The organism is Pseudomonas sp. CIP-10, from assembly GCF_020911845.1.
Classification (GTDB): Bacteria; Pseudomonadota; Gammaproteobacteria; order Pseudomonadales; family Pseudomonadaceae; genus Aquipseudomonas; species Aquipseudomonas alloputida.
In genome coordinates, this window is the sequence record NZ_CP087160.1 from 257,672 (window position 1) to 313,008 (window position 55,337).

A 55,337-nucleotide genomic window follows, 5' to 3' on the forward strand; every position below is an offset into this window, starting at 1 on the left:
CGTGCGCATCCATCGCAATGCGTTGGTCGCCCGCGAGCGCATCGAACGCTTGCAGCGCACCCCGCTGGGGCACTTTCAGCTGTATCTGAAAGGCCTGGACGGCGATGCCTTGACCGTCAGCCGTCGCCATGTGGCCGGTGTGCGCAAGATGATGCAGACCCTCTGAGGCCCTTGGACTCGGGCCGCTCCTGCACCTGACTGCGTGTGGCCTGTTGATCCGTATCTGCAAGCGATACCGGCGATGCTGTTATGATCGGCGGTATTTCTCTGGATCGGGGCGTTTCATGTCCACTCGCGAAATCCGCATTGCCACCCGTAAAAGTGCTTTGGCCCTGTGGCAGGCCGAATACGTCAAGGCCCGCCTCGAGCAGGCCCACACCGGTCTGCAGGTGACCTTGGTGCCCATGGTCAGCCGCGGTGACAAGTTGCTCGACGCGCCGCTGGCAAAAATCGGCGGCAAGGGGCTGTTCGTCAAGGAACTGGAAACCGCGCTGTTGGACAACGAAGCCGACATCGCCGTGCACTCGATGAAAGACGTGCCCATGGACTTCCCCGAGGGCCTGGGCCTGTACTGCATCTGCGAGCGTGAAGACCCGCGTGATGCCTTCGTTTCCAATACCTTTGACAGCCTCGAAGCACTGCCCGCCGGCAGTATCGTCGGTACCTCAAGCCTGCGCCGTCAGGCCCAGTTACTGGCGCGCCGCCCAGACCTGCAAATCCGCTTTCTGCGCGGCAACGTCAACACCCGCCTGGCGAAGCTGGATGCCGGCGAGTACGACGCCATCATCCTCGCCGCGGCGGGCCTGATCCGTCTGGGCTTCGAGGACCGCATCACCTCCACCATCAGCGTCGATGACAGCCTGCCGGCAGGTGGTCAGGGCGCGGTGGGCATCGAGTGCCGCAGTGCCGACGTTGAGATCCATGCACTGCTGGCGCCACTGCACCATGTCGACACCGCTGACCGGGTGATCGCCGAGCGCGCCCTGAACAAACGCCTGAATGGTGGCTGCCAAGTCCCGATCGCCTGCTACGCGGTCCTTGAAGGTGACCAGCTGTGGCTGCGTGGCCTGGTCGGCCAGCCTAGCGGCGGGACCTTGCTGGTGGCCGATGCCCGTGCACCCCGTGCCGCTGCCGAGGCCCTGGGCGTACAGGTGGCCGAAGACCTGCTGGGGCAGGGCGCCGAGGCCATTCTGAAGGAAGTCTACGGCGAGGCCGGTCACCCGTGAGCCAATGGCGCCTGTTGCTGACCCGGCCTGCCGAGGACTGCGCGGCTCTGGCGCAAAGCCTGGCGGCAGCGGGCGTGGGTAGCAGTTGCCTGCCACTGCTGGAAATTGAACCTATTACCGTGCAAGCCCCACAGCGACTGTCGCTGGAGGGCTTGCATGACTTCCAGGCGATCATTGTGGTCAGCAAGCCGGCCGCCCGGCTGTTGCTTGAGCATCTGGCCGAGACCAGCATCCAGCCTCCGCAGCGAGGCTGGTTCACCGTAGGTGAGGCAACCGCTGGGGTGCTGCAGGGTGCAGGGCTGGAGGTAAGCTTTCCGCCGCGTGGCGATGACAGCGAAGCCTTGCTGGCATTGCCGGCCCTGCGCCAGGCACTTACCGAGCCGGCACCGCGTGTCTTGATCGTTCGCGGCGTCGGAGGTCGCGAACTGCTGGCAGAGCGTCTTGCAGAGCAAGGTGCTAGTGTCGAATATCTGGAACTGTATCGTCGCTGCCTGCCGGCCTACCCGGCGGGTACGCTGATGCGCCGCATTGAAGCGGAACGCCTCAATGGCCTGGTGGTCAGCAGTGGGCAGGGTTTTGAACATTTGCAGCAGATGGCCGGTGCCGATTGGCTGCGGCTGGCCCAGTTGCCGCTGTTCGTGCCCAGCCCGCGGGTCGCCGAGCAGGCCAAGGCCGCCGGGGCCCAACAGGTTGTGGATTGCCGTGGCGCCAGTGCCACGGCCTTGCTGGCAGCCGTGCAGCGTAGCGCTGCACCTGCCTCTTAAGGCGCTAAGCTGAATGCGGTGCGCCCCCATGCAAAGGATGGATACGTGAGCGAGACTGTCTTGTCCAATAACGATCAACCGTCGGCACAGGCGCCTGCGGAACCCGTTACCACCCCACCTGCCAAGCGCTCCGGCAGTGGCCTGGCAGCGTTGGCCTTGCTGCTGGGTGCGGCCGGGGTGGCGGTAGGTGGCTGGGGTGTCTGGCAGGTGCGTCAACTGCAGGGCAGTGAGTTCAACCAGGGCCAGCACATCGAGGCGCTGACCCAGCGCGCCGAGGCGTTGCAGCAACGTGAACAGCAGATCAGTGCGCAACTGGCCAGTCTGCCAGCCGCCAGCGAGCTGGAAGACCGCCGGCGTTTGGTAGCCCAACTGCAGGGCGACCAGCAGCGGCTCAGTCAGCGCCTGGAAACCGTGCTGGGAGAAAGCCGCAAAGAGTGGCGCCTGGCCGAAGCCGAGCACCTCCTGCGCTTGGCTACCCTGCGCCTTTCCGCGTTGCAGGACATCACCAGTGCCAAAGCCCTGGTCGAAGGCGCCGACGAGATCCTGCGCGAGCAGAGCGACCCGGGTGCCTTCGCCGCCCGCGAGCAACTGGCACGCAGCCTGGCCACGCTCAACAGCACTCAGCAACCGGACCGCACAGGCCTGTTCTTGAAGCTGGCTGCGCAGCGTGAGCTGGTACAGCAGTTGAGCGCCCAGTCCCCCGAGTTTGACAGTAACGCCGATGCGCTTGGCGCCCTGACCGCCGACGGTGATGGTGCCAGCAGGCTGTCGCAGTGGTGGGCAGAAATATCCAAGTACTTCCAGATCGACTTCAACGCTGATGAAAACGTGCGTCCGTTGCTGGCCGGGCAGCAACTGAACCAGCTGCGCCTGGCCCTGAGCCTGACTATCGAGCAGGCCCAGTGGGCGGCGCTCAATGGTGAGGCCAAGGTTTACACGCAGGCGCTGGACGACGCCCGCAGCGTACTGCTGGCCAACTTCAATGCAGACAACCCGCAAAGCAAGGCCATGCTCGACAGCCTCAATGCGTTGGCCGATCAGCCGGTGTCGGTGGTTACCCCTGACCTTAGTGAAAGCCTGGCGGCAGTGCAGGCCTATATTCAGCGCCGTCACCTGCCGGCCGAGGCTGAAGGGGGCAAGCCATGAAGCGTGTCTACCTGTTGGCCGTGCTTGCGATCGTGGTTGCTGCGGCACTGGGCATCGCGGTCGCCAAGCACAGCGGCTATGTACTGATTTCCTATGGTGGCTTCCGTTATCAGTCGGGGCTGTGGGCTGCCTTGGCGGGTATTTTGGCGGTCGTCCTGCTGCTGTGGTTGCTGCGCTATCTGGTCGGCCTGGTGCTGACTTCCAGTGGTGTGGTCAACCCGTGGTCACGGCGTAACCGCAGCCGACGTATCCGCCTGGCGATCGAACAGGGCCAGCTCGATCTTGCCGAGGGCCGCTGGGCCAGTGCCCAACGGCACTTGCACCGTGCCGCCGAGGCTGAGCGCCAGCCGTTGCTGTACTACCTCGGTGCCGCGCGTGCCGCCAACGAGCAAGGCCGCACCGAAGACAGCGACAACCTGCTGGAGCGTGCCCTGGAGCGCCAGCCGCAAGCCGAGCTGGCCATTGCCCTGACCCATGCCCAGTTGCAAATGGACCGTGGCGAAAACGATGGAGCCCTGGAAACCCTGCTGGCCATGCAGGAACGCCACCCGCACAACGGCCAGGTGCTGCGCTTGCTGCAACGCCTTTACGTGGAGCGCGGCGACTGGTCTGCACTGATCCGCCTGATGCCCGACCTGCGCAAGGGCAAGGTGCTGCCGGCCGCAGAGCTGGCCGCTCTGGAACAACGCGCCTGGGGCCAGAACCTGAGCCTGGCGACCACCCGTGGCGAAGATGCGCACAGTGCACGCCAATCCTTGGAGCGTGCCTGGCAGCAGTTGACCGCAGCCCAGCGCCAGGAGCCGCAACTGGTGCTGGCGTACGCCGAGCAATTGCGCCAGGTAGGTGCTCAGAACGAGGCCGAACAGGTGCTGCGCACGGCCCTCAAGCGCGACTACGAAAGCCACCTGGCCCGTCTTTACGGCCTGGTGCGTGGTGATGACCCGGCGCGTCAGCTGCAAACCGCTGAAGGTTGGCTCAAGGCTCACCCGCAAGACGCCAGCCTGCTGCTGACCCTGGGCCGTCTTAGCCTGCAGAACCGCTTGTGGGGCAAGGCGCGTGACTACCTTGAAAGCAGCCTGCGCATGGAGCGCAACCCCGAGGCCTGTGCAGAGCTGGCTCGCCTGCTCGCGGGGCTGGGCGAGACGGAGCGCAGCAACCAGCTGTTCCAGGAGGGCCTTGGCCTGCTGGACGAGCGCCTGCTGGCGCTGCCTTTGCCAGAAGGCGTGCGCGCCTGACCTACCCCAAGGCCCGCGCAAAGGTGCGGGCTTTGGGGGCAGGTAATTTATCTTTCGCTGTCAGTTTGATCTGAAGTCTATTTCTTCAGTCGCCTCCTACGGCATATCTGGAAATTTCCTACGCGATTCAGTGACTTGTCGTTGCTGTCGTGCCTTGAAACAAAGCGTGTCTTTCCTCTACCGTTTCAAGCCACTACTTTTTCCCCGGGACCTTCACCGCCCATGCTGCCGGCCCGTTTGCGCACCTTTTTTCTTCCTGCCTGCCTGGTCGCACTGGCGGTACTGGTTGCGTCTTTCCGTCTGGAAAACACAGTGGGGCTGATGCCGTGCCCGTTGTGCCTCAGCCAACGGTTGCTGCTTGGCGTGTACGCGCTGCTGTGCTTCGCAGCCGTGCTGCAGGCGCCGGGCACGCGGGGCATCCTTCGTTATGCTCGCCTGGTGCTGGGCTGCTCGTTGGCCGGCGCATTGCTGGCAGCACGGCATGTCTGGTTGCAGGGGGCTGAGGGGGTCAATGAGGTATGCCCGGTGCCGATCGGGCGAGTGTTCGAGCAATCCTGGGGTGAGGCGGCACGGCAACTGTTGCTGGGTGGCCCGGATTGTCGTTCGCTTGCCTGGAGCTTTCTCGATCTGACACTGCCGGAATGGAGCCTGTTAGCCTTCCTGCTGCTGGCGGTGGTGCCCTTGAGTTGCCTGCTGGCGTATCGTTTCCGCACCCTGGCAAGAACATGACCTGGCGCAAGGTTGTGCCATTAGCGCGACCAATGGTGATGTAACAGGGTATTAAACACTTGTATGAACTTTGTGTGCTGCGTACCTTGAAGGGCAGCACGCGCGGGAATAATCTCCCAGCACGCATACCGGAAAAACAACTGCTCGATGCCGTCCTGCTGATGTCACCTTTGTGCTGCGCGGTCGTGGTGCGAGGTGCAGCGGCATCTACCCAGAAGGGAAGAGATCGCCATGCTCGATAGTTGTCAGAACGCCCAGGAACGCTGGGGTGGGGTTCACAAGCTGATCGACCGTTGGCTGGAGGAGCGCCAGGAACTGGTGCAGGCTTTTCGCGCCCTGCGCGATGTGAGGCCAGCCTTCGCCGACAAGGACACCAACGGGGACTTTTGCGCCCTTCTGGTCGACTACGTTTCGGCGTGGCACTTCGAAGTCTGCGAGCAACTGGTCAGCGAGGCCAAGGCGTTCGGAGACAAGAAGGCGCTGAAGCTGGCCGAAGAGATCAACCCACGGATCAACGACAGTACTCAGATCGCACTGGCCTTCAATGACCATTGCACCAAGGGGGAGTGCAAGGACACCGAACGCTTTGCCGAAAAGCTGGCCAAATTGGGCGGGTTGTTGCATGAGCGCTTCGAGCTTGAAGACTGCCTGATCGAAGTGCTGCACAACGCACACAAAGAAGAGGGTGCAGTGCAGGCCTGAGGTTGGCGTCAGTCGCCAACCGCCAGCAGTTCGATCTCGAATACCAAGGGGGTGTAGGGTGCAATCAGGTCTCCCGCCCCCTCGGCGCCATAGGCTTGCGCTGAAGGAATTACCAAGCGCCACTTGGCGCCAGTGTGCATGTTCGGCAAGGCGACCTGCCAGCCTTCGATAACCGAATCCAGGTTGAACCATTGGGGGGTCTGGTTCTGGTCGAAGACTGAGCCATCCGGCAATCTGCCCACATAGCGCACCTGCACTTTGCCGCCCGCTTTCGGCTGCACACCCGTGCCTGGTTGCAATTCGCTGTACAGCACACCTTCCGTTAGTTCGTGCACCCCATAACGCCCACGTTCATTAGCCATGAAACGCGTTTCGGCGGCCTGCAGCTTTTGCACAGCGGCGTCGCCTTCCTGGGCCTCATGCTGCTGCAGCACCGCCTGCATGCGTGCCTTGTCGAGTTTCAGGGGTTGCCCCTGATAGGACTGCTTCAGGCCTTCGACCAGTGCATCCAGCTGCAAGCCCGGCATCTCCTGGCGCAGGCGCTCACCCAGGCTGGCACCCAGGCTGTAGGCCAAATCGTGGTCGTCGTTGGCGGCCAAGGCGAGGGGTGCCATCAGGCATAAACCCAAAACAAGATATCGAGGCAACGCCTGACTCCCAAATACCAGCAATGATTAATTCAGCAACTACACTTTCACGCAGCTGCAAGATAACAACTTTGCCCAGGCATGCAACGCGGCGTAAACATTACGGTCAACATGCCCTAGCGGCGGTAGCAGCAGAAGCATAGTATGAGCCGCAATCTCGTCAGCCAGGAGGTAAACCATGTCGGCCAAAAAGAAGCCAGTAAGTACGCCGTTACACCTGCTCCAGCAACTTTCGGGCAGCTTGCTCGAACACTTGGAAGAGGCCTGCTCGCAAGCGCTGGCTGATGCGGAAAAACTGCTGGCGAAGTTGGAAAAGCAGCGTGGCAAGGCGCAGGAAAAACTGCACAACGGTCGCCTGAAACTGCAAGACGCGGCCAAGGCAGGTAAAGCCAAGGCGCAAAGCAAGGCGCAAAAAGCCATCGGTGAACTTGAAGAGCTGCTCGAGTCTCTCAAGGAGCGTCAAACCCAGACGCGCTCTTACATTCAGCAACTCAAACGCGATGCTCAGGACAGCCTCAAGCTGGCTCAGGGTGTAGGCAAGGTACGCGAAGCTGCAGCCAAGGCCCTTGATCTGCGTGCGGCTAAACCCACCAAGCCCGCTACTGCCAAGCCTGCGGCCAAACCAGCTGCCAAGGCGACCACTGCCGCCAAGCCTGCGGCCAAACCAGCCGCCAGGGCGACCGCTGCCGCCAAGCCTGCGGCCAAACCAGCTGCCAAGGCGACCGCTGCCGCCAAGCCTGCGGCCAAACCGGCTGCCAAGGCGACCGCTGCCGCCAAACCTGCGGCCAAACCGGCTGCCAAGGCCACCGCTGCTGCCAAACCGGCTGCCAAGGCGACCGCTGCCGCCAAGCCTGCGACCAAACCGGCGGCCAAGGCGACCGCTGCTGCCAAGCCTGCAGCCAAACCGGCTACCAAGGCGACCGCTGCTGCCAAGCCTGCAGCCAAACCGGCTACCAAGGCGACCGCTGCCGCCAAACCTGCGGCCAAGCCAGCTGCCAAAGCCCCTGCTGCCAAGCCGGCCGCAAAACCAGCTGCCGCCAAGGCACCTGCACGCACGGCCGCCAAACCCGCCGCCAAGCCTGCTGAAGCCAAGCCCGCTACACCACCGGCGGCCACAACCAACTCGGTGAGCCCGGCTGCTGCTGCACCGTCGGCACCTGTGAGTACTCCGGCTCAGGCACCTTCGGCGTCCTGAAGCGCAGCCGCTGCGACGCGCAACTGAACTAGCGCGTCATGATGCAGAGCCTGGTCCGGTGCCAGCCGGGCCAGCCAGTCGTCCGAGGGCTCATGGGAGCCCACGGGCCACTGTTGCGAGCGTTCCTGCAAGCGCTCCAGCAAGGCTTTTTCAGCCCGCAACTCCAACCCCTTCACCTGCTCACGTAATGCCGCCAGTTGTGTATCACCCGATGCTGTGGCTCGCCATTGCTGGCGCAGGCTGCGCAGCGGGGCGACCACGTCACGCTGCCAGGGCTCGGCAAGTTCCTGCAGTGCTTGCGCACGTTCGCTCAGTACGGCCACACCACGTGCTTGCAGCCAGGTCGCGCACAGCAGCAGGCAGACATCGCCACCCAGTGCCTGCAATTCAAGGCAGGCGGCTTCCACGCCGGGCCTGGCATACAGGGTCAGTGCGTAATTCCACAGGTCGGTGTGCATGGTTCCACTCGCGCTATGGGCCGAGGAAGCTGGTAGACTCCGCGACCATCATGATCAGACTATCCAACCTCACTTTACAGCGTGGTCCGCAGCGCTTGCTAGAAGGCGCCGAGATGACCCTGCACGCCGGTCACAAGGCCGGCCTGATCGGCGCCAACGGCGCCGGAAAATCCAGCCTGTTCGCCTTGCTGCGCGGTGAGCTGTCGCCCGATGCCGGTGACTGCCAACTGCCCGGCGACTGGCGCATCGCCCACATGCGCCAAGAGGTCGACACCCTCGACCGCCTGGCTGTGGACTATGTGCTTGACGGCGACGTGCGCCTGCGCAAGGTCCAGGCCGAACTGGCCGCGGCCGAGCACGCCCACGACGGCACCGCCCTGGCGCGCCTGCACAGTGAGCTGGAAAGCGCCGACGGCTATACGGCCGATGCCCGTGCGCGCAAGTTGCTGGCTGGGCTGGGCTTCACCAACGAACAGATGGACCGCCGTGTCGGCGATTTCTCTGGTGGCTGGCGGATGCGCCTGAACCTGGCCCAGGCACTGATGTGCCCGTCCGACCTGTTGCTGCTCGACGAGCCCACCAACCACCTCGACCTCGACGCGATCCTGTGGCTGGAAGACTGGCTCAAGGGCTACCCCGGCACGTTGTTGCTGATCTCCCACGACCGTGACTTCCTCGATGCCGTGGTCGACCATGTGCTGCACGTCGAGCAACGCAAGCTCAACTTGTACAAAGGCGGCTACACCGCCTTTGAGCGCACCCGTGCCGAGCGCCTGGCGCAGCAGCAGCAGGCCTACGAGAAGCAGCAGGCGCAGCGCGCGCACATGGAGAAGTACATTGCCCGCTTCAAGGCGCAAGCCACCAAGGCCCGCCAGGCGCAAAGCCGAATCAAGGCCCTGGAGCGCATGGAAGAGCTGTCGGCGGCGCATGTCGATTCACCGTTCGACTTTGTCTTCCGTGAATCGCAGAAAATTTCCAGCCCGTTGCTGAGCCTTTCCGAAGGTCGCCTGGGTTATGGCGACAAGGCCATCCTCGACAAGGTCAAACTGCAGCTCACCCCAGGCGCTCGTATTGGTCTGCTCGGGCCCAACGGCGCCGGCAAGTCGACCCTGATCAAGAACCTTGCAGGTGAACTGGAGCCGTTGTCGGGCCGTCTGGTTCGTGGCGAGAACCTGGCTGTAGGCTACTTTGCCCAGCACCAGTTGGACTCGCTGGACGACAAGGCCAGCCCGCTGCTGCACCTGCAGCGCATCGCCCCTGCCGAGCGTGAGCAGACGCTGCGCGACTTCCTCGGCGGCTTCGATTTCCATGGTGCCCGCTGCGACGAGCCGGTGGTTAACTTCTCCGGTGGCGAAAAGGCCCGCCTGGCACTCGCGCTGATTGCCTGGGAGCGGCCAAACCTGCTGCTGCTTGACGAACCGACCAACCACCTGGACCTGGAAATGCGTCTGGCACTGACCATGGCCTTGCAGGAGTTTGCCGGTGCAGTGGTGGTGGTGTCCCACGACCGTCATTTGCTCAAGAGCACCACGGACGACTTCCTGCTGGTGGCCGACGGCAAGGTCGACACCTTCGACGGTGACCTGGAGGACTACAGCCGCTGGCTGGTCGAGTACCGCCAGCGCAGTGCGCCGGCCAGTACTGCACCGGCCAACCCGGACAAGACCGACAAGAAAGCCCAGCGCCAGGCTGCCGCAGCCTTGCGTCAGCAGTTGGCACCGCACAAGAAGGCTGCCGACAAGCTGGAAACCGAGCTCAACCAGGTGCACACGCAATTGGCCGAGATCGAGACCGCGCTGGGTGATGGTGGCCTTTACGAGGCGGCGCGCAAGGACGAGTTGCGCGACCTGCTGGCGCGCCAGACCAAGCTCAAGCAACGCGAAGGCGAGCTGGAAGAGGCCTGGATGGAAGCGCTGGAAACCCTTGAAAGCATGCAGGCCGAACTCGAGGCGTTGTCCTGATGGAGGAACTGCGTTCGCTGCTGCCAGGGCAATGGATGGACACCTTCTGGCTGGGTTTGCAGATCCTCTTGATCCTGGCCGCGGCGTTCGTCCTGCAGCGCATCATTGCTCGCGGGCTGAGCCGCCTGGGCCAGCGTTACCCGTTGCCGCCGGAGCTGCTGGTGCCCGTGCGCGGTGGCCTGCGCTGGCTGATCATGGGCAGCGCGCTGCTGTTCGTGCTGGAGCGCATGGGCGTTTCGGCAACCGTGTTGTGGACAGCACTTTCCGGCTTCGTAGCGGTAGCGGCGGTGGCCTTCTTCGCCATGTGGAGCGTGCTGTCCAACCTGTTGTGCGCGGTGTTGATTTTCACGGTCGGGCCGTTTCGCATCGGCGATGTGGTCGAGCTGGTCGACACCCTCGACAAGCCAGGCGTGAAAGGCCGGGTGATTGCTATCAACCTGCTGTTTACCACCCTGCTGGAAGTGCCCGAAGCGGGCGGGGCGCTGGTGCAGGTGCCCAATAGTCAGTTCTTCCAGAAGTCGGTGCGGCGCTGGCGCGGTGCCGAGGTACAGGCCCTGCACAAAGAAACCGCTGCCGAAGCGGACTGAACCTGTACTGTCCCCTTCGCGGGACTGCCCGTTCTCACAGGTATTCCAAAGCGTCTGAAAATGCACTGTAGGTGTGGGGGCGGGCGTGCCCGCGAAGAGGCCAGGTCAGGCACCACAAATCCATCAGAAAGCACTGGTTATTTTTTCGCCAAAACCTTAGCTTAACGTTTTGCAACAAATGTTCGAGCGAGGTGTGTGATGTCGATGGAAGTTTGGTTAGGCTTCTTTGCCGCTTGCTGGGTGATCAGCCTTTCACCCGGTGCCGGGGCGATTGCCTCAATGTCCAGCGGCCTGCAATACGGCTTCTGGCGTGGTTACTGGAACGCCCTGGGCCTGCAGCTGGGCCTGATCATGCAGATCGCCATCATCGCCGCCGGCGTCGGTGCCGTCCTGGCCGCCTCGGCCACGGCGTTCCAGGTCATCAAGTGGTTTGGCGTCGCCTACCTTGTGTACCTGGCCTACAAGCAGTGGCGTGCCCTGCCGATGGACATGAGCGATGAATCAGGCGTGCGCCCGATCGGCAAGCCGTTGAGCCTGGTGTTCCGTGGTTTCCTGGTCAACATCAGCAACCCCAAGGCGCTGGTGTTCATGCTGGCGGTGCTGCCGCAGTTTCTCAATCCCCATGCGCCGCTGCTGCCGCAATATGTGGCGATCACCGTGACCATGGTCACGGTCGACCTGCTGGTGATGGCGGGGTACACCGGGTTGGCTTCGCATGTGTTGCGCATGTTGCGCACACCCAAACAGCAGAAGCGTTTGAACCGCACCTTTGCCGGGTTGTTCATTGGTGCAGCCACCTTCCTTGCGACCTTGCGCCGCGCGCCGTTCTGACAGGCCGCATACAGGCCATTCGCGGGCAAGCCCGCGATTGGCCCATCACTCTTTCTCCTTGCCCACCAAACCCTTCAGCAGATCTATCGGCAGCGGAAAGACGATGGTCGAGCTCTTGTCCCCGGCAATCGTCCCCAGCGTCTGCATATAGCGCAACTGCATCGCCCCCGGCTCCTTGCTCAGCATTTGTGCGGCTTGCATCAGTTTCTCCGACGCCTGCAGTTCACCCTCGGCATGAATCACCTTGGCCCGACGTTCGCGCTCGGCCTCGGCCTGGCGGGCGATGGCGCGTACCATCGACTCGTTCAGGTCAACGTGCTTGATCTCGACGTTGGCCACCTTGATGCCCCAGGCATCCGTCTGCGCATCCAGCACCTGGCGGATGTCCAGGTTCAGTTGCTCGCGTTCTGCCAGCAGCTCATCCAGCTCGTGTTTGCCCAGCACCGCACGCAGGGTCGTCTGGGCCAGCTGGCTGGTTGCCACCAGAAAATCCTCAACCTGAATGATCGCTTTCTGCGGGTCGAGCACGCGAAAGTACAACACTGCGTTGACCTTGACCGAAACGTTGTCGCGGGTGATCACATCCTGCGGCGGCACATCCAGTACCACTGTGCGCAGGTCGACCCGCACCATTTGCTGGATCACCGGGATCAACAGGATCAGCCCCGGCCCTTTGACCTGCCAGAAGCGCCCCAGCTGGAACACCACGCCGCGCTCGTATTCGCGCAGGATGCGAAATGCCGATAGCACCAGCATGGCCAGCACAATCAGAACGGCGCCGAAACCGACTTGCATGAACATGGTCATTCTCCTTGCGTCGCTGGGGCGGCGGCGCTCACTTCCAGCATCACGCCATGGCGCGCGGTCACCCGTACGTTCTGGCCAGTTTGCAGCGGCGTTGCGCACTGCACTTGCCATTGCTCGCCCTGAGCCAGCACAACACCACAGAAGGGGTCGCTTGCCATCACCTGGGTGACGGTGACCAGGCTGCCGACCAGGCCGGCGTCGCCGCTGACCAGTGCCCGTCGGCGGGCCTTGAGGGCCATGCCCAGCACGCCACCGATCAGGAGTGCCGAGAGCAGCGCCAAGGTGCCGATCAAGGCCAGCGGGATGCCGAAACCGGGGGCGTCGGTGTCGATCAGGATCAACGCGCCGACCACAAAGGCAACGATGCCGCCGAAGCCGACCACGCCGAAACTGGGCAAGAAGGCTTCGGCGATCATGAAGGTGATGCCAAGCAGGATCAGCGCCACCCCGGCAAAACTCACCGGCAATAGCTGCAGCGCATACAGCGCCAGCAGCAGGCAGATACCACCGACCACACCGCCCACCGCAGAGCCGGGGTTCATGAATTCGAACAACAGGCCGTAAACGCCGATCATGATCAGAATCAGCGCTACGCTGGGGTTGGTGATTACCGCCAGAACCCGTGTGCGCCAGTCCGGCAGGTGCTCGACCACGCTGGCGCCTGCGGTCTGCAACTGGCGTGGCTGGCCGGCCACCTGGAGCGTTTTGCCGTCGAGCTCGCGCAGCAGGTCAGGCAGGTCATCGGCCACCTGATCGATCACGTTCAGCCGCAAGGCCTCGTTGGCGGACAGGCTGACCGCCTCGCGCACGGCCTTCTCCGCCCAGTCGGCGTTGCGGCCGCGCATCTGCGCCAGGCCACGGATGTAGGCGGCGGCGTCGTTGACCTGTTTGCGTGCGAGGGTTTCATCGTCGCCGCCTTTGGCTTTGTCGTCACTGGGCGTGCCAGGCGCGCCGCCGATCCGCACCGGCGTGGCGGCGCCCAGGTTGGTCCCGGGCGCCATCGCTGCAATATGGCTGGCGTAGAGAATATAGGTGCCGGCGCTGGCGGCGCGGGCGCCGCTGGGGGCAACGTAGCTGGCGACGGGTACGGAGCTGGCGAGAATCGCCTTGATCATCTGGCGCATGGCACTGTCCAGCCCGCCCGGGGTATCCATGCGGATAACCACCAGTTGCGCGCCTTGCGCCTGGGCCTGGCCGAGGCTGCGCACCAGGTAGTCGGCGCTGGCCGGGCCGATGGCGTCGTCAATGCCCAGCACCCACACCGCGCCGGGCGCTGCCTGGCCACCTGGCGTGATGCCAAGCAACAACAGCAGCAACAGCCAACGCCAGCAGCGGGCGATCACCTGTCGTCACCTCATTTGCGCGTATTACACAAGTTTAGCCCCGCCCACCCGTACCCGGCCTAAAATTGAAGATTGGGGGGCGAAACCGGAGGTGCATCATGCGTATGGCAAAGACCCTGCAGGCCCGCCTGGACAAGGCCAACTGCGACTACGACATCATTCCCCACCCACATTCGGCCACCAGCCTGGAGTCGGCCCGAACGGCCGGCGTGCCCGCCGAGCGGGTCGCCAAGTCGGTGATGCTCGATGACCGTCATGGCAACTACATCATGGCCGTGCTACCGGCCAACCGGCACCTGGACATGACCAAGGTGCGTATGTCCGGGGCCTGGCATCTGACCCGTGAAAGTGGTCTGCCGAGCCTGTTCAATGACTGCGAACGCGGTGCCGTGCCGGCCCTTGGCGATGCTTACCAGATAAAAATGCTGCTCGACCCGAGTCTTACCCGCCAAGGCGATGTCTACCTGGAGGCGGGTGACCACGATCACCTGATTCACATGAGCATGGAGCAGTACATGAAACTGGTGCCGCACGCCGAAGTGCGCGAGCTGTGCTGATGTTTTCAAACCAATGCCAGGCGGGCGTCGTGGACGGCTTGCCTGGCGCTAAGGAGGAACCATGGAAGCGCCGATCCATCCCTTTGCCGAACTGTTCAAGCAGTTGGGCTTGCCCGACGATCCCAAGAGTATCGATCAGTTCATCACCAGCCATTCCCCGCTGAAGAACGAAATAAAGCTGGTGGATGCGCCGTTCTGGACCGACTCACAGCGTGCATTTCTCCAGGACATCATCATTGAAGATTCCGATTGGGCCGTGCCCTTCGATCAACTCAACGAAGCCTTGCGCCGCCCCCGAAAATAAAGCGCCGAGCGGCACCTGACGAGTGATCGGCCGTTGCTATGCTCAGGAAAACAATAAGGGGATAGCGCGATGAAAGATCCCTACGCACCAGGTTTCTGGTGTTCCGTGACGATCCTGGGCACCCTGACGGCCAGTTACTTCTATGGCATCAGGCAGACGCAACAGATGAACCAGGCCGTGCATTTCCTGTATGCCGCTGCCGCAGTCACTGTAGCGGTTGCACTGGTGGCGCTGACATGGATCGCCTGGCAGCAGTTGCGCCTGAACAAGCGCGAAGTGGTGCAGGGGCGAACGTTGCTGACCATCTGGAACACCAAGGTTGCGCTACGCCGCGTCGAGACGGTTTTCGACCGTTATTTCTGGGGCAGCTACTGGCATTCGGGGCGTACCTTCGAAGAGGTCATGGGCGAGCTCAGGGGCACTCCGCTGGAGCAGAGCCTGGATGCGCTGAAGCGCCAGTGCCGGGTGCTCGACCGCGAAATCCATGACCGCCATCACCACTGGCTGGCCAATGCTCGCGACCTGTCCAGCGTGGCACAGGCGATGGCCCGTGAACGCTACCAGCTGGACCTCGGCGAGCCCACGCACAGCGGCCACGGCAATACGGCAGTGCTCAACCGTGACCTGGAAGTGCTGGTGTACACCTGGTCGGCGCGCTTGCGTAGCTTCGACCATCAGCTGGACGAACTGGAGCGCGCCTACCATTGAGGCGCTTCATTCGCCGCGGATGTACTGCTCCATTTGCTTGATCAGGCTCGCCTGTTCGTCAATGGTTTCCTTGACCAGGTCGCCGATCGACAGAAGGCCGAGCAACCTGCCGTTGTCGACCACCGGCAGGTGACGCAGGTGCCGGTCGGTCATCAGGTTCATGCAGAAATCGAGCTTTTGCTTGGGATCCACAGTGACTACCGGTGCGCTCATGATTTCGCGTACCGGCGTAGCGGCGGAAGAGCGGCCCTTGAGGACCAGTTTGCGCGCGTAGTCCCGCTCACTGACGATGCCCACTACCTGGCCACCCTCGACCACGGGCAGCGCACCGATGTTTTTCTCCGCCAGCAGTTTCAGGGCGTCGAGCACCGAGTCATCCGGGCCGATGGTGTACACGGTCTGGTGCTGGGACTTGGTCTTGAGGATTTGTTCGACGGTCTTCATACGGGCCTCTGCGGGTGAAAAAAGCACTGTCTCGGTGTAACTAAAGCATCCGGTACGGCGCTCTGCACGGCAATGCAGGAAACGGCATGGAGGCGATTGAAAAACGTCATGGCTGTTCGCTTGTAGCGGCCTTTTCGCGACTAAAGCCGCGAAAAGGCCGGTACTGCCGATCAAAGCTTCGGCATCTGCCCGATCCGCGCCACCATTTCGCTCACCACCTGCAAGTCCAGCATGAACTGCTCCACGGTCTTGAACTCGTTGTCGTTGTGCCCGGTGTACTTCACGTCCGGCATGGCCAGGCCAAATTGCACACCGTTGGGAAGATCGTGCACCGAAGTCGCGCCGGCCGAGGTACCGAACTCATGCTTCATCCCCAGGTTCTCGGTGGCCACAGCGAGCAGGGCCTTTACCCATTCGCCTTCAGGGTTGCGGTACATCGGCTCGTCCAGGCTGAAGTCGAACGCCACCGAGGTGTTGCTTTGCCGGGTCCATTTGCCCAGTTTGTCGGCCAGTTCGTCCTTGATCGTGGCGATCGGCTTCCCCTTGGGAATGCGCAGATTCACCGCCAGTTTCAAGTCTTTGTCATCCACCCCGACAAAAGTCAGCGAGGTGGTCAGCGGGCCCATGAACGGGTCCTTGAAGGCCACGCCTAGCGTGTTGCCCAGGTAGTCCAGGCCCCAGTTTTCGGCGGCGTAGCGGGCCGCGTCGGTAAAGTGGTTGTGCTTGAGCGACACCTGCTGGCCGAGGCCATTGATGAAGTCGAGCATACGCGCCACCGGGTTGATGCCGGATTCCGGCTCCGAAGAGTGTGCGGAAACACCGGTCACGGTGAGCAAGACTTGCTTGCCGTCGGCCTTGGCGTCGATGCTGAAGTCGCTTCCATGCTGCTTCACATATCTGGCACCGGCTTGCTGCAGGTGCTTGACCAGCTGTGCCGGGTTGTCAGAAATCAGGGTCGCAACCGAAGTTGTCGGGATCTGGTTGGTGGCCAGGCCGCCGGTCAGGTTGACGATCTCGGCACCCTTGCCGCTGGCCGGGCGCTTGGTGAAGCTGGCCATGACCGTGCCGTAGCCTTTCTCGGCAATCACTACGGGGTAGCCGCCGTCGAGGGCCAGGTTGTAATCGGGCGTAGGGTTGCGCTCAAAGTAGTAGGGGATGGCATCACCGCTGGTTTCTTCGGTGGTGTCGATCAGCAGCTTGAACTGCCGGGCGAGCGGCAGGTTTTCGTCCTTGGCCACTTTCAGCGCGTACATCGCCACCACGATGCCGTTCTTATCGTCTTCGGTGCCGCGGCCGTACATGCGGTCACCCACCAGGGTGACCTTGAACGGGTCCAGGCGCGTACCGTCGGCCAGCTTCCAGTTGTCCGGGTTGACCGGCACGACGTCAGCGTGGGCATGGATACCGATCACTTCCTTCCCGCTGCCCAGCGAGATCTCGTACACCCGGTTGTCGATGTTGCGGAAGGCCAGGCCGAAGCGCTCGGCCAAGGCCTTGATCTTGTCGGCGATCTTGAGGAATTCAGGGTTTTCGTACTGCGGTGTACCCTCGACGTTGAAGGTGGGGATGGCTACCAGTTCACGCAGGGTTTCGGTAGCGGCTTTGCCATACTTGATGCGGGTATACAGGCCGAGCAGGCGGTTGATCTCGTCTTGTTGCTCGGCGGCCAATGGCTTGTTGGCCAGGTAGGCGTCGACGGTTGCCTCGAGGTTGTCGGCCTTGCCCAGGTCGCTGCCTTTGAGCTTGCCGAGGAATTGCCTGAAGTCGCTTGGGTCGCTGCCGTCGAAGGCTTTGATGATGGCTGCGGACTGCTGCTGGGTGAGGTTGGCTTGGGCAGGCTGGGTGAACAGGCCAATGCCGGCCAGCAGCAGGGTGGTGGCGGTGAGTTTTTTCAACTGCATGGTTGTGCGCATTCCTTTGCCAATCATTGTTATGGGTTACCCGTTCGGAGAACGGGAAGACGCCCACGCTAACATCAATGACCCGTGGCACGGGAGTACCAGAAAGGTGACATGGCGCACAAACGAAAAAGCCCCGGGCTCAGGCCCAGGGCTTTCTTGATATGGCGCACTCGGCGGGATTCGAACCCACGACCCCTGCCTTCGGAGGGCAGTACTCTATCCAGCTGAGCTACGAGTGCAACGCGCACGCATGATACCCATCTGTATCGTTGACGTCCATCGCCTTGATCTGTAGCTGTTTTTACCGTGTTGTCTGTGCAGATCCCCGGGGCCGGATACACGACAATACCGATCAAACTGTCGGCCAGGGTGGAACCGGCCGTAGCTGGACCCGCGTCAATGCCGTCGACTACGCTGCCGATGGCGACAGCATCATCGTTTCAGCCCACCATCAGGGTGTGTTGAACATTGGCCGTGACAAGCAGTGAAACGATTTTTGGCGTCGCCCCGAGTCCGGCCGCCGCATCGTCTACCCTTTAGCGGCCATTCTGCGGGCGATTTCAGATGGGCTGTTCAACCATTCGTTCTTTTTTTCGAACAGCCTATTGTCCAACACCCCAGCAGCCGCTTAGCATTCGTTTGAGATTTCAAACGCTCGATGCCCTGCCTTGGGCGCTTTTCAACAATCAACAATTCGGGAAGCCGACATGCAGCTCAAAGACGCTCAGTTGTTCCGCCAGCAAGCCTATATCAATGGTGAGTGGCTGGATGCGGACAACGGCCAGACCATCAAGGTGACCAACCCGGCCACCGGCGAAGTCATCGGTACCGTGCCGAAGATGGGCACCGCGGAAACTCGCCGTGCTATCGAAGCCGCCGACAAGGCCCTGCCGGCCTGGCGTGCCCTGACTGCGAAAGAGCGCTCGGCCAAGCTGCGTCGCTGGTTCGAACTGATGATCGAGAACCAGGACGACCTGGCTCGCTTGATGACCACCGAACAGGGCAAGCCACTGGCCGAAGCCAAGGGCGAAATCGCCTACGCGGCCTCGTTCATCGAGTGGTTCGCCGAAGAAGCCAAGCGCATCTACGGTGACACCATCCCAGGCCACCAGCCAGACAAGCGCCTGATTGTCATCAAGCAGCCAATCGGCGTTACCGCGGCCATCACCCCGTGGAACTTCCCGGCCGCCATGATCACCCGTAAAGCCGGCCCGGCCCTGGCCGCTGGCTGCACCATGGTCCTCAAGCCGGCTTCGCAAACCCCATACTCCGCTCTGGCCCTGGTCGAGCTGGCCCACCGTGCCGGCATCCCGGCTGGCGTGCTGAGTGTGGTTACCGGCAGCGCCGGCGAAGTTGGCGGCGAACTGACCGGCAACTCCCTGGTACGCAAGCTGTCCTTCACCGGCTCGACCGAAATCGGTCGCCAGCTGATGGAAGAATGCGCCAAGGACATCAAGAAGGTTTCCCTGGAGCTGGGTGGCAACGCCCCGTTCATCGTGTTCGACGACGCCGACCTGGACAAGGCGGTCGAGGGCGCGATCATCTCCAAGTACCGTAACAACGGCCAGACCTGCGTCTGCGCCAACCGTATCTACGTGCAGGACGGCGTCTACGACGCGTTCGCCCAGAAGCTGGCCGCTGCAGTTGCCAAGCTGAAGATCGGTAACGGCCTGGAAGAAGGCACCACCACTGGCCCGCTGATCGACGGCAAGGCTGTCGCCAAGGTCCAGGAGCACATCGAGGACGCCGTCAGCAAAGGCGCCAAAGTGCTGTCCGGTGGCAAGCTGATCGAAGGCAACTTCTTCGAGCCGACCATCCTGGTTGACGTACCGAAGACCGCTGCTGTCGCCAAGGAAGAGACGTTCGGCCCACTGGCGCCGCTGTTCCGCTTCAAAGACGAAGCCGAAGTCATCGCCATGTCCAACGACACCGAGTTCGGCTTGGCCTCGTACTTCTACGCCCGTGACATGAGCCGTGTGTTCCGTGTCGCCGAAGCCCTGGAGTACGGCATGGTGGGTATCAACACCGGCCTGATCTCCAACGAAGTGGCGCCGTTCGGTGGTATCAAGGCTTCGGGCCTGGGCCGCGAAGGTTCCAAGTACGGTATCGAGGACTACCTCGAAATCAAATACCTGTGCATCAGCGTCTGATAGCACGGTAAAGGCTTTACCTCTGCCAGCGGGGCGCGAGAGCGACGTCTCGCTGGCCTTTTTTACATTGCAGTACCTGGTGGCCAGGGCGTTCACGACAGTCGATCAACGAATACTGTTCGCGAGCACTCCCAGCCGCCCCCGAATAAAAGCGCCATTCCTGTCGGCGCAATGAGGGCATTATGAGCAAAACCAACGAATCCTTGATGCAACGTCGTGTAGCTGCCGTCCCACGTGGCGTCGGCCAGATCCACCCGATCTTCGTCGACACCGCGAAGAACTCGACCGTGATCGACGTTGAAGGCCGCGAACTGATCGACTTCGCCGGCGGCATCGCAGTACTGAACACCGGCCACCTGCACCCGAAAGTGGTTGCAGCCGTGCAAGAGCAGCTGACCAAGGTCAGCCACACCTGCTTCCAGGTGCTGGCTTACGAGCCCTACGTAGAGCTGTGCGAAAAGATCAACAAGCTGGTCCCAGGCGAATTCGACAAGAAGACCCTGCTGGTCACCACCGGCTCCGAAGCCGTTGAAAACGCCGTCAAGATCGCCCGTGCTGCCACTGGCCGCGCTGGCGTCATCGCCTTCACCGGCGGTTATCACGGCCGTACCATGATGACCCTGGGCCTGACCGGCAAGGTCGTGCCGTACTCCGCTGGCATGGGCCTGATGCCAGGCGGCATCTTCCGCGCCCTGTTCCCGAGCGAACTGCACGGTATCAGCGTTGACGACGCCATCGCCTCGGTCGAGCGCATCTTCAAGAACGACGCCGAGCCGCGCGACATCGCCGCGATCATCCTCGAGCCAGTACAAGGCGAAGGCGGCTTCCTGCCAGCGCCGAAAGAGCTGATGAAACGCCTGCGCGCCCTGTGCGACCAGCACGGCATCCTGCTGATCGCCGACGAAGTACAAACTGGCGCTGGCCGTACCGGCACCTTCTTCGCCATGGAACAGATGGGCGTTGCGCCTGACCTGACCACCTTCGCCAAATCCATCGCTGGCGGCTTCCCGCTGGCCGGTGTGTGCGGCAAGGCCGAATACATGGACGCCATCGCGCCTGGCGGCCTGGGCGGTACCTACGCGGGTTCGCCGATCGCTTGCGCCGCAGCCCTGGCCGTGATCGAAGTGTTCGAAGAAGAAAAACTGCTGGACCGCAGCAAGGCTGTGGGTGAGCGCCTGACCGCCGGCCTGCGCGAAATCCAGAAGAAGTACCCGATCATCGGCGACGTCCGTGGTCTGGGCTCGATGATTGCCGTCGAAGTCTTCGAGAAAGGCACTCACACCCCGAACGCTGCTGCTGTTGGCCAGGTTGTCGCCAAGGCTCGTGAAAAGGGTCTGATCCTGCTGTCTTGCGGCACCTACGGCAACGTCCTGCGTATTCTGGTTCCGCTGACCGCCGAAGACGCGCTGCTGGACAAAGGCCTGGCCATCATCGAAGAGTGCTTCGCTGAAATCGCCTGATGTGACGCGCTTCAGAAAAAACCCGCCTCGGCGGGTTTTTTTATGCCCAGATAAGCCATGTGGCGCTATGGTTATCGGAGGATTGGCTTTGGAAGCTGCGACGGACTGTGTGTCAGGGTATTCAGGAGTAGTTGGTGATGAGCGCTGCAGCCCCCACCCCACCAAGCGTACTGATTGTAGAAGGCGATCCTTGGGTACGGGACATGCTCAGCGAGATGCTGCTCAGCGTGCGCTGTGACGCCCGCCTGCAGGTATGCGCTGACGGCGCGCAGGCGCTCAGTGCCCTGTCCAGCAAGCCGGACCTGATCATCGCTGCCCGCGAGCTGGCCGGTGTCGACGGCCTCGACCTGCTGCGCAAGGTGCGCGCCAAAGGGCCAGGGGTGCCGTTCATTCTCATGAGTAACCGCAATGACAGCGCCAGTGTGCGCGAAGCGCTGCCCCTGCACCCCACGGCTTACCTGAGCAAGCCACTGAACCTGGATAACCTGCGCAAGCGCCTGCAAGAGTTGCTGCTGGCTGTTGGCGAGGAGATTGCCTGCCCGGTACCGGCGTTGCAGGCGGGAGCCAGCCTGCCAGCCTACCTTGAGCAGCGCCGCGCTACCGCCGATGGCGGGCCGCTGCTGGCCGATGTGCAGGTAGCGATCAATCGAGCGCTAAACCCTCAGGGCCTGAACCTCAGGGTGCTCGAAGAGGAGGTGCGTAACGACCCGCAGGTGACGGCGGTGCTGATCGCTGCCGCCAATAGTGCGGCATTGCACCGTGAAGCCCCGGTGCAGACGTTGCTGCAGGCCCTGAACAAGCTTGGCAGTACCCAAAGCATGAACCTGATCCTGGGCATGACCCTCAAGCGCAGCGCACGCCTCAGCGACCCACTGTTGGCAGAGCACGCCGCCCGTTACTGGGACCTGTCACTGCACACTGCCGAATATGGCCGCACCTTGGCGCGCATGCTCGAACTGGACGAGGGCCGTTGTTATTGCGCGGGCTTGCTGCATTGCCTGGGCGACCTGGCGGTGTTGCGCTGCCTGCAAGAGTGGCGGTTGGCCGGGGGAGACCTGGACGAGCGCAATGTGCAGCAATCGCTGGAAGAGTTTGGTGCGGCGTTCGGCTCGGCGCTGCGTACTCGCTGGCGTTTGCCGCTGGCACTGCGCGAGTTGATCGCTGCGATCTACCAGTTGGGCGGTGGCGTTTACTCGCGGGAGATCCTGGCCATGAACCTGGCTGGGCAGTTGTCGCGGCTGCCGGCTGGGCAGGGGCTGGAGAAGGTGGCCAGCGGCAAGACGGCGCGCCTGCTCAAGCTTGGCCTGCCGGAGCTGAGGCGGTTGCGCAAAGAGGAGAACCCGGAAGTAAAACCGCAGGAAGAACCGCCGGTGGCTGGGGCCGAGGTTTCCAGCTGAGATTCGGGGGCCGCATTGCGGCCCTTCGCGGGCTTGCCCGCTGCCACAGGTGTGGCGCCGGGCCCGCGAATACCGGCCAAAGCCGGTGCCCTTGCCGCCTGATCAGCCGCGGACTATCTGGTTCTTGCCCTGCCGCTTGGCTTGGTACATTGCCGCATCGGCCCGCGCATACAGGCTGTCCAGCGCCACATCCTCATCGGTCAGCTCGGTCAGCCCCTGGCTCACCGTCACCCCGTACGTCTGCTGGCCATGGCTGAAGCTCAAGTGCTGAATCTGCCGTTGCAAGCGCTCGGCAATCTGCTCCGCGACCTGGGCGTTGCAGCCCGGAAACACCGCCGCAAATTCTTCGCCGCCAATGCGTCCGAACAGGTCGCCCCGGCGTAGCACGGCCTTGCCGCTGTCGGCGATGTGTTGCAGCACCTGGTCGCCTTCCTGGTGGCCATAGCTGTCATTGATGCGTTTGAAGTCGTCGATATCCAACAGCAGGAAAGCCAGCGGTGTACCGTCCTCGCGTGCACTGTCGAAGGCTTGCTGGGCACATTCGAAAAAGTGCCTGCGGTTACTGCTCTGGGTCAGCACGTCGGTGGTGGCCAGGCGCTGCAGTTCGCCTTCAAGCTGCTTCTTCTCGGTGATGTCTTCGGCGATACCGACAATGATTACCCGGTCGCCATCGTGCTGCTGGTTGATGTAGCACTTGTCGCTCAGCCAGCGCAGTTGCCCATCGGCATTGAGGATGCGGTACTCGCGGTCTTCCACCGCCCCCTTGAGCAGTACCTGGGCCAGGCTACGCTCGGCGAACTCGAGGTCGTCGGGGTAGATACTGTCACGCCATTCGTTGTAGTCAGCCAGCACCAGGCTGACCGGGCGGCCGAAGATGCGCTCGTAGGCTGGGCTCACGTACAGCACCTGACGGGTTTCCCAGTCGAAGGCCCAAAGCACTGCGTTGACGCTGTCGAGCAACGAGCTGAACAGCTGATCACGCTCACTCAGGCGGGCAACCTCACCTTGGGCGTGGAGCAACGCCAGTAAAGTCTGGGCAGCTTCGGGAGGAGGGGTGCCGGGGAAAATCGTTGGAATGTTCTTGGCCATGTGCACGGAGCAGGTCTCAACGTGAAAGCGTGCGGCCAACATCCGGCCCGCCACGCAGGCGATATTCCGGATTCGAGTGGAGAGGCGGGGGCGAAGTTCCGAACGGCACGCCCCGTTGCGGGGCGTGCCGATCAACGGCGGTCAGGCGCCGGTCGGGCGCAGCGAGTAAGTCTTGAGTTGTGCTGCGAAGTCGCGCAGTGCCTGGATGCCGCTGGTTTCGGCCTCGTGTACCCAGTCTTTCATGGCAGCCAGCATGTCGTGGCCGTTGGCACTGGTGCGCGCCCAGATCTGCTGCAGGGCCAGGCGTTTTTCGTAGATGGTTTTCAGTGCCTGGCTGTGCGCGAGCATGGACTCGATGCGCACGTGGTGGCGGTCTTCCAGCAGGCTGGTTTCGCGCGAGAGCAGCCGTTTGGCACGGCGGAAGCGGTGACGCACCGAGGCGTCGACACGGGCCAGTTCCTGTTTCACCAGCGGGCCGATCACCAGCTTGCGGTACTGGGCCATGATCTGGAAGCGGTTGTTGAGGATGGCCATGGCGGTGTCCATGTCCAGGCTGGCCTTGCCGGCTACCCGGTGGGCGATGGGCGCCACGCGCTGCACCTTGGCCAGACGCAGCAGGCAGAACAAGCGGATCCACGCCCAGCCCATGTCGAACTCCCAGCGTTTGACCGAGAGCTTGGCCGAGTTGGGGTAGGTGTGGTGGTTATTGTGCAGTTCTTCACCGCCGATGATGATGCCCCAGGGCACCAGGTTGGTGGCGGCGTCGCGGCATTCGAAGTTGCGATAGCCCAGGGCATGGCCCAGGCCGTTGACCACACCGGCGGCCCAGAACGGAATCCACATCATCTGCACCGCCCAGATGGTGATGCCCAGGGTGCCGAACAGCAGCAGATCGATCACCGCCATCAGTGCGATGCCGCCCAGTTTGTAACGCGAGTACAGGTTGCGCTCAATCCAGTCATCCGGGCAGTTCTTGCCATAGATGCGCAGGGTTTCGGGGTTGCGTGCCTCTTCACGGTACAGCTCGGCACCTTTGCGCAGCACCGTGCCCAGGCCCTTGTACACCGGGCTGTGCGGGTCGTCGGGGGTTTCGCACTTGGCGTGGTGCTTGCGGTGGACGGCGGTCCACTCACGGGTGTTCTGCGCCGTGGTCAGCCACAGCCAGAAGCGGAAGAAGTGCTTGAGCGCGCCGTTGAGCTCCAGGGCCCGGTGCGCGGAGTAGCGATGCAGGTAGACCGTGACGCTGACAATGGTCACGTGGGTCATCAACAGAGTGATGCCGACCAGTTGCCAGGCCGACAGGTCGAGCAGGCCGTTATACCACATAGGTGCAAATACCCTCGAAATGCAGGGGGAAGGGCTGATTATCCCTTGGCGGGGAAATAAAACCAGTCAACCGTTGAGATAGGAGGTCACGACATGTTTCAGCCTTTATAATGCCCGCTCCTTTTTGATGGCCTTTCCCACCCGACATGTCTGTTTCCGTTCGCGACGCCTTGCGCATGGCTGCGCTGTATGTGGTGCTCTCGATCCTCTGGCTTGCGCTGGCAGAGGTGATGCTGCACAGCATGACTGACGACCCCTTGGCATTGACTGTGGGGCGGCAGATCAACGTGGTGGTCTGGGTGCTGCTCAGTGCCGTGCTGATCTACGTGTCGCGTGTGCGCCTGCTCAATTTCATCGGCCATGGCGCGCGTTTGCGTTGCGAAGACCGTGAACGGCTGCGCATGGCTGCCGCGGTGTTCGACAGTACCCTCGAGGGCGTGCTGGTGACCGACCGCCAAGGCCTGATCGTGCACGTCAATCGTGCCTTCATGCGCATCACCGGCTACCAGCAGGATGAGGTCATCGGCCATCGCCCGAGCAAGTTCAAGTCGGGCCGCCATGGCCTGGCCTTCTACCAGGAAATTTTTGCCACCCTGGCCGAGAAGGGCGAGTGGAGTGGTGAAATCTGGAACCGGCGCAAAAGCGGGGAAATCTACCCGCAGTGGCAGACCATTTGCGCCATTCGTGATGACGAAGGTGAGCTCAGCCATTACGTGGCGGTGTTCAGTGACATCAGCGCCATCAAGCATTCGGAACAAGAGCTTGCCTACCTCGCCCACCACGACCCGCTGACCGGCCTGCCTAACCGCCTGCTGTTTACCGACCGGGTGGAGCAGGCATTGGCGGCGGCGCAGGCCAACAAGCGCGGTTGCGCCCTGTTGCTGCTGGACCTGGATCATTTCCAGAGCATAAACGACGGCCTGGGCCATACCATTGGCGACCAGTTGCTGAAGCTGGTAGGTGAGCGTCTGGGAGAGGTGTTGGGTAACGGCATGACCCTGGCGCGTCTGGGCGGCGACGAGTTCGGCGTGCTGGCCGAAAACTGCCAGCAGGTTGGCCAGGCGGGCAAGCTGGCGCAATGCATCATCGAGCGCATGCGTGAGCCGTTTCAGTTCGAGGGCAATCGTCTGTTCATCAGCGCCAGCGTCGGAATCAGCCTGTTCCCCAGCGATGCCTTGAGTGCCGAGCAGTTGCTGCGCAATGCCGACTCGGCGTTGTACAAGGCCAAAAGCAACGGTCGGGCCTGTTATGCGCTGTACACCGAAGAGCTGACCGCCCACGCCCAGCATCGGGTCGAGACCGCCGCCGAATTGCGTTGGGCCCTGGAGCAGGATGAACTGCGGGTGTACTTTCAGCCGGTACACGACTTGGCGACGGGCCGGCAGGTCGGGGTCGAGGCGTTGGTGCGCTGGCAGCACCCCGGGCGCGGCCTGGTACCGCCGAGTGAGTTCATCCCGATTGCCGAACGCACCGGCCTGATTGCCGAGATCGATACCTGGGTGCTGCAACAGGCCTGTCGGCAAATGGTGCAGTGGCAGGCTGAAGGCCGGCAGCTGGCATTTGTTGGGGTGAACATCTCCAGTCGCCTGTTTGGCCAGCATGAGCTGTATCGGCAGGTAGCCGAAGTGCTGCACGACACCGGCCTGGCCCCGGCCTTGCTGGAGCTGGAAGTGACCGAAAGCGCGGTGATGGAAGACCCTGAGGTGGCGCTGGAGCAACTGCACCGCTTGCGCGAACTGGGGGTGACCCTGGCCATCGACGACTTTGGCACGGGGTATTCGTCACTGCTGCGGCTCAAGCGTTTGCCGGTGCAGAAACTGAAAATCGACCAAGGGTTTGTGGCTGGGTTGCCAGTGGATGAAGACGACATCGCCATTGTGCGGGTGATCATCGCCTTGGCCCGTAGCATGGGTATGCAGGTGCATGCCGAGGGCATCGAGCAGGCGGAACAGGCCAGCTTCCTGTTGCAGGAGGAGTGCCAGTTGGGGCAAGGGTACTGGTTCGGGCGGCCAGTGCCGGCTGCGGATCTTCGCTGGGATTGAGACCGGGCTGCAAAGCAGCCCTCAGATTTCAACGCTTGTTCAAACCCTTCGCCAGGCGGTCCCCGCCCAGCTGGATCAACGCCACTAACGCTACCAGCATGGCGATCACGGTCAGCATGATCTGGCTGTCGAAACGCTGGTAGCCATACCGATAGGCGATATCCCCCAGCCCGCCGGCACCAATCGCCCCGGCCATCGCCGACGAGTTGATCAAGGTCACCAAGGTAATGGTGAAGCCCCCGACGATCCCCGGCAGCGCCTCGGGCAACAGTACATGCCAGACGATGTGCCAGCGCCGGCAGCCCATGGCCTGTGCGGCTTCCACCAGACCATGGTCGACCTCACGCAGGCTGACCTCGGCAATCCGCGCAAAGAACGGTGTGGCGGCAATGGTCAGCGGCACCACTGCCGCCCACACACCATAAGTGGTACCCACCACCAGGCGGGTGAAAGGAATCAGCGCAACCATCAGGATCAGAAACGGAATCGAGCGGAACAGGTTGACGAAGGCGCCCAGCACCCGGTTCAGCAGCCGCGCCTCGAAGATCCCACCCTTGTCGCTGGTCACCAGCAGCACCGCCATGGGTACACCCACCAGCAGGGCGATCAGTGACGAAACCCCAACCATCAGCAGCGTATCAAGCAAGCCTTCCAGCAGGCGATCAAACCACATGGCCCAATACCTCCACGTCTTCGGCCCAACGGCGGGCACGTTCCAGCAATTGATGGGTGTCGTGCGGCGAGTGTTGCACCGAGAGGATGAGTTGCCCCAAGGCATGTTCGCCGATGGTTTCCACGCCGCCCTGCAGCAGACGCACACGCCCGCCCAGGTCGTTGAACAGGGCAGACAGCTCTGGCTCGCCAAGCACCGTCAGTTTCAGCACTACGGCGCTGTTGCCGCTCGCCGGGTGGGCCTGGAGGCTGGCTTGCAGTGCGGCGGGTAGCTTGGCCTGCAAAGGGGCGAGCAGGGTGCGGGTAACCTCGTGACGAGGTGAACCAAACACCCGCCAGACCTCGCCCTGCTCGACCACTGCGCCGCGTTCCAGCACCACAACCCGGTGGCAGATGTCGCGAATCACCGCCATTTCGTGGGTGATCAGCACGATGGTCAGCCCCAGGCGCTGGTTGATATCGCGCAGCAGCTCCAGGATCGAGGCGGTGGTTTCCGGGTCCAGCGCCGAGGTGGCCTCGTCGCACAGCAGGATCTCGGGGGTGTGCACCAGTGCCCGGGCAATGCCCACGCGCTGTTTCTGCCCGCCGGACAGTTGCGCCGGGTACACGTGATGTTTTTCCTGCAGGCCGACCAGTTCCAGCAATTCGCGCACCTTGCGCTGGCGTTCGGCTTTTGCCACGCCGGCGACTTTCAACGGCAACTCGACGTTCTGCCACACGGTCTTGGCCGACATCAGGTTGAAGTGCTGGAAGATCATGCCGATGCGCCGGCGCAGGGCCACAAGCTGGTCCTCATTGAAAGGCGCGATATCCACCTGGTCGATCAATACGCGGCCCTGGCTGGGTTGCTCCAGGCGGTTGATGGTGCGCAGCAGTGATGACTTACCGGCGCCGCTGCGGCCGATGATGCCGAAGATCTCGCCATGGCGGATGTTCAAGTCAATGCCTTGCAAGGCCGGTTGCGCCTGGTCCGGGTAGGTCTTGCCCAGGCCGATGAAGCGCACGTGGGCTTCATTGACCTCGGGGCGCAGGGCCTGTTCCTTGGCTATAGGCGGCAGTGCTTGGGGTGTAGGCGCCCTGAGCGCGCTGGCCTGGCTCATGTCAGCCTTCCCAGCCGGCTTGGTAGAGCTTGCCGTGAGCTTTGTTCAACGCAGCGCGCACCACTGGCGAATGCTGGTAGATGTCGACGAACTGGGCCAGGCGTGGGTCGTCCTTGCTTTGCGGGCGAATGACGAACTGGATCACGTATTCCTTGTTTTCCAGCCCATCGAACAGCAACGCCGAGGTGGCATCGAAGGTGTTGGCCAGGCGGATGTAGGCCGGGTAACCCTGCACCAGGTCGGCGTCGTCGTAGGCGCGTACCAGTTGCACCGCCTCGACCTGAAGGATCTTCAGCTTTTTAGGGTTGGCGAGGATGTCATCCTCGGTGGCCTTGTAGCCCACGCCGGGCTTCAGGGTGATCAACCCGGCCTTGGCCAGCAGCAGCAGGCCACGGCCGCTGTTGATCGGGTCGTTGGCGATGGCCACGCTGGCGCCTTCAGGCAGCTCGGCAAAGCTTTTGTACTTTTTCGAGTACAGGCCAACGTTGTTGATGATGCCCGGGGCGTAAGGCACAAGGTTGAAGCCTGCAGCAGCCTTGGCGTTTTCCAGGAACGGGATGTGCTGGAAGTAGTTCACGTCGATGTCGCCGCTGTTGAGGCTGACATTGGGCGCAATCCAGTCGCTGAACTCGATCAGCTTCACTTCCAGGCCTCGCTTGTGGGCTTCTTCCACCGCGGCTTCCAGCGGAATGGCAAAGGCCGAGGTGGTGCCGATCTTCAACGGCTCGGCAGCAAGGGCACCGGCGCACAGGCCGAGGGTGATGGCAATGGCCGCGACGGGCCGGAACAGTTTCTCAATCATGGTGCAGGGCTCCAGTCGGGGCAGGGGTAAAGCGGTAAGCCGAGCCAGGATGGTCGGCGGGTAAGTGCGGGTGGTCGGCCTGGAACAGTTTTTCGCGCAGGGTGCCTTCGGTGTAGGCCGTCTTGTAGCGGCCACGCAGCTGAAGTTGCGGGATGACCAGCTCGACGAAGTCCTCGAAGCTCTCCGGGGTGACGGTGCGGGTCAGGTTGAAACCGTCCAGGCCGGTTTCATCGATCCACGCGATCAACTGCTCGGCCACCTGTTCAGGCGCGCCGACCAGGGTTACGTAGCGGCCGCCCAGGGCGTGTTGCTGCAACAGGCGCCGGCGGGTCCAGGCGTTGTCTTGCAACTGGCGCGTGGCTGACTGGATGGCGTTGCCCTGGCTGAAGGCAATGGGTTGGTCCAGTTCATAGGCGGCGAAGTCGATGCCAGTGGACGCGGCGAAGTGCGCGACGCCCGCTTCGGCGCTGGCGTGGCGCAGGTACTCGGCGTGTTTGGCCTGGGCCAGTTGCTCGGTGGCCGCGACGATCACCGTGATGCCCATGAACACTTTGACTGCCTGCGGGTCGCGGCCGGCGACCTGGGTGGCCGCGCGAACCTTGTCGACCTGGGCACGGGTGGCTGCCTTGTCTTGGCCACTGATGAACACGCATTCGGCATGGTTGCCGGCGAAGGCCAAGCCACGCGCAGAGCTGCCAGCCTGGAACAGCACCGGGGTGCGCTGGGGTGAGGGCTCGCACAGGTGGTAGCCTTCGACCTTGTAGAACTCGCCCTGGTGCTGAACCTTGCGCACCTTGTCGGGCGTGGCATAGACGCGATGCTCGCGGTCGGCGACCACTGCGTCATCGGCCCAACTGCCTTCCAGCAGCTTGTACAACACCTGCAGGTATTCATCGGCCTGGTCGTAGCGGCGATCATGCGCCGGTTGCTGCGCCAGGCCCATGGCCCGGGCAGCGCTGTCGAGGTAGCCGGTGACAATGTTCCAGCCCACCCGGCCATTGCTCAGGTGGTCGAGTGTGGAAAGTCGCCGGGCGAACAGGTACGGCGCCTCGTAGGTGAGGTTGGCGGTAAGGCCAAAACCCAGGTGACGGGTGACCGCAGCCATGGCGGAGACCAGCAGCAGCGGGTCGTTGACTGGCAGCTGGATCGACTCCTTGAGGGTGACGTCCAGAGACTTGCCGTAGATGTCGTAGGTGCCGACGATGTCGGCAATGAAAAGCCCGTCGAACAGGCCGCGCTCCAGCAGGCGTGCCAGGTTGGTCCAGTAGTCCAGGGTCTTGTACTGGGTTGAAGTGTCCCGTGGGTGGGTCCACAGACCGTGGTTGATGTGCCCGATGCAGTTCATGTTGAAGGCATTGAGCAGAATCTGCTTGGCCATCAGATGGTCCCCCGGCGTGGCGGGTTGGCATCGTTGAGGTAGTAGTTGCCGATGGCGTGGTACTTCCAGCGCACCGGGTCGTGCAGGGTGTGCACGCGAGCGTTGCGCCAGTGGCGGTCGAGGTTGTGTTCGGCCAATGTTGCCTGGCTGCCGCCCAGTTCGAACAGGGTGGTACCGGCGGTGAGGGAAATTTCGGTGCTGATGGCGCGTGCTTCGGCCACGGCAATGGAGGCGGCGGCCACGTTGTCGGCAGTGCTGTCGTCGCGGGCGCGGTCGAGGTATTCGCCTGCGCGCTCCAGCAGGGCTTCGGCCGCATGCAAGCGGATCGCCAGATGGCCGAAGCTTTTCAGCGTCAGCGGGTCATCCGTGGCCTTGTCCTGGCCGGAGTCGACCCACGGACGGCTGCGGGTGCGCACGAAGTGCAGGGCGTCTTCATAGGCGGCGCGGGCAATACCGGTGTCGATGGCGGCATGGAGGATCTGCGCCAGCGGGCCGACCGGGGTAGGGCGCTCGAAGGCGCTTTGGAACGGCACCACGTCGGCTGCGCTGACGTACACGTTATCGAACACCACCGAACCGCTGCCGGTGGTGCGCTGGCCGAAGCCGCTCCAGTCGTCGATCACCTGCAGCCCTTGGCTGTCGGCCGGGACGAAGGCCAACTGTTGTATGCCTTGTTCATCCACGACCGAGGTTGGAATGCGTTGGGCATAGATGGCGCCTGTGGAATAGAACTTGCGCCCGTTGATGCGGAAACCGTCGCCGTCACGGCTCAGACGGGTGGTGCGCTCGTGGGCGGTCTTGGTGCCCAGCTCGGCCAGGGCATTGCCGAAACGGCGGCCGGCCAGTACCTCGGTGTACAGGCGCTGTTGCTGTTCGGGGCTGCCGTTTACCCGCAGCACTTCCAGACCGTAGAAATGATTCTGCGGAATCTGCCCGAGCGAACCGTCGGCCTGCGCGATACGGGCGATGACCTTGGCCAGGGTGACGTTGGATACGCCGGCACCGCCGAAGGCTTTGGGCACGCTGATGGCCCACAGGCCGGAGCGGGTGAACAGCTCGAGTTCGGCCAGCGGCAGGCGGCGCTCGCGGTCGCGCAAGGCGCTGTCGCGGCGCAGTTGCTGGGCGATGTCTTCGGCGACGGCCAGGGCTTGGGCGTCGCTGGTGATGATAGCGATTGTCATGGAGTTCTCCGGGGGCCGCTTTGTGGCCCTTCGCGGGCTTACCCGCTCCCACAGGTGAAGTGATGCCCGTTCAGGCGGTGGCAATCCTGTGGGAGCGGGCAAGCCCGCGAAGGGCTGCGCAGCAGCCCCAAAGGCAGCAAATCAGATCCAGGAATGCCGTGCAGGCAGGGTGCCGTTAAGGTGGTAAGCGCCCACCGCGTGGTACTTCCAGCGCACCGGGTCGTGCAGGGTGTGCACCCGAGCGTTTCGCCAGTGGCGGTCGAGGTTGAACTCGGCAAGGGTGGCGCGGCTGCCGGCCAGCTCGAACAGCTTTTCGCTGGCCTGCAGGGCAATTTCGGTAGTCAGCACCTTGGCCTCGGCCACCGCAATCGAGGCACGTGCCGCACTGGCTGCGTCGATAGGCGCAGCATTGACCTCGTCGAGTACCCGAGCGGCTTTGCGCAGCAGCGCTTCGGCGGCGTGCAGCTCGAGTTTCAGGCGGCCGATGTCGGCAATTACATAAGGGTCGTCACTGGCACGGTCGACGTTGGCTTCAATCCACGGCCGGGACTTTTCGCGCACGAAGGTGATCGCATCATCGATAGCTGCTTCGGCGATGCCAGCGTCGATCGCCGCCTGGATCAGCTGCGAAGCGGCGCCCTGAATGTTGGGGATATCGCGCTGGCGCCAGTTGTCGATTACCAGTTCCGCGTCCACCGGCACCTGGTCCAGCAGCACGGTACCGCTGGCGGTGGTGCGCTGGCCGAACCCGGACCAGTCATCGACAATGCGCAACCCCGGGCTGCCCCGGCGCACGAATGCCAGGCGCTGGCGGCCTTCGTCGTCGAGGGCTTTTACCGCCACCCAATGGGCGAACAAGGCACCGGTGGAGTAGAACTTCTCGCCACTTATGCGGTAGCTGTCGCCGGCGCGCGTGATTCGGGCCTTGAGGGTGAGGGTATCCCTGGTGCCACGCTCAGGCCCGGCATTGCCGATGCGCCAGCCGTCGAGCACGCTGCGAAAGATCCGCGCTTGCTGCGCCTCGCTGGCCGTCAGGCGCAGCAGTTGCAGCATGCCGAACTGGTTCTGCGGGATCTGCCCCAGGGCGGGGTCGGCGGCGCTGATCAGGCGGAACACTTCGGCGACGGTTGCGAACGATACGTCGGGGCCACCGTAGGCCTTGGGTACGCTGATGCTGCCCAGACCGCTGCGGGTAAACAGCTCGATTTCGGCCCAGGGCAGTTTGCGTTGCTGGTCGCGCCGGGCAGCTTGCTCACGGGCGACCTCGGCCAGTTCGCGGGCCGCTTGCAGGGCTTCGGCGTCGTTGCGCAGTACCTTGGCCGGCAGCAGCGGGGGCGAGCTGTCCAGATCGCTATGGAATTGGGTGTTGGCTTGGCTGGGCATCAGTGCCGCTCCTTGGCTGCACTCAATGCCCTGGCGTTACGCACTGGGGTGATTGTGATCCTGACCATTCCTGACCTCACAAAATAGTTATGTCGCTACAGCTGATCGCGACAGATGTGTGCTGGTCCGGTGGTCCGGTTTATATACCCTAATGATTTATAAAAATTTTATGAACTAACTTTTTGGAATATTTATAGAAGGGGGGGGATTTGTTAAGGGCGTGCTGGCCTCTTCGCGGGTAAACCCGCTCCTACACATGCCTCAAGATCTGTGCATTCGCTGTAGGAGCGGGTTTACCCGCGAAAGGGCCGGAACAGGTTTACTCGGAGGCCGCAGTCCCGAGGAACTTGCGCAAGAACTGCCGGGTACGTTCTTCCTTCGGCGCCGCGAACAGCGCCTTGGCTTCGCCCTGCTCCACGATCACGCCCTTGTCGAAGAAGATCACCCGGTTCGCCACGTCCCGGGCAAAGCTCATCTCGTGGGTGACGATGATCATGGTGCGCTTTTCCTCGGCCAGGCCGCGGATGGTCGCCAATACTTCACCGACCAGCTCCGGGTCCAGCGCCGAGGTCGGTTCGTCGAACAGGATTACCTCTGGTTCCATGGCCAGGGCGCGGGCGATGGCCACGCGTTGCTGCTGGCCGCCGGACAGGCGCCGTGGGTAGGCGTCTTCCTTGCCCGCCAGGCCGACTTTGGCCAGCAGGCGCCGGCCAAGCTCAATGGCCTGTTCGCGAGGCGTCTTCTTGACGATCACCGGCCCCTCGATCACGTTCTCCAGGGCAGTGCGATGGGGGAACAGGTTGAAGTTCTGGAACACGAACCCGGCTTGCTGGCGCAAACGGCGAATCGCACCCTGCTGCCCGCCCAAAGGGCGGTTGGCATCGATGCTGATGGCGCCGATCTGGATCTGCCCGGCATCGGGGGTTTCCAGCAGGTTAAGGCAGCGCAAGAAGGTGGTTTTGCCCGAGCCACTGGGGCCGATGATGGCCACCACTTCACCGGGCTGCACGGTCAGGTCGATACCGTTGAGCACGGTCTGGCCCTTGAACCGCTTGGTCAGGCCTTTGACTTCAATCATGCTCAATGCTCCTGGTCATGCTGGTTGACCCGCGCTTCCATGCGGTTCTGGAAGTGCGCAAGGATGCTGCACAGCACCCAGTAGATGACCGCGACCGCCACGTACATGGTGAACACTTCGAACGTGCGCGCAGTAATCAGCTGGGCTTGGCGGAACAGCTCGGGCACCTGGATGGTTGCCGCCAGGGCAGTGTCCTTTACCAGCGAGATGAAGCTGTTGCCCAGCGGTGGCAGCGCGGTGCGCAAGGCCTGTGGCAGGATCGCCCGGCGCATGGCTTGCACGCGGGTCATGCCGATGCTGGCGGCTGCTTCCCACTGGCCCCGGTCGATCGAGGAAATGGCTGCGCGCAGGATCTCGCAGATGTAGGCCGCCATGTTCAGCGACAGGCCGATCAGCGAAGCGGGGATTGGGTCGAGCTCGATGCCGATTTGCGGCATGCCGAAATAGATGACGAACAGCTGCACCAGCAGCGGCGTGCCGCGGAAGAACGACACGTAGACCCGCGCCAGCCAGTTCAGCGGCAGAATCTTCGACAGCCGCATCAGCGCCAGGGCAAAGCCCAGCACCAGACCGAAGAACATGCCGCCGACACTGAGCAGCACCGTATAACCCGCGCCCTTCAGCAGGAAGGGCGCGGAATCGACAACGAGTTGCAGGCTTTCAGCGATCATTTGGTGACATCGGCACCGAAGTACTTCTCGGACAGCTTGGCCAGCGTGCCGTCAGCTTTTAGCTTGTCGATGGCCTTGTTGATAGCTGCCAACAGTTCCGGCTCACCTTTGCGCAGGGCCACGCCGCTTTCCAGGCGCGAGAAGGCATCGCCAGCAAGTTGGGTGTCCTTGGCTTTTTGCGCGTATTCCAGCGCCGCCAGGCGGTCGATCAGGATGGCGTCGATACGGCCGTTGCGCAGGTCAGCGAACTTGCTTGGGTCGTCTTCATAGGTGCGCACATCGGCTTGCGGCACGTCCTTTTTCACCCACTGTTCGTAGTTGGTGCCAAGGCCTACGCCGACCTTTTTGCCGGCCAGGTCCTGTGCGCCCTTGATGTTCAGCTGCTCGGCTTTCTTCTTCAGGATCAGTGCCTGGATGCCGGAGACAGTGTAGGGCTCGGAGAAGTCGTACTTTTTCTTGCGCTCTTCGGAAATGGTCACCTGATTGACCACTACATCCAGGCGTTTGGATTCCAGCGCGGCGAGGATGCCGTCCCACTTGGTCGGCTGGATCTTGGCCTTGACCCCCAGCTCCTTGGCCAGCAGCTCAGACAGCTCCACTTCGAAGCCGGTCAGTTTGCCGTTTTCGTCCTGGAAGCTGAATGGCGGGTAGGTGCCCTCGAGGCCGACGTTGATGACGCCTTTTTCCTGGATGGTCTTCAATTGCTCGCCGGCGAAAGCCTGGCTGAGCAGGCCGGCACCCAGCAGGAGGGCCAGGCTGGCGTTGAGTAGCGGTTTGGCGAATTTCGACATGTCAGAGCCCCGCGCTTGTTGTCTAGGTAGTGAGGTGGCGACTATAGGGTTGGCTGATTAGGCCGGGAAATACTAAAAAATAACTTTAATATTCCTTTTTTGATTTGCGCCAGGTGCTGGCTGCTTTGAGGGTAGGCGACGATACCCACTCCGTCATCGCGGCTTATGCCTGACTTAGTGCAGGATGGAATAAAGCGTTGTTTTTTCCAAGCCTCAGATTTGCCGTAAAGTGGATTGCAGCAGGCAGGTTCGGCCTTTTCGCGGGCCTGGCAACGAAATCAGATGGCCTATACGGCAGGAGAACACCGTGAGCGAACAACCTTCATCCGCGCATTGGCAGTTGCAGAGCATTGTCACTGGCCTGCGCGGGGCCCGTGAGCAATGGCGCACCCGTAATGGCCGCAGTATTGGCGAGCAGGGCGGGCGCGAACTGCCGTCGCGTGAAGCGATGCGACAGATTCTGGAGCAACTGTGCGGGGCGCTGTTCCCCATGCGCCTGGGGCCAGTCGACCTGCGCGAAGAAAGTGAAGACTTCTACGTCGGCCATACCCTGGATGCCGCGCTGACCGCCTTGCTGGCCCAGGCTCGTCTTGAACTTCGCTACGCGGCACGGCAAAGCAAGGCTGAGCTGGCGGGCGTCGACGCCCGTGCGCTGAGCCTGATCCAGGGCTTTGCAGCTGCGCTACCGGAACTGCGCGTTCTGCTCGACACCGATGTGCTGGCCGCCTACCACGGCGACCCGGCAGCGCGCAGCGTCGATGAAGTGCTGCTGTGCTACCCGGGCATCCTGGCGATCATCCATCACCGGCTGGCACACCACCTGTACAAGGCTGGGCTGCCGCTGCTGGCGCGGATCAGTTCGGAGCTGGCGCATTCGGCCACCGGTATCGACATTCACCCGGGGGCGCAGATCGGCCCGAGCTTCTTCATCGATCATGGTACGGGTGTGGTCATTGGTGAAACCGCGATCATCGGCGAGCGCGTGCGCATCTACCAGGCGGTGACCCTGGGCGCCAAGCGTTTCCCCAGCGATGAGTCGGGTACGCTGCATAAAGGCCTGCCACGCCACCCGATCGTCGAAGACGATGTGGTGATCTATGCCGGGGCCACGGTGCTGGGGCGTATTACCATCGGTAAGGGTTCGACCATTGGCGGTAATGTGTGGCTGACGCGCAGTGTGCCGGCTGAAAGCAACATTACTCAGGCCAACCTGCAGCTGGATTGCCAGGACAAGAACTGATCCCGCATTGCGATTGCCTTGCTGGCCTCTTCGCGGGCAAGCCCGCGCCTACGACGGACGTACCAGATGTAGGTGCGGGTTTACCCGCAAGAGGCCGGAACAGGACGACACCAATCGGCGCCCCAATTCGCATTGAAATCCGATCCATGTTTAACTTGAACGCTTGTTCAATGAAAAACGCTGGTCCGCTGCCGGTGTTCAACAGGAGGATTCCTTTGCTGAACCCGTTCATTCCGAACCTCACGTCATTCGACGAGGTGCACGCCCTATGAGTGCACCGAACCCTTCCGCTGCCAACGGCAAAATCCGCATGAACCCCCCGGTGTTCTACTTTGCGGCGAGTTTCATCCTCATCTTTGGCCTGGTAGTCATCTCCAACCCGCAAGCCGCAGGTGACTGGTTGCTGGCGGCGCAGAACTGGGCGGCCAACACGGTCGGCTGGTACTACATGCTGGCGATGACGCTGTACCTGGTCTTCGTGGTGGTCACCGCCTTGTCTGGCTACGGCAAGATCAAACTCGGTGCCGACCACGACGAACCCGAGTTCAGCTACCTGTCGTGGGCCGGCATGCTGTTCGCCGCCGGCATCAGCATCACGCTGTTCTTCTTCTGTGTCTCCGAACCGCTGACCCACATGCTGCAACCGCCCCAAGGCGAAGCCGGCACGGTCGAGGCCGGGCGCCAGGCGATGCAGATCCTGTTCCTGCACTGGGGCCTGCATGGCTGGGGGGTGTTCGCCTTCGTCGGCATGGCATTGGCCTATTTCGCCTACCGGCATAACCTGCCGCTGGCCCTGCGTTCGGCGCTGTACCCGCTGATTGGCAAGCGCATCAACGGCCCGATCGGTTATGCGGTGGATGGCTTCGGCATCATCGCCACGGTGTTCGGCCTGGGCGCCGACATGGGCTTTGGGGTGCTGCATCTGAACGCCGGTCTGGACTACCTGTTCGGCATCAGCCACAGCCAGTGGGTGCAGGTGATCCTCATCACCCTGATGATGGGCGCGGCTGTGGCCGTAGCCGTGGCCGGGGTGGAGAAGGGGGTGCGGGTGATGAGCGACATCAACCTGTTCCTGGCCTGTGCGCTGCTGCTGTTCGTGCTGTTCGCCGGGCCTACCCAGCACCTGTTCAACACGCTGATCCAGAACCTGGGCGACTACCTGGGTGCGTTGCCGCGCAAGAGCTTCGACGTGTATGCCTATGGTGAAAACCGGGGCTGGCTGGGCGGCTGGACCGTGTTCTACTGGGCCTGGTGGATTGCCTGGGCGCCGTTCGTGGGCCTGTTCATCGCCCGCATCTCCCGTGGCCGTACCATCCGCGAGTTCGTCTTTGGCGTGCTGCTGATTCCGCTGGGCTTCACCCTGGCGTGGATGTCGATCTTCGGCAACAGCGCCCTGGACCAGGTGATCAACCACGGCATGACCGCACTGGGCCAGTCGGCGCTGGACAACCCATCGATGAGCCTGTACCTGCTGCTGGAAACCTACCCCTGGAGCAAGGCAGTCATCGCCACCACGGTGTTCATCAGCTTCGTGTTCTTCGTCACCTCGGCCGACTCGGGCACCGTGGTGCTGTCGACCTTGTCGGCCAAGGGCGGTGACGCTGATGAAGATGGGCCGAACTGGCTGCGTATCTTTTGGGGGGCGATGACTGCACTGATCACCAGTGCGCTGTTGTTCGCTGGCAGCATTGATTCGCTGAAGTCGGCAGTGGTGCTGACGTCGCTGCCGTTCTCGCTCATTCTGCTGTGCATGATGTGGGGGCTGCACAAGGCGTTCTACCTGGAGTCGCAGCGGCAGATCGCGCAGATGCACTCGCTGGCCCCGTTCGCCCAGTCACGTCGCGGCCGTGGCGGCTGGCGCCAGCGCCTGAGCCAGGCGGTGCACTTCCCGTCACGTGATGAGGTGTACCGTTTCATGGATGATGTGGTGCGCCCGGCGATTGCCGATGTGCGTGAAGTGTTCGAGCAGAAAGGCCTGGTACTGATTACCCAGGACGACCCTAGCCATGACAACGTCAGCCTGAAGATTGGCCATGGCGAGGAACAGCCGTTCATTTACCAAGTGCAGATGCGTGGCTATTTCACACCATCGTTCGCCTTGGGGGGGCTGGGTACGCAGGAGTTGAAGAACCGCCGCTATTACCGGGCGGAGGTGCACCTGAGCGAAGGCAGCCAGAACTATGACCTGGTGGGCTACAGCAAGGAGCAGATCATCAACGACATCCTCGACCAGTACGAGCGGCACATGCAGTACCTGCACCTGGTGCGCTGACCAAGCTCTCCTGTCCTGGGCTCTTCGCAGGCAAGCCCGCGAAGAGCCTAGGACAGGCAACCGCTAGTAGGGTGAATCCCCAAGGATGGTCGCCCGGTGCATCACCCGCCGGTTCGGCCGGTAATCATCCACCGCAAAATGCTGGGTCACGCGGTTGTCCCAGAACGCGACGTCATTCTCCTGCCAACGCCAGCGAATGCTGAACTCCGGTCGCGTCGCATGGGCGAACAGCAGCCTCAGCAGCGCATCGCTTTCCAGTTCGCTCAGTTCATTGATGCGTGTAGTGAACCCTTCATTGACGAACAACGCCTTGCGCCCGCTCACCGGATGCGTGCGCACCACCGGGTGCGACAGCGGTGGGTTGTTGCGCCGGGTGGCCTCCCAGCGCGTCAGGTCTTCCGGCGTGGTGCCAAAGCGCTCCAGCGGGAACGACTTGGTGAAGTCGTGGGTAGCGGTCAGCCCGTCCAGCATTGCACGCAGCGGCGCCGACAAAGCCTCGAAGGCCGCAATGCCGCTGGCCCAAAGGGTATCGCCACCGTAAGCAGGCAATTGCTTGGCGCTGAGTACCGCGCCCAGTGCCGGGGTCGGCAAAAAGGTCACGTCGGTGTGCCACACGGCGTTGTCGCGCACATCGGTAACCGCCGTGTCGAGCACCAGCACCTGCGGGGTGTCCGGCACGTTGGGGTAAATCGGGTGGATGTGCAGGTCGCCGAAGCGGGCGGCAAAGCGCGCCTGCTGTTCCGGGTTGATCGGCTGGTCACGGAGGAACAGCACCTGGTGCTGGAGCAGTGCCTGTTCGATGGCATCGCGCTCTTCTGCGCTGATATCGCGGCTGATGTCCACGCCGCTGATCTGGGCGCCGAGTGCTGGGCTTAGGGGAGTGATGGTCAGGCTCATGTCGGTCTCTTCAATCGGGCGCCAGTGTGCTGGCGTGGACAATGGAATTCAGTGAATCTGCCCATGCCAGGGCACCAGCTTGCGTTGCAGGGCACGCAGGCTCATTTCCAGAGCGAAGGCGATCAGGGCGATCAGCAGGATGCCCAGCACCACCACGTCGGTGACCAGAAACTGCGCCGCCGATTGCACCATGAAGCCCAGGCCGCTGGTGGCGGCGATCAGTTCAGCGGCCACCAGGGTCGACCAGCCGACCCCCAGGCCAATGCGGATGCCGGTAAGGATGTCAGGCAATGCACTGGGCAAAATGACGTGGCGGATCAGTTGGGCCTTGGTTGCGCCCAGCGACTGCGCCGCGCGCAGCTTGGCCGGATCTACCGTGCGCACACCGGTGGCTGTGGCAATGGCGATGGGGGCGAAGATTGCCAGGTAGATCAGCAGCACTTTCGACAACTCGCCGATACCGCACCAGATGACGATCAGCGGCAGGTAGGCCAGCGGCGGGATGGGCCGGTAGAACTCGATCAGCGGGTCGAGAATGCCGCGGGCTACGCGGTTGTAGCCGATAGCGATGCCGACTGGTATTGCGGTCAGGGTCGCAGCCACCAGCGCCAGGCCGATGCGGCCCAGGCTTGCGCCCAGGTGCTGCCACAGGCTGGCATCCATGTAGCCTTGGGTCAGCAAGGTCCATGCCTTGGCCAGGATGTCACCGGGCGAGGGCAGGAACAGGGGCTCTACCCAACCGGCAGCCGTCACCAGCCACCAGACCAGTAGCAGGCTGGCCAGGGTCAGGGTGCTGATCCAGCGGGTGGACAGTGGGCGGCGTAGCGTGGCGGCTGGCCGGGTTTGGGCGTCGTGTTTGCCGGCGACCGGCAGGTCCAGGCTGCTCATGCGCGCTCCTGCAGGCTTTGGCGTTGGGAAAACACCCGCGCCAGCACATGCTCGCGGGTTTCGATGAAGGCTGGGTCGGACTTGATGGCCCGGGCCGATTCGCCAGCGGCATAGCGCTGGCCGAAGTTCAGTTGCAGGCGTTCCACTACGCGTCCCGGGTTGGGCGCCAGCAGTACCAGTTCGCTGGCGAGGAACACCGCTTCTTCGATGTCGTGGGTAATCAGGAACACCGGCTTGGCGGTGCGTTGCCAAACTTGCAATAGCAGCTCTTGCATCTGCTCCCGGGTGAAGGCATCGAGGGCACCGAACGGTTCATCCATCAGCAGTACCCGAGGGTCAGCCGCCAGCGCCCGGGCAAGGCCCACGCGCTGCTTCTGGCCACCGGACAATTGCCAGATACGCCGTTCGCCGAAGCCATCGAGGTCGACCAGGGTGAGCATTTCGCGGGCCTTGGCCTCACGCTGGGCGCGGGGTACGCCGGCCAGTTCAAGGCCGAAGGCGACGTTGCCCAGCACGTTCTGCCATGGCAGCAGGGCATCGTCCTGGAACACCACGCCGCGTTCTGCACCGGGGCCCTGCACCGGCACACCATCGAGGGTGATGTGACCGCCACTGGGGGCGACGAAGCCGGCGATCAGGTTGAGCAGTGAGGTCTTGCCGCTGCCGGAAGGCCCCAGGGCCACCAGCAGTTGGCGTGGTCCCAGGCTCAGGTTGATGTCGGCCAGCACCGGGGTGCTGGCGCCTGGGTACTGTGCGCTGATGCGCTCCAGCTCGAGCAAGGCCATGACGGGCTCCGGATCAGTTTGGAAGGAACTTGGCGCTGACGTACGGCGAGTAGTCCGGCAGCACTGCTTCGACTTTGCCTTGCTGCTTGAGGAAGTTGGCGGTGTCCGTCAGCGCTTGGGTGGTCGGCGCGCCCAGGGCGTTGGCCTGGTCAGCGGCCAGCGGGTAGACGTTGCCCTCCAGCAGTACCGGGATGTCGCTGGCCTTGGCACCGGACAGCTTCACCAGCTTGTCTACGTTGCCCTTGTCGGCCAGCCAGGCTTTCGGGTCCTTGCGGTAGTCGGCGTAGGCATCGAGGGTGACTTTGGCAAAGGCCTTGACCACATCAGGGTGTTTCTCGGCGAAGTCCTTGCGCACGATCCAGGCATCGAAGGTAGGCGCGCCTTTCTGTGCCAGCTCACCGGAGGTGATCAGGACCTTGCCGTTTTCCTTGGCCACGCCCAGGGCCGGGTCCCACACGTAGGTCGCATCGATGTCGCCGCGCTTCCAGGCGGCAATGATGGCCGGCGGCGCCAGGTTGAGAATCTGTACCTTGGAAGGGTCGATATTCCAGCTTTTCAGTGCCGCAAGCAGGCTGTAATGCCCGGTGGACACGAACGGGACGGCGACCTTCTTGCCGATCAGGTCTTGCGGCGACTTGATGCTGTCACGGGCCACCAACGCTTCACCCGCGCCAATCTGGGTGGCGATGAGGAAGGTTTCAATCGGCAGCTTGCGGGTGGCGGCAGCGGCCAGCGGGCTGGAGCCCAGGTAGCCGATCTGCACGTCGCCGCTGGCCACGGCGGTGATCACGTCTGCGCCGTTATCAAATTTGCGCCAGTCGATGCTGGCCTTGCTGGCTTTTTCGTAGTCGCCATCGACCTGTGCCACTTTGGCCGGGTCGACAGTGGTCTGGTAGGCCACTGTCAGGTCGGCTGCCTGGGCCAACCAGCTGGTGCTGGCGAGGGTCAGGGCGGCGAACAGGCGCAGCGGAGCGTGCGGGATCATGGTTGAACCTCTCGTCAGGCAAGTCGGGTTGGATGACGAGAAGGCTAAATGATCTAAGAAAATTAAAATAAATAACTTTTTTGCATTAGCTTAGGAGCCAAACGCTTTAAAGCCAGGCGTTTCGCAGGCGAACAAGGGGTGAGTGCGCCATGACCCGTGGCGAAATCAGCGAGGCGTGCGAGGCGTTCTAGGCCCGATAGAACGATTTGGCATTAGGTTATGAGCAAACGTTTGCAAATAACCAAAAGTTATTAAACGAGTCGTAGCTACAACGAATTGCAGTAAAGGTTTCTAATATATTCCTTAAAAGTCTTACAAATTCATAAAACGGTCATTTTGGATTTATAGGATTGTCATTATCCTGTAGCGCAGGTGGCGTCTTAGACCAAAGTCGCGAAACGTTTAGAAACGATTGACTTAATAGTCACGCTTTGGGACTAAATCGCCCATCCCGGTGAGCGGGGCATCAGACCCCTCCGCCAGAGATACACAAAAATTAGAACGTAGAGGAGCAAAACATGTACAAGTCCAGCCTGGCTCTGGCCGTGGCACTGGGGGTTCTCGCCCAACAAGCAGGCGCTGCCGGTTTCGTTGAGGACAGCAAACTGTCGCTCAGCTCGCGCACCATGTACTTCAACAACGACAACCGTGAAGATCACGCAAGACCTGGTGCGGAGCGCCCGGATCAGCGTGAGTCGGGCCAGGGCTTCAAGCTCGACTACATCTCGGGCTTTACCCAAGGCACCGTAGGCTTCGGTGTTGATGCCCAAGCGCTGTGGGGTATTCACCTGGATGGTGGCGAGGGTTACCACAAGTCCGGCTTCTTCCCGGATGACGGCAAAGGTTCTGCAGCCCAGTGGGCTCGTTTCGGTGCCAATGCCAAGGCGCGCTTCTCCAAGACCGAAGCGCATTTCGGTAGCGCGCTCGCACCGAACCTGCCGATCTTGGTTTCCAACGATGGTCGTCTGCTGCCACAAACCTTCGAGGGTGGCACCATCCAGTCGAAGGAAATCGACAACCTGACCATCAACGCGGGTCAGCTGACCCACGCCATGGGCCGTGCTTCGAGCAACCGTACCGGTCTGTCTGTCGCCGGTTCCAATGCCGAGAGCAACAAGTTCCGCTACGGTGGCCTGGACTACAAGCTCACTCCAGACCTGACCCTGCAGTACTACTACTCGAACCTGGAAGACTTCTACAAGCAGCACTTCCTGGGCGCGACCCACGTGTTCAAGATCGCTGACGACCAGTCGTTCAAGACCGACCTGCGCTACTTCGACAGCAGCAGCGACGGCAAGAATGGCAACGACAGCGCTTACAACTTCAACAACAACGGTGGCTACGCCAAAAACACCGGCGAGATCGACAACAAGACCTGGTCCGCCATGTTCACCTATACCTTGGGTGGCCACGCGCTGATGCTCGGTCACCAGCAAGTGGGTGACGACGGTGGCTTCGTATGGTTGAACCAGGGCAGCCTGAGCAACGACAGCGGCACCTCGGAAGGTGCTGGCGGCTCCAGCTTCTACCTGTTCACCGACAGCATGATCAACCAGTTCGCCCGTGCTGGTGAAAACACCACCTTCGGTCAGTACTCCTATGACTTCGCGGCGCTGGGTGTGCCAGGCCTGAAGGCATCGGTTGCTTACCTGCGTGGTGACGATATCCGCAACAAGTCGGGCAGCGGTACCTACAATGAATGGGAACGCGATGCGCGCATCGACTACACCCTCCAGGAAGGTGCCCTCAAAGGCTTGGGCTTCAGCCTGCGCCAAGGCGTGTACCGTGGTGCCGGCGAGAGCAGTGCCGACCAGGATCAGGCTCGCTTCATCGTGAACTACACTTACAGCTTCCTGTAAGTCGTAGCCACAAAGAAAGCCTCGCCTAGTGCGAGGCTTTTTTGTGCCTGCTAATTAGTATGCGTTATGGTTATAAATAAATCGTTATTTATTCTTTTTATTTTTAACTGAATGCAGGCACATTGAGCCCATACGGTACAGAACCCAGCCCAGGAGCCGCAGCCCATGAGCCTCAAACTCGGCGATATCGCCCCCGATTTCGAACAGGATTCCAGCGAAGGCAAGATCCGCTTCCACGAGTGGCTGGGCAACAGCTGGGGGGTGTTGTTCTCCCACCCGGCCGACTTCACCCCGGTGTGCACCACCGAGTTGGGCCTGACCGCCAAGCTGAAGGACGAATTTGCCAAGCGCGGGGTCAAGGCCATCGCCCTGTCGGTGGACCCGGTCGACTCGCATCACAAGTGGATCGATGACATCAACGAAACACAGAATACCGTGGTCAACTTCCCGATCATTGCTGACGCTGACCGCAAGGTGTCCGACCTTTACGACCTGATCCACCCGAACGCCAGCGACACCCTGACCGTGCGCTCGCTGTTCATCATCGACCCGAATAAAAAGGTGCGCCTGACCATTACCTACCCGGCCAGTACCGGGCGCAACTTCAACGAAATTCTGCGGGTGATCGACTCGCTGCAGCTGACCGACAACCACAAGGTTGCCACACCGGGTAACTGGCAGGACGGCGATGAAGTGGTGATCGTGCCTTCGCTCAAAGACGAGGAGGAGATCAAGCAGCGCTTCCCCAAAGGTTACCGGGCGGTCAAACCCTATCTGCGCCTGACCCCTCAACCCAATCGTTAATGGATTCCTCGTTGCATTGCTCTTAGCCAAGCAGGGATTTTCGGGCCGTTTCGACGGCCCTTTTTTATGCCTGTAAAAAACTGTGGGAGCGGGCGCGCCCGCGAGGAGGGCTTTATGGGTAAAGACAATAATGGAATAAACAAATGAAAAAATATGATTTCTAGATATATGTAGCAGCTGTTAATGTCTCCTCCAACAGAACACAAGGAAGCGCAGCAATGCTGGTCGTCTCAATCGGTGGTAGCCCAAGTCTCCGTTCACGCTCCGGCGTGCTGCTCGAGCGTTCGCGCCAGTGGCTGCAGGATCGCGGCGTTGAAGTGGTGACATTCCAAGTGCGTGACTTTCCCGCCGAAGACCTGCTGCATGCCCGTTTCGACAGCCCGCATGTGCAACACTTTCAGCAGCTGGTGGCCCAGGCCGATGGCCTGATCGTCTCCACCCCGGTGTACAAGGCTTCGTTTTCCGGTGCCCTGAAAACCTTGCTTGACCTGCTGCCCGAGCGCGCCCTGGCCCACAAGATCGTGTTGCCCATCGCCACTGGCGGCAGCATCGCCCACATGCTGGCGGTGGATTACGCATTGAAGCCGGTGCTGTCGGCACTCAAGGCACAAGAGACCCTGCAAGGGATCTTTGCCGACGACAGCCAGGTGGCTTACGCAGAAGGTACAAAGCCCGCGCAGTTGGTACAGGCGCTGGAAGAACGCCTGCACGACTCGCTGGAAACCTTCCACGTCGCCCTGGCCCGTCGGCCTCGCCCCGTGGCCCCTGGCGTACTGAACGAACGTCTGATCAGCGCTCGCTGGAGCATCTGAACGGCATTACCCGCTTCACCACCTTACTCGCCCGTCAACGAGGCAAGCAGGTGCAACCCGAACCCCATTCGCACAGGAGAGCGCCATGCGCACAGTCTTCTTGCGTCGTGGTCTGGTCGCCCTGTTTGCGGCGGCTGTGTCCTTCGGCGCCATTACCCAAGCCCAGGCCGAGAGCCTGCGTATCGGTTACCAGAAATACGGCACCTTGGTGCTGCTCAAGGCCAAGGGCACGCTGGAGAAGCGTCTGGCCGAGCAGGGAGTACAGGTGCAATGGACCGAATTCCCCGGCGGCCCGCAGCTGCTTGAAGGGCTGAACGTCGGCTCCATCGATTTCGGCGTAACCGGCGAGACGCCTCCTGTGTTCGCTCAGGCCGCTGGCGCCGACCTGCTCTACGTGGCCTACGAGCCGCCAGCGCCGCACAGCGAAGCGATCCTGGTGCCCAAGGGCTCGCCGATCCAGTCGGTGAAGGACCTCAAGGGTAAAAAGGTCGTCCTCAACAAAGGCTCCAACGTGCACTACCTGCTGGTCCGCGCCCTGGAAGACGCCGGCCTCAAGTACAGCGACATCCAGCCTGTCTACCTACCGCCAGCCGACGCCCGCGCCGCCTTCGAGCGCGGCAGCGTGGATGCCTGGGTGATCTGGGACCCTTACCAGGCCGCCGCCGAGCAGCAGCTGCAAGCGCGCACCCTGCGTGACGGCAAGGGCCTGGTCGACAACCACCAGTTCTACCTCGCCACCCGCAACTATGCGACACAGCACCCAGCGGTGATCAACACCGTGATCGAGGAAGTGCGCGCCGTGGGTGAATGGTCCCAGGCCAACCCGCAAGAGGTGACCGACCAGGTTGCCCCGCTGCTCGGCCTGCCTGCCGGCATCACCCTGACCTCTGTCAAACGCCAAGGCTACGGCGCTGCGCCGCTGACCCCGGACGTGGTGGCCGCGCAGCAGAAGATCGCCGACACGTTCCAGGCGCTGAAGCTTATTCCCAAGCCGCTGAGCATCAAGGACGTGATCTGGACACCCCCTGCCAAAGTCGCTAGCGCGCCTTGATTGACTGCCAGTGCCGGGGCGCCGCTCCGGCTAGAGCCACCCTTGAGGAGACGACTCCAATGAGCCTTAACATTTTCTGGTTCCTCCCAACCCACGGTGACGGCAAGTACCTGGGCACTTCCGAAGGCGCACGTGCGGTCGACCACGGTTACCTGCAGCAGATCGCGCAGGCTGCTGACCGCCTTGGTTTTGGTGGGGTGCTGATCCCGACCGGGCGTTCCTGCGAGGACTCCTGGCTGGTGGCCGCGTCGCTGATCCCCGTGACCCAGCGCCTGAAGTTCCTTGTAGCCCTGCGCCCGGGCATCATTTCGCCGACCGTGGCAGCACGTCAGGCGGCCACCCTCGATCGCTTGTCCAATGGCCGTGCGCTATTCAACCTGGTGACCGGTGGTGATCCGGACGAGCTGGCGGGTGACGGCCTGCACCTGAACCACCAGGAGCGCTACGAAGCCTCGGTCGAGTTCACCCGTATCTGGCGCAAGGTGCTGGAAGGCGAAAACGTCGATTACGACGGTAAGCACATCCAGGTAAAAGGCGCCAAGCTGCTCTACCCGCCGATTCAGCAACCACGCCCATCGCTGTATTTCGGCGGCTCGTCCGAGGCCGCTCAGGACCTGGCGGCCGAGCAGGTCGAGCTGTACTTGACCTGGGGCGAGCCACCGGCAGCCGTTGCCGAGAAGATCGCACAGGTGCGCGAAAAAGCGGCTGCTCAAGGGCGCGAAGTACGCTTCGGTATCCGCCTGCACGTGATCGTGCGGGAAACCAACGAAGAGGCTTGGGCCGCCGCCGAGCGCCTGATCTCGCACCTGGACGATGACACCATCTCCCGCGCCCAGGCCTCGCTGGCGCGTTTCGATTCGGTGGGCCAGCAACGCATGGCTGCCCTGCACGGCGGCAACCGCGACAACCTGGAGGTCAGCCCCAACCTGTGGGCAGGTGTTGGCCTGGTACGGGGCGGCGCGGGTACCGCGCTGGTGGGCGACGGCCCGACCGTGGCAGCACGGGTCAAGGAATATGCCGACTTGGGCATCGATACCTTCATCTTCTCGGGTTATCCACATCTGGAAGAGTCTTACCGCGTGGCGGAGCTGCTGTTCCCGCACCTTGATGTGCAGCGCCCAGAGCAGCCGAAAGCCGGAGGTTATGTAAGCCCGTTCGGCGAGATGGTGGCCAACGACATCCTGCCCAAATCTGTGTCGCAGAGCTGAGGGCCTGGCCATGAGTCGTGCAACTTCTTCCAACCTGACCCAGCGCCTGGCGCCGTGGGCGCTGCCGGTGCTGCTGTTGGCCATATGGCAACTGGCCGTCAGCGCCGGCTGGCTGTCGACGCGTATCCTGCCGGCACCTAGCGCAGTGGTAAGCGCTGGCGTCGAGCTGGTACGCAGCGGCGAAATCTGGACCCACCTGGCCATCAGCGGCTGGCGTGCAGGCCTGGGTTTTGTCATCGGCGGCAGCATCGGCCTGGTACTGGGCTTCATCACTGGCCTGTCGAACTGGGGCGAACGCCTGCTCGACAGCTCGGTACAGATGATCCGCAACGTGCCGCACCTCGCGCTGATCCCGTTGGTGATTCTGTGGTTCGGTATCGACGAATCGGCAAAGATCTTTCTGGTCGCGCTGGGCACGTTGTTCCCGATCTACCTGAACACCTACCACGGCATTCGCAACGTTGACCCAGCGTTGGTGGAAATGGCGCGCAGTTACGGCTTGTCCGGCTTCGGCCTGTTCCGCCAGGTGATCCTGCCGGGGGCGCTGCCTTCGATCCTGGTGGGCGTGCGTTTCGCCTTGGGCTTCATGTGGCTGACGCTGATTGTTGCCGAAACCATTTCGGCCAACGCTGGCATCGGTTACCTGGCAATGAATGCTCGCGAATTTCTTCAAACCGACGTGGTAGTGCTGGCCATCGTCCTGTATGCCGTACTCGGCAAGCTTGCCGACCTTGCGGCCCGGGGCCTGGAGCGCGTGTGGTTGCGCTGGCACCCGGCCTATCAAGTTGCCAGGAAGGAGGGCGCATGACCGTGCTCAAGGAACAGCCACCACGCCTGCTGCGTGGCACCCCGCTGGCCTCCAAGGGCCTGCGCAAGACTTTTGGTCAACGCGAAGTTCTGAAGGGTATCGACCTGCACATTCCGGCCGGCCAGTTCGTGGCCATCGTCGGCCGCAGCGGCTGCGGCAAGAGCACTTTGCTGCGGCTGCTGGCCGGGCTGGACCAGCCCACCGCCGGGCAACTACTGGCGGGTGCCGCGCCGCTGGAAGAGGCCCGTGAAGAAACCCGCCTGATGTTCCAGGACGCGCGGCTGCTGCCGTGGAAAAAGGTGATCGACAACGTTGGCCTTGGGCTGTCTGGTGACTGGCGACAGCGTGCACTGGAGGCCTTGGATGCGGTTGGCCTGGCCGACCGCGCCAACGAATGGCCGGCAGCGCTCTCGGGAGGCCAGAAGCAGCGCGTGGCTTTGGCCCGAGCCTTGATTCACCAGCCCCGCCTGCTGCTGCTGGACGAGCCACTGGGGGCGCTGGATGCATTGACCCGCATCGAGATGCAGCAACTGATCGAACGCCTGTGGCGTCAGCACGGCTTCACTGTGCTGCTGGTGACCCACGACGTCAGCGAGGCGGTTGCCGTGGCTGACCGGGTGATCCTGATTGAGGACGGCGAGGTCGGGCTCGTCCTCACTGTTGACCTGGCACGGCCCCGGGCGCGTGGTTCGCACCGTCTGGCCGTGCTGGAAAGCGAAGTGCTCAACCGTGTTCTGTCCACCCCGGGCACTGCGCCCGAGCCGGATCCTGTAGCCCCTCTGCCCACGCAACTGCGCTGGGCACACTGAATCCCAAAAGCCAAAAGGAAGCAAACCATGACTATCAAAGCCATCAATGTTCGCAACCAGTTCAAAGGTACTGTGAAAGAAATCCTCGAAGGCCCGGTACTGTCGGAAATCGACGTGCAGACGGCTTCGGGTATCGTCACTTCGGTGATTACCACCCGTTCCGTGCGTGAGCTGGAGTTGCAGGTGGGCAGTGAAGTGATTGCCTTTGTGAAGTCGACTGAAGTGTCTATCGCCAAGCTGTGATGCGGCGGGTCGATATTGGGGCTGCTTTGCAGCCCTTCGCGGGTGAACCCGCTCCTACGTCGACCGCGCACCAGCAAACCTCAGGGTTAACGCGGGGCGTGTAGGAGCGGGTTCACCCGCGAAGGGCGCGCAACGCGGCCCCACGATTCAGCGGGAACGCTTGGCCAGAAACGGCGGCAGGTACAACCCTAGATACGCCTCGAACACCCGCTTGCCTTCCTCGGCCATGCGCAGGGTGATCGCCTCGTGCAACTGCACTGACCGCGCATACACCCGGTCGCTCAATTCCATGGCCAAGGCAAACACGTCCACATCCAGTGGCATCACCGGCAGGTGAAAATGCTGGTCGAACAACGTGTGCATCAAGTCGCCCAGTTCCATGTCGTGCTGCCGGTCGGCCTGCACCACCTCGCTCAGGCCATGCTGCGCCAGGATCAACTGCCGCGCCGCTGCATCCTCGTTATAGATATCAAGCATGCGTTGTTCGATCAGCCGTGACAGTTCGTGCCAGGTGCTGAGCGCGCTGCTGTCGATCGGTGCGCTCAGGGCTTCGCGAAACGCCCGGTGCACATCTGCAGTAAGTGCCTCCAGCAAGGCCGGCACGCTGGCGAAAAAGTGATACACCGACGAAGGCGGAATCTGCGCCCGCTCGGCCACGCTGTAGATAGACAGTGCTGCCACCCCTTGCTCGGCCAACAGCTCACGCGCAGCCGCCAGGATCGCCTCGATCCTGGCCTGGCTGCTGGCGCGCGGTTTGCGCGGGGTGGCGGTGCGGTTCATCAGCTGCTGATTGCCAGGATGCTGGCCTGGTAGGCGCCGACGAACAGGTCGAAATCACCGACTTCGTCTCGCTCCAGCTCGGACTGCCTGGCGAGCGACTCTCGGGCCAGCGTCTCGAATGCTTGCTGCTTTTCGTTGCTTAGCGGTTGCTCGCGGAAAGTCTCGGCGTGCACACGGCTCTGGCGCAGCGAGAACTGGACGAAACTCTCGTCATGCTCGGTCATGCGTGCCAGCACCTGGGCCGACGGGGTCAGCGAGGTGTCGTCGACCTTGGCCTGCTGCGCATCCAGGGCCTTGGCGTGCTCATCAGAACCTTGCGCCTGGTCGAGCAGATTGGCCAATTGGCGGATACGCTCGATCAGCTCGCTGGCCCAGTCTTTCAGGCTGATCGGCTGGCCATTGCGGTGCAACTCCAGGCCCGGACGACGACCTTCCTTGACCACGGTCAGGAAGTTGCTGGTGCACTGGCCGCACTCACCGTTGTCCAGTTGCGGGCTGTCTTCCAAGGCGCAGAACAGCAGGAATGCGTCGAGGAAGCGCGCCTCGGTCAGGTCGATACCGACCGGCAGGAACGGGTTGATGTCCAGGCAACGCACTTCCACATACTGCACGCCCCGCGAGGTCAGAGCCTGGATCGGCCGCTCGCCGGTGTAGGTGACGCGCTTGGGGCGGATGTTCGAGTAGTACTCGTTTTCGATCTGCAGAATGTTGGTGTTCAGCTGAACCCACTCGCCATCCACATGCGTGCCGATTTCAACGTAAGGCGGGTAGGGCGTGCCAACGGCCTTGCGCAGGCTGTCGGTGTAGCTGGCCAGGTTGTTGTAGCAGGGCGTCAGGCCGGCCTGGGCGTTGCTCTGGTAACCCAGGTCGCTCATGCGCAGGCTGGTGGCATAAGGCAGGAACAGGGTTTCGGCATCCAGCTCTTCGAGCTGGTGCGGGCGGCCACGCAGGAAGCCTTTGTCCAGGGCCGGCGAGGCGCCGAACAGGTACATCAGCAGCCAGCTGTAGCGGCGGAAGTTACGAATCAGCGCGATGTAGGCCGACGACTGGTAGTCGCGGTCATTTTCCGTACTGCCTTCGGCTTCGCGCAGCAGTGGCCAAAGCGCTTCGGGCAGCGAGAAGTTGTAATGAATACCGGCGATGCACTGCATGGTGCGGCCGTAACGCAGGGCCAGGCCCTTGCGGTAGACGTGTTTGAGCTTGCCGATATTCGAGCTGCCGTACTCGGCGATCGGGATGTCCTCCTCGGCCGGCAGCGTGCACGGCATCGACGGGCTCCACAGGTATTCGTCGCCCAGCTTGCTGTAGACGAAACGGTGGGTCTCTTCGAGGCTTTCGAGCACCTTGGCAGGATCGGCCAGGGCCGGGGTGATGAACTCCAGCAGCGACTCGGAATAGTCGGTGGTGATCTGCTCGTTGGTCAGCGCCGATCCCAGTGCTTCCGGGTGCGGGGTCTGGGCCAGGCGACCTTCATCGGTCACGCGCAGGCATTCGCGCTCAATACCGTGCAGGCACTGCTTGAGCAGGGGGAGATTGGCGCCGAGCAGGCTCAGGCGGCGGTTGAGGAGTTCGCTCAAGATGTATTCCTTCACGCGTCAGTCGCCCCAATATGGGGGTAGAGATAACGGTCTACAAGGGTAGGAAGAAAGGAACTGGCGTTGTCGCCTGGTTTACGCGGTTCCAGCAGTGCCAGCGCACTGCTGAAAATACCGCAGATACTGCTTGGTGAGCTAGAGAACCGCGAAGGTTCCTTGCGCTTTGGCCACCAGCTTGTCGCCCTGAACTACGTCGGCGTCGACCACCAGGGTGCGCCGCCCGGCGTGCAGCACGCGGGCGGTGCACAGCACTTCGCCGTCGCTGACGGCACGCATGTAGTTGATCTTGCACTCGATGGTGACGCTTTGCTGGTCAAAGCCATGGCTGGCCGAGCAGGCCAGGCCCATGGCGATATCCACCAGGCTGAAGATCGCCCCGCCGTGCAGCTTCTGGCCACGGTTGCGCAACTGGGGCTCCAGCGCCAGGGCTACCTCGGCAACACCTGTGTCCAGGTGTTGCAGGCGGCAGCCCAGCAGTTGGCTGAAGGCGCTTTCGACGTATTCGCGTGGTACGTCCATTACTTCTTCTTCAATTGCTTGGCGTTGGCGAACAGCGAGGCCATGGCGTTGTTGGTCGGCGCAGCCGTGGCGGTTTCACGCTGGCGCGGTGCCTGCTGCTGGCGGCTGCCACCATTGCCGCGGTTACCACCGCGGTTGCCTTCGACCTTCTCGCCCGGGGTGTCGCTCATGCGCATGGACAGGCCGACGCGTTTGCGCGGGATGTCCACTTCCATGACCTTGACCTTGACCACATCGCCGGCCTTGACCGCTTCACGCGGGTCTTTGACGAACTTCTCCGACAGCGCCGAGATATGCACCAGGCCATCCTGGTGTACGCCGATGTCGACGAAGGCACCGAAGTTGGTAACGTTGGTCACCACGCCTTCGAGGATCATGCCCGGTTCCAGGTCCTTGAGGTCTTCGACGCCGTCCTGGAAGGTGGCGGTCTTGAACTCCGGACGCGGGTCGCGGCCGGGCTTGTCCAGCTCTTGCAGGATGTCGGTGACAGTTGGCAGGCCGAAGGTTTCGTCGGTGAACTTTTTCGGGTCCAGGCGCTTGAGGAAGCTGCTGTCACCAATCAGCGAGCGGATGTCGCGGTCGGTATCGGCAGCAATGCGCTGCACCAGCGGGTAAGCCTCAGGGTGTACCGCAGAGGCGTCCAGTGGGTTGTCGCCGTTCATCACACGCAGGAAGCCGGCGGCCTGCTCGAAGGTTTTCTCACCCAGGCGGCTGACCTTTTTCAGCGCTGCACGGGTGGCAAACGGACCATTGGCATCGCGGTGGGCGACGATGTTCTGTGCCAGCGTGGTATTGAGGCCGGAGATGCGCGTCAGCAGCGCCACCGAAGCGGTGTTCACGTCCACGCCCACGGCGTTCACACAGTCCTCGACCACCGCGTCCAGGCCACGTGCCAGTTTCAGCTGGGACACGTCGTGCTGGTACTGGCCGACACCGATGGATTTCGGATCGATCTTCACCAGTTCGGCAAGCGGATCCTGCAGGCGACGGGCGATCGACACGGCGCCGCGGATCGACACGTCCAGGTCCGGGAACTCGCGGGCGGCCAGTTCCGATGCCGAGTACACCGAAGCACCGGCTTCGGAGACCATGATCTTGGTGATTTTCAGGGCTGGATATTTCTTGACCAGCTCGGCCACCAGCTTGTCGCTTTCGCGGCTGGCGGTACCGTTGCCGATGGCGATCAGCTCCACCGAGTGTTTGGCGCACAGTGCGGCCATGATGGAAATGGTGCGGTCCCAGTCGTTCTTCGGCGCGTGCGGGTAGACCGTGGTGTGGTCCAGCAGTTTGCCGGTTGCGTCGACCACGGCGATCTTGCAGCCCGTGCGCAGGCCTGGGTCGAAGCCCAGGGTGGCGCGCGGACCGGCCGGGGCGGCCAGCAGCAGATCGTGCAGGTTGTGGGCGAACACGTTGATCGCCTCGCCTTCGGCATTGTCACGCAGCTCGCCGAACAGGTCGGTCTCCAGGTGGGTGTACAGCTTGACCTTCCAGGTCCAGCGCACCACTTCTCCCAGCCACTTGTCGGCGGGTCGGCTGCGGTTTTCGATGCCGACGTGGTTGCCGATCATCAGTTCGCACGGGTGCAGGGTGCCGGGCAGTTCTTCGCCGACCTTCAGCGAGACGCTCAACACGCCTTCGTTGCGCCCGCGGAAGATCGCCAAGGCACGGTGCGATGGCGCCGTGCGCAGCAGCTCGTCATGAGCGAAGTAGTCGCGGA

Annotated in this window: 54 protein-coding genes and 1 tRNA gene (2 of these 55 running past the window's edge); 29 read left to right on the top strand and 26 right to left on the bottom strand. The window is 62.5% G+C overall.

From position 1 onward, the window contains the following. The 7 genes from LMH93_RS01090 to LMH93_RS01120 form a co-directional block, all read left to right on the top strand. Positions 1-166, top strand: the 3' end of a protein-coding gene (locus LMH93_RS01090; RefSeq protein WP_003255896.1) for a LytR/AlgR family response regulator transcription factor. 578 nt of this gene lie to the left of the window's left edge; the window shows 166 of its 744 coding nt (coding positions 579-744); its start codon lies beyond the left edge, outside the window; the stop codon is at positions 164-166. Positions 167-284: 118 nt separating this feature from the next. Next, on the top strand, positions 285-1,226 hold the full coding sequence (hemC, locus tag LMH93_RS01095) for a hydroxymethylbilane synthase (protein ID WP_003255895.1): 942 nt from the start codon (positions 285-287) through the stop codon (positions 1,224-1,226). Then, positions 1,223-1,990: a uroporphyrinogen-III synthase gene (locus LMH93_RS01100; RefSeq protein WP_003255894.1), complete on the top strand. Its 768-nt coding sequence runs from the start codon at positions 1,223-1,225 to the stop codon at positions 1,988-1,990. Before hemC ends, LMH93_RS01100 begins: the two co-directional genes overlap by 4 nt. Positions 1,991-2,035: 45 nt before the next feature. Continuing rightward, positions 2,036-3,136, top strand: a complete 1,101-nt coding sequence (locus LMH93_RS01105) for a uroporphyrinogen-III C-methyltransferase (RefSeq protein WP_004576401.1) — start codon at positions 2,036-2,038, stop codon at positions 3,134-3,136. Beyond that, on the top strand, positions 3,133-4,371 hold the full coding sequence (locus LMH93_RS01110) for a heme biosynthesis protein HemY (protein WP_230064770.1): 1,239 nt from the start codon (positions 3,133-3,135) through the stop codon (positions 4,369-4,371). The genes LMH93_RS01105 and LMH93_RS01110 overlap by 4 nt, the downstream gene beginning before the upstream one ends. 222 nt (positions 4,372-4,593) lie before the next feature. Then, on the top strand, positions 4,594-5,100 hold the full coding sequence (locus LMH93_RS01115; RefSeq protein WP_004576400.1) for a disulfide bond formation protein B: 507 nt from the start codon (positions 4,594-4,596) through the stop codon (positions 5,098-5,100). Positions 5,101-5,331: 231 nt separating this feature from the next. After that, positions 5,332-5,802, top strand: coding sequence for an Rsd/AlgQ family anti-sigma factor (locus tag LMH93_RS01120; protein ID WP_003255887.1), 471 nt, complete (start codon positions 5,332-5,334; stop codon positions 5,800-5,802). An 8-nt stretch (positions 5,803-5,810) separates the two neighbouring features. On the opposite strand, the gene LMH93_RS01125 is transcribed toward LMH93_RS01120, so the two are convergent. Next, positions 5,811-6,449 (bottom strand): FKBP-type peptidyl-prolyl cis-trans isomerase, encoded by a 639-nt coding sequence (locus LMH93_RS01125; protein WP_004576399.1) that lies wholly within the window; start codon positions 6,447-6,449, stop codon positions 5,811-5,813. 178 nt (positions 6,450-6,627) lie between these two features. Here LMH93_RS01125 and LMH93_RS01130 point away from each other — a divergent pair, with 178 nt between their 5' ends. Then, entirely contained in the window at positions 6,628-7,644 is a 1,017-nt protein-coding gene (locus tag LMH93_RS01130) for an AlgP family protein (RefSeq protein ID WP_230064771.1), read from the top strand. Here LMH93_RS01130 and LMH93_RS01135 read toward each other — a convergent pair. Continuing rightward, on the bottom strand, positions 7,623-8,102 hold the full coding sequence (locus LMH93_RS01135; RefSeq protein ID WP_070096102.1) for a TIGR02444 family protein: 480 nt from the start codon (positions 8,100-8,102) through the stop codon (positions 7,623-7,625). The genes LMH93_RS01130 and LMH93_RS01135 overlap by 22 nt on opposite strands. A gap of 50 nt (positions 8,103-8,152) precedes the next feature. Between LMH93_RS01135 and LMH93_RS01140 the strand changes: the two genes are divergently transcribed. From LMH93_RS01140 to LMH93_RS01150, 3 genes are all read left to right on the top strand, one after another. Further along, positions 8,153-10,063 (top strand): ATP-binding cassette domain-containing protein, encoded by a 1,911-nt coding sequence (locus LMH93_RS01140; protein WP_003255882.1) that lies wholly within the window; start codon positions 8,153-8,155, stop codon positions 10,061-10,063. Next, complete coding sequence (locus LMH93_RS01145) at positions 10,063-10,650, top strand: mechanosensitive ion channel family protein (protein ID WP_003255880.1); 588 nt, start codon at positions 10,063-10,065, stop codon at positions 10,648-10,650. Before LMH93_RS01140 ends, LMH93_RS01145 begins: the two co-directional genes overlap by 1 nt. A gap of 198 nt (positions 10,651-10,848) precedes the next feature. Further along, on the top strand, positions 10,849-11,481 hold the full coding sequence (locus tag LMH93_RS01150) for a LysE family transporter (protein ID WP_230064772.1): 633 nt from the start codon (positions 10,849-10,851) through the stop codon (positions 11,479-11,481). 45 nt (positions 11,482-11,526) lie between these two features. Here LMH93_RS01150 and LMH93_RS01155 read toward each other — a convergent pair whose 3' ends face one another. After that, a complete protein-coding gene (locus LMH93_RS01155; RefSeq protein ID WP_003255877.1) occupies positions 11,527-12,282 on the bottom strand; it encodes a slipin family protein in 756 nt (251 codons plus the stop codon). Between the two features lie 2 nt (positions 12,283-12,284). After that, positions 12,285-13,631, bottom strand: a complete 1,347-nt coding sequence (locus LMH93_RS01160) for an NfeD family protein (protein ID WP_003255875.1) — start codon at positions 13,629-13,631, stop codon at positions 12,285-12,287. A gap of 98 nt (positions 13,632-13,729) precedes the next feature. Between LMH93_RS01160 and LMH93_RS01165 the strand changes: the two genes are divergently transcribed. From LMH93_RS01165 to LMH93_RS01175, 3 genes are all read left to right on the top strand, one after another. Further along, positions 13,730-14,188, top strand: a complete 459-nt coding sequence (locus tag LMH93_RS01165) for an aminoacyl-tRNA deacylase (RefSeq protein WP_003255874.1) — start codon at positions 13,730-13,732, stop codon at positions 14,186-14,188. Positions 14,189-14,249: 61 nt separating this feature from the next. Continuing rightward, a complete protein-coding gene (locus tag LMH93_RS01170) occupies positions 14,250-14,492 on the top strand; it encodes a DUF2789 domain-containing protein (protein WP_003255873.1) in 243 nt (80 codons plus the stop codon). Positions 14,493-14,561: 69 nt separating this feature from the next. Beyond that, positions 14,562-15,200, top strand: coding sequence for a hypothetical protein (locus LMH93_RS01175; RefSeq protein ID WP_003255871.1), 639 nt, complete (start codon positions 14,562-14,564; stop codon positions 15,198-15,200). Positions 15,201-15,206: 6 nt separating this feature from the next. On the opposite strand, the gene LMH93_RS01180 is transcribed toward LMH93_RS01175, so the two are convergent. The 3 genes from LMH93_RS01180 to LMH93_RS01190 form a co-directional block, all read right to left on the bottom strand. Further along, complete coding sequence (locus tag LMH93_RS01180) at positions 15,207-15,644, bottom strand: CBS domain-containing protein (protein ID WP_003255870.1); 438 nt, start codon at positions 15,642-15,644, stop codon at positions 15,207-15,209. A gap of 170 nt (positions 15,645-15,814) precedes the next feature. After that, complete coding sequence (locus LMH93_RS01185) at positions 15,815-17,545, bottom strand: dipeptidase (RefSeq protein ID WP_230064773.1); 1,731 nt, start codon at positions 17,543-17,545, stop codon at positions 15,815-15,817. A gap of 162 nt (positions 17,546-17,707) precedes the next feature. Beyond that, positions 17,708-17,784 (bottom strand) — tRNA-Arg (locus tag LMH93_RS01190). A gap of 45 nt (positions 17,785-17,829) precedes the next feature. Between LMH93_RS01190 and LMH93_RS01195 the strand changes: the two genes are divergently transcribed. The 4 genes from LMH93_RS01195 (at position 17,830) to LMH93_RS01210 (ending at position 22,552) form a co-directional block, all read left to right on the top strand. Next, positions 17,830-18,033, top strand: a complete 204-nt coding sequence (locus LMH93_RS01195; protein WP_230064774.1) for an aryl-sulfate sulfotransferase — start codon at positions 17,830-17,832, stop codon at positions 18,031-18,033. Between the two features lie 219 nt (positions 18,034-18,252). Beyond that, a complete protein-coding gene (gene gabD, locus LMH93_RS01200) occupies positions 18,253-19,695 on the top strand; it encodes an NADP-dependent succinate-semialdehyde dehydrogenase (RefSeq protein WP_003255867.1) in 1,443 nt (480 codons plus the stop codon). A gap of 182 nt (positions 19,696-19,877) precedes the next feature. Continuing rightward, positions 19,878-21,155 (top strand): 4-aminobutyrate--2-oxoglutarate transaminase, encoded by a 1,278-nt coding sequence (gene gabT / locus LMH93_RS01205; protein ID WP_230064775.1) that lies wholly within the window; start codon positions 19,878-19,880, stop codon positions 21,153-21,155. Between the two features lie 137 nt (positions 21,156-21,292). After that, on the top strand, positions 21,293-22,552 hold the full coding sequence (locus tag LMH93_RS01210; RefSeq protein WP_003255865.1) for a response regulator: 1,260 nt from the start codon (positions 21,293-21,295) through the stop codon (positions 22,550-22,552). A 102-nt stretch (positions 22,553-22,654) separates the two neighbouring features. Here the strand turns inward: LMH93_RS01210 and LMH93_RS01215 are convergent, their stop codons facing one another. Continuing rightward, complete coding sequence (locus tag LMH93_RS01215) at positions 22,655-23,683, bottom strand: GGDEF domain-containing protein (RefSeq protein WP_003255864.1); 1,029 nt, start codon at positions 23,681-23,683, stop codon at positions 22,655-22,657. Positions 23,684-23,782: 99 nt separating this feature from the next. Beyond that, the gene (gene desA, locus LMH93_RS01220; RefSeq protein ID WP_003255863.1) at positions 23,783-24,967 is read right to left on the bottom strand and encodes a delta-9 fatty acid desaturase DesA; all 1,185 of its coding nucleotides are present in this window, start codon (positions 24,965-24,967) and stop codon (positions 23,783-23,785) included. A gap of 146 nt (positions 24,968-25,113) precedes the next feature. Between desA and dibA the strand changes: the two genes are divergently transcribed. Beyond that, positions 25,114-27,009, top strand: coding sequence for a phosphodiesterase DibA (dibA, locus tag LMH93_RS01225; RefSeq protein WP_230064776.1), 1,896 nt, complete (start codon positions 25,114-25,116; stop codon positions 27,007-27,009). 28 nt (positions 27,010-27,037) lie between these two features. Here the strand turns inward: dibA and LMH93_RS01230 are convergent, their stop codons facing one another. From LMH93_RS01230 to tcyJ, 9 genes are all read right to left on the bottom strand, one after another. After that, positions 27,038-27,682, bottom strand: a complete 645-nt coding sequence (locus LMH93_RS01230) for a methionine ABC transporter permease (RefSeq protein WP_003255861.1) — start codon at positions 27,680-27,682, stop codon at positions 27,038-27,040. Continuing rightward, entirely contained in the window at positions 27,672-28,781 is a 1,110-nt protein-coding gene (locus LMH93_RS01235; RefSeq protein ID WP_102886237.1) for a methionine ABC transporter ATP-binding protein, read from the bottom strand. Before LMH93_RS01235 ends, LMH93_RS01230 begins: the two co-directional genes overlap by 11 nt. 1 nt (position 28,782) lies before the next feature. Then, on the bottom strand, positions 28,783-29,583 hold the full coding sequence (locus tag LMH93_RS01240; RefSeq protein WP_230064777.1) for a MetQ/NlpA family ABC transporter substrate-binding protein: 801 nt from the start codon (positions 29,581-29,583) through the stop codon (positions 28,783-28,785). Next, complete coding sequence (locus LMH93_RS01245; protein WP_230064778.1) at positions 29,576-30,961, bottom strand: LLM class flavin-dependent oxidoreductase; 1,386 nt, start codon at positions 30,959-30,961, stop codon at positions 29,576-29,578. The genes LMH93_RS01240 and LMH93_RS01245 overlap by 8 nt, the downstream gene beginning before the upstream one ends. Next, positions 30,961-32,142 (bottom strand): SfnB family sulfur acquisition oxidoreductase, encoded by a 1,182-nt coding sequence (locus tag LMH93_RS01250; RefSeq protein WP_230064779.1) that lies wholly within the window; start codon positions 32,140-32,142, stop codon positions 30,961-30,963. The genes LMH93_RS01245 and LMH93_RS01250 overlap by 1 nt, the downstream gene beginning before the upstream one ends. Positions 32,143-32,283: 141 nt before the next feature. Next, entirely contained in the window at positions 32,284-33,525 is a 1,242-nt protein-coding gene (locus LMH93_RS01255) for an SfnB family sulfur acquisition oxidoreductase (protein ID WP_003255852.1), read from the bottom strand. Positions 33,526-33,844: 319 nt separating this feature from the next. Further along, complete coding sequence (gene tcyN, locus LMH93_RS01260; protein WP_003255850.1) at positions 33,845-34,603, bottom strand: L-cystine ABC transporter ATP-binding protein TcyN; 759 nt, start codon at positions 34,601-34,603, stop codon at positions 33,845-33,847. A gap of 2 nt (positions 34,604-34,605) precedes the next feature. Further along, positions 34,606-35,274: a cystine ABC transporter permease gene (tcyL, locus tag LMH93_RS01265; RefSeq protein ID WP_003255849.1), complete on the bottom strand. Its 669-nt coding sequence runs from the start codon at positions 35,272-35,274 to the stop codon at positions 34,606-34,608. Continuing rightward, complete coding sequence (tcyJ, locus tag LMH93_RS01270) at positions 35,271-36,065, bottom strand: cystine ABC transporter substrate-binding protein (RefSeq protein ID WP_003255847.1); 795 nt, start codon at positions 36,063-36,065, stop codon at positions 35,271-35,273. Before tcyJ ends, tcyL begins: the two co-directional genes overlap by 4 nt. Positions 36,066-36,372: 307 nt before the next feature. On the opposite strand from tcyJ, the gene epsC reads away from it, so the two are divergent. Further along, positions 36,373-37,305 (top strand): serine O-acetyltransferase EpsC, encoded by a 933-nt coding sequence (gene epsC, locus LMH93_RS01275; RefSeq protein WP_003255846.1) that lies wholly within the window; start codon positions 36,373-36,375, stop codon positions 37,303-37,305. A 268-nt stretch (positions 37,306-37,573) separates the two neighbouring features. Next, entirely contained in the window at positions 37,574-39,577 is a 2,004-nt protein-coding gene (gene betT / locus LMH93_RS01280; protein ID WP_003255844.1) for a choline transporter BetT, read from the top strand. Between the two features lie 63 nt (positions 39,578-39,640). On the opposite strand, the gene tauD is transcribed toward betT, so the two are convergent. The 4 genes from tauD to tauA are packed head-to-tail and all read right to left on the bottom strand — an operon-like array spanning position 39,641 to position 43,132. Next, the gene (tauD, locus tag LMH93_RS01285) at positions 39,641-40,474 is read right to left on the bottom strand and encodes a taurine dioxygenase (RefSeq protein WP_230064780.1); all 834 of its coding nucleotides are present in this window, start codon (positions 40,472-40,474) and stop codon (positions 39,641-39,643) included. A gap of 48 nt (positions 40,475-40,522) precedes the next feature. Next, on the bottom strand, positions 40,523-41,362 hold the full coding sequence (gene tauC / locus LMH93_RS01290; RefSeq protein ID WP_230064781.1) for a taurine ABC transporter permease TauC: 840 nt from the start codon (positions 41,360-41,362) through the stop codon (positions 40,523-40,525). Continuing rightward, the gene (gene tauB / locus LMH93_RS01295; RefSeq protein ID WP_010951613.1) at positions 41,359-42,147 is read right to left on the bottom strand and encodes a taurine ABC transporter ATP-binding subunit; all 789 of its coding nucleotides are present in this window, start codon (positions 42,145-42,147) and stop codon (positions 41,359-41,361) included. Before tauB ends, tauC begins: the two co-directional genes overlap by 4 nt. 13 nt (positions 42,148-42,160) lie before the next feature. Next, positions 42,161-43,132, bottom strand: coding sequence for a taurine ABC transporter substrate-binding protein (tauA, locus tag LMH93_RS01300; protein ID WP_102886239.1), 972 nt, complete (start codon positions 43,130-43,132; stop codon positions 42,161-42,163). A gap of 518 nt (positions 43,133-43,650) precedes the next feature. Here tauA and LMH93_RS01305 point away from each other — a divergent pair. The 8 genes from LMH93_RS01305 (at position 43,651) to LMH93_RS01340 (ending at position 50,726) form a co-directional block, all read left to right on the top strand. Then, positions 43,651-44,991: an OprD family porin gene (locus tag LMH93_RS01305; protein WP_011953209.1), complete on the top strand. Its 1,341-nt coding sequence runs from the start codon at positions 43,651-43,653 to the stop codon at positions 44,989-44,991. A gap of 165 nt (positions 44,992-45,156) precedes the next feature. After that, on the top strand, positions 45,157-45,795 hold the full coding sequence (locus LMH93_RS01310) for a peroxiredoxin (protein WP_003255836.1): 639 nt from the start codon (positions 45,157-45,159) through the stop codon (positions 45,793-45,795). Between the two features lie 218 nt (positions 45,796-46,013). Continuing rightward, complete coding sequence (ssuE, locus tag LMH93_RS01315) at positions 46,014-46,607, top strand: NADPH-dependent FMN reductase (protein WP_003255835.1); 594 nt, start codon at positions 46,014-46,016, stop codon at positions 46,605-46,607. A gap of 85 nt (positions 46,608-46,692) precedes the next feature. Further along, complete coding sequence (locus tag LMH93_RS01320) at positions 46,693-47,658, top strand: sulfonate ABC transporter substrate-binding protein (protein ID WP_004576375.1); 966 nt, start codon at positions 46,693-46,695, stop codon at positions 47,656-47,658. 59 nt (positions 47,659-47,717) lie between these two features. Then, positions 47,718-48,866 carry an FMNH2-dependent alkanesulfonate monooxygenase gene (ssuD, locus tag LMH93_RS01325; protein WP_230064782.1) on the top strand — a complete coding sequence of 383 codons (1,149 nt, stop codon included), beginning with the start codon at positions 47,718-47,720 and terminating at the stop codon, positions 48,864-48,866. A 10-nt stretch (positions 48,867-48,876) separates the two neighbouring features. Continuing rightward, positions 48,877-49,674 (top strand): aliphatic sulfonate ABC transporter permease SsuC, encoded by a 798-nt coding sequence (gene ssuC / locus LMH93_RS01330; protein WP_003255831.1) that lies wholly within the window; start codon positions 48,877-48,879, stop codon positions 49,672-49,674. Then, entirely contained in the window at positions 49,671-50,483 is an 813-nt protein-coding gene (gene ssuB, locus LMH93_RS01335) for an aliphatic sulfonates ABC transporter ATP-binding protein (RefSeq protein ID WP_230064783.1), read from the top strand. Before ssuC ends, ssuB begins: the two co-directional genes overlap by 4 nt. A gap of 27 nt (positions 50,484-50,510) precedes the next feature. Beyond that, complete coding sequence (locus LMH93_RS01340; protein ID WP_003255829.1) at positions 50,511-50,726, top strand: TOBE domain-containing protein; 216 nt, start codon at positions 50,511-50,513, stop codon at positions 50,724-50,726. Positions 50,727-50,873: 147 nt separating this feature from the next. Here LMH93_RS01340 and LMH93_RS01345 read toward each other — a convergent pair whose 3' ends face one another. From LMH93_RS01345 to LMH93_RS01360, 4 genes are all read right to left on the bottom strand, one after another. After that, positions 50,874-51,506 carry a TetR/AcrR family transcriptional regulator gene (locus LMH93_RS01345; RefSeq protein WP_070096094.1) on the bottom strand — a complete coding sequence of 211 codons (633 nt, stop codon included), beginning with the start codon at positions 51,504-51,506 and terminating at the stop codon, positions 50,874-50,876. Continuing rightward, positions 51,506-53,083 carry a glutamate--cysteine ligase gene (gene gshA / locus LMH93_RS01350; RefSeq protein WP_029611781.1) on the bottom strand — a complete coding sequence of 526 codons (1,578 nt, stop codon included), beginning with the start codon at positions 53,081-53,083 and terminating at the stop codon, positions 51,506-51,508. The genes LMH93_RS01345 and gshA overlap by 1 nt, the downstream gene beginning before the upstream one ends. A gap of 153 nt (positions 53,084-53,236) precedes the next feature. After that, positions 53,237-53,620 (bottom strand): PaaI family thioesterase, encoded by a 384-nt coding sequence (locus tag LMH93_RS01355; RefSeq protein WP_003255824.1) that lies wholly within the window; start codon positions 53,618-53,620, stop codon positions 53,237-53,239. Beyond that, on the bottom strand, positions 53,620-55,337 hold the 3' portion of the coding sequence (locus LMH93_RS01360; RefSeq protein ID WP_060538958.1) for a Tex family protein. 607 nt of this gene lie beyond the right edge of the window; only the last 1,718 of its 2,325 coding nucleotides appear in the window; its start codon lies off the right edge, out of view; the stop codon is at positions 53,620-53,622. The genes LMH93_RS01355 and LMH93_RS01360 overlap by 1 nt, the downstream gene beginning before the upstream one ends.

What these genes read in the sequence shown, in the direction of transcription:
- ssuB (WP_230064783.1), top strand. Translation starts at nt 49,671, where the DNA reads ATGACCGTGCTCAAGGAACAGCCACCACGCCTGCTGCGTGGCACCCCG.
- LMH93_RS01305 (WP_011953209.1), top strand. Translation starts at nt 43,651, where the DNA reads ATGTACAAGTCCAGCCTGGCTCTGGCCGTGGCACTGGGGGTTCTCGCC.
- LMH93_RS01340 (WP_003255829.1), top strand. Translation starts at nt 50,511, where the DNA reads ATGACTATCAAAGCCATCAATGTTCGCAACCAGTTCAAAGGTACTGTG.
- betT (WP_003255844.1), top strand. Translation starts at nt 37,574, where the DNA reads ATGAGTGCACCGAACCCTTCCGCTGCCAACGGCAAAATCCGCATGAAC.
- LMH93_RS01155 (WP_003255877.1), bottom strand. Translation starts at nt 12,282, where the DNA reads ATGTTCATGCAAGTCGGTTTCGGCGCCGTTCTGATTGTGCTGGCCATG.
- LMH93_RS01250 (WP_230064779.1), bottom strand. Translation starts at nt 32,142, where the DNA reads ATGACAATCGCTATCATCACCAGCGACGCCCAAGCCCTGGCCGTCGCC.
- ssuC (WP_003255831.1), top strand. Translation starts at nt 48,877, where the DNA reads ATGAGTCGTGCAACTTCTTCCAACCTGACCCAGCGCCTGGCGCCGTGG.
- LMH93_RS01170 (WP_003255873.1), top strand. Translation starts at nt 14,250, where the DNA reads ATGGAAGCGCCGATCCATCCCTTTGCCGAACTGTTCAAGCAGTTGGGC.
- LMH93_RS01215 (WP_003255864.1), bottom strand. Translation starts at nt 23,683, where the DNA reads ATGTTGGCCGCACGCTTTCACGTTGAGACCTGCTCCGTGCACATGGCC.
- LMH93_RS01355 (WP_003255824.1), bottom strand. Translation starts at nt 53,620, where the DNA reads ATGGACGTACCACGCGAATACGTCGAAAGCGCCTTCAGCCAACTGCTG.
- hemC (WP_003255895.1), top strand. Translation starts at nt 285, where the DNA reads ATGTCCACTCGCGAAATCCGCATTGCCACCCGTAAAAGTGCTTTGGCC.
- LMH93_RS01145 (WP_003255880.1), top strand. Translation starts at nt 10,063, where the DNA reads ATGGAGGAACTGCGTTCGCTGCTGCCAGGGCAATGGATGGACACCTTC.
- LMH93_RS01240 (WP_230064777.1), bottom strand. Translation starts at nt 29,583, where the DNA reads ATGATTGAGAAACTGTTCCGGCCCGTCGCGGCCATTGCCATCACCCTC.
- LMH93_RS01310 (WP_003255836.1), top strand. Translation starts at nt 45,157, where the DNA reads ATGAGCCTCAAACTCGGCGATATCGCCCCCGATTTCGAACAGGATTCC.
- LMH93_RS01320 (WP_004576375.1), top strand. Translation starts at nt 46,693, where the DNA reads ATGCGCACAGTCTTCTTGCGTCGTGGTCTGGTCGCCCTGTTTGCGGCG.
- LMH93_RS01235 (WP_102886237.1), bottom strand. Translation starts at nt 28,781, where the DNA reads ATGAGCCAGGCCAGCGCGCTCAGGGCGCCTACACCCCAAGCACTGCCG.
- LMH93_RS01255 (WP_003255852.1), bottom strand. Translation starts at nt 33,525, where the DNA reads ATGCCCAGCCAAGCCAACACCCAATTCCATAGCGATCTGGACAGCTCG.
- LMH93_RS01245 (WP_230064778.1), bottom strand. Translation starts at nt 30,961, where the DNA reads ATGGCCAAGCAGATTCTGCTCAATGCCTTCAACATGAACTGCATCGGG.
- LMH93_RS01180 (WP_003255870.1), bottom strand. Translation starts at nt 15,644, where the DNA reads ATGAAGACCGTCGAACAAATCCTCAAGACCAAGTCCCAGCACCAGACC.
- tauC (WP_230064781.1), bottom strand. Translation starts at nt 41,362, where the DNA reads ATGAGCAGCCTGGACCTGCCGGTCGCCGGCAAACACGACGCCCAAACC.
- desA (WP_003255863.1), bottom strand. Translation starts at nt 24,967, where the DNA reads ATGTGGTATAACGGCCTGCTCGACCTGTCGGCCTGGCAACTGGTCGGC.
- tcyL (WP_003255849.1), bottom strand. Translation starts at nt 35,274, where the DNA reads ATGATCGCTGAAAGCCTGCAACTCGTTGTCGATTCCGCGCCCTTCCTG.
- tauA (WP_102886239.1), bottom strand. Translation starts at nt 43,132, where the DNA reads ATGATCCCGCACGCTCCGCTGCGCCTGTTCGCCGCCCTGACCCTCGCC.
- tcyN (WP_003255850.1), bottom strand. Translation starts at nt 34,603, where the DNA reads ATGATTGAAGTCAAAGGCCTGACCAAGCGGTTCAAGGGCCAGACCGTG.
- LMH93_RS01135 (WP_070096102.1), bottom strand. Translation starts at nt 8,102, where the DNA reads ATGCACACCGACCTGTGGAATTACGCACTGACCCTGTATGCCAGGCCC.
- LMH93_RS01210 (WP_003255865.1), top strand. Translation starts at nt 21,293, where the DNA reads ATGAGCGCTGCAGCCCCCACCCCACCAAGCGTACTGATTGTAGAAGGC.
- LMH93_RS01185 (WP_230064773.1), bottom strand. Translation starts at nt 17,545, where the DNA reads ATGCAGTTGAAAAAACTCACCGCCACCACCCTGCTGCTGGCCGGCATT.
- tauB (WP_010951613.1), bottom strand. Translation starts at nt 42,147, where the DNA reads ATGGCCTTGCTCGAGCTGGAGCGCATCAGCGCACAGTACCCAGGCGCC.
- dibA (WP_230064776.1), top strand. Translation starts at nt 25,114, where the DNA reads ATGTCTGTTTCCGTTCGCGACGCCTTGCGCATGGCTGCGCTGTATGTG.
- ssuE (WP_003255835.1), top strand. Translation starts at nt 46,014, where the DNA reads ATGCTGGTCGTCTCAATCGGTGGTAGCCCAAGTCTCCGTTCACGCTCC.
- LMH93_RS01130 (WP_230064771.1), top strand. Translation starts at nt 6,628, where the DNA reads ATGTCGGCCAAAAAGAAGCCAGTAAGTACGCCGTTACACCTGCTCCAG.
- LMH93_RS01120 (WP_003255887.1), top strand. Translation starts at nt 5,332, where the DNA reads ATGCTCGATAGTTGTCAGAACGCCCAGGAACGCTGGGGTGGGGTTCAC.
- LMH93_RS01175 (WP_003255871.1), top strand. Translation starts at nt 14,562, where the DNA reads ATGAAAGATCCCTACGCACCAGGTTTCTGGTGTTCCGTGACGATCCTG.
- LMH93_RS01165 (WP_003255874.1), top strand. Translation starts at nt 13,730, where the DNA reads ATGCGTATGGCAAAGACCCTGCAGGCCCGCCTGGACAAGGCCAACTGC.
- LMH93_RS01110 (WP_230064770.1), top strand. Translation starts at nt 3,133, where the DNA reads ATGAAGCGTGTCTACCTGTTGGCCGTGCTTGCGATCGTGGTTGCTGCG.
- tauD (WP_230064780.1), bottom strand. Translation starts at nt 40,474, where the DNA reads ATGAGCCTGACCATCACTCCCCTAAGCCCAGCACTCGGCGCCCAGATC.
- LMH93_RS01345 (WP_070096094.1), bottom strand. Translation starts at nt 51,506, where the DNA reads ATGAACCGCACCGCCACCCCGCGCAAACCGCGCGCCAGCAGCCAGGCC.
- tcyJ (WP_003255847.1), bottom strand. Translation starts at nt 36,065, where the DNA reads ATGTCGAAATTCGCCAAACCGCTACTCAACGCCAGCCTGGCCCTCCTG.
- gabD (WP_003255867.1), top strand. Translation starts at nt 18,253, where the DNA reads ATGCAGCTCAAAGACGCTCAGTTGTTCCGCCAGCAAGCCTATATCAAT.
- gabT (WP_230064775.1), top strand. Translation starts at nt 19,878, where the DNA reads ATGAGCAAAACCAACGAATCCTTGATGCAACGTCGTGTAGCTGCCGTC.
- LMH93_RS01115 (WP_004576400.1), top strand. Translation starts at nt 4,594, where the DNA reads ATGCTGCCGGCCCGTTTGCGCACCTTTTTTCTTCCTGCCTGCCTGGTC.
- LMH93_RS01150 (WP_230064772.1), top strand. Translation starts at nt 10,849, where the DNA reads ATGTCGATGGAAGTTTGGTTAGGCTTCTTTGCCGCTTGCTGGGTGATC.
- LMH93_RS01140 (WP_003255882.1), top strand. Translation starts at nt 8,153, where the DNA reads ATGATCAGACTATCCAACCTCACTTTACAGCGTGGTCCGCAGCGCTTG.
- LMH93_RS01230 (WP_003255861.1), bottom strand. Translation starts at nt 27,682, where the DNA reads ATGTGGTTTGATCGCCTGCTGGAAGGCTTGCTTGATACGCTGCTGATG.
- ssuD (WP_230064782.1), top strand. Translation starts at nt 47,718, where the DNA reads ATGAGCCTTAACATTTTCTGGTTCCTCCCAACCCACGGTGACGGCAAG.